This is a genomic window from Floridaenema aerugineum BLCC-F46, assembly GCF_041929345.1.
Classification (GTDB): domain Bacteria; phylum Cyanobacteriota; class Cyanobacteriia; order Cyanobacteriales; family Aerosakkonemataceae; genus Floridanema; species Floridanema aerugineum.
The window spans coordinates 1-44,127 of the sequence record NZ_JBHFNQ010000234.1; the positions used below are offsets into that span (position 1 = coordinate 1).

General features: G+C 39.9%; 33 protein-coding genes and 1 pseudogene. 22 read left to right on the top strand and 12 right to left on the bottom strand.

Annotation, left to right across the window (positions count from 1 at the left end; translation table 11 throughout):
* Positions 1-176 precede the first annotated feature (176 nt).
* Positions 177-3,641: a transcription-repair coupling factor gene (gene mfd / locus ACE1CC_RS32650; RefSeq protein WP_413274605.1), complete on the bottom strand. Its 3,465-nt coding sequence runs from the start codon at positions 3,639-3,641 to the stop codon at positions 177-179.
* A 153-nt stretch (positions 3,642-3,794) separates the two neighbouring features.
* Between mfd and ACE1CC_RS32655 the strand changes: the two genes are divergently transcribed.
* Both ACE1CC_RS32655 and ACE1CC_RS32660 read left to right on the top strand, forming a co-directional pair.
* Positions 3,795-5,126 (top strand): hemolysin family protein, encoded by a 1,332-nt coding sequence (locus ACE1CC_RS32655; protein WP_413274606.1) that lies wholly within the window; start codon positions 3,795-3,797, stop codon positions 5,124-5,126.
* Between the two features lie 39 nt (positions 5,127-5,165).
* Positions 5,166-6,200, top strand: a complete 1,035-nt coding sequence (locus ACE1CC_RS32660; RefSeq protein WP_413274607.1) for an ion channel — start codon at positions 5,166-5,168, stop codon at positions 6,198-6,200.
* A 73-nt stretch (positions 6,201-6,273) separates the two neighbouring features.
* Here ACE1CC_RS32660 and ACE1CC_RS32665 read toward each other — a convergent pair whose 3' ends face one another.
* Positions 6,274-7,752, bottom strand: a complete 1,479-nt coding sequence (locus tag ACE1CC_RS32665; RefSeq protein ID WP_413274608.1) for a CoA-acylating methylmalonate-semialdehyde dehydrogenase — start codon at positions 7,750-7,752, stop codon at positions 6,274-6,276.
* A gap of 161 nt (positions 7,753-7,913) precedes the next feature.
* Between ACE1CC_RS32665 and ACE1CC_RS32670 the strand changes: the two genes are divergently transcribed.
* On the top strand, positions 7,914-10,937 hold the full coding sequence (locus ACE1CC_RS32670; RefSeq protein WP_413274609.1) for an ATP-binding protein: 3,024 nt from the start codon (positions 7,914-7,916) through the stop codon (positions 10,935-10,937).
* A 91-nt stretch (positions 10,938-11,028) separates the two neighbouring features.
* Here the strand turns inward: ACE1CC_RS32670 and ACE1CC_RS32675 are convergent, their stop codons facing one another.
* Both ACE1CC_RS32675 and ACE1CC_RS32680 read right to left on the bottom strand, forming a co-directional pair.
* On the bottom strand, positions 11,029-11,367 hold the full coding sequence (locus tag ACE1CC_RS32675; RefSeq protein ID WP_413274610.1) for a DUF760 domain-containing protein: 339 nt from the start codon (positions 11,365-11,367) through the stop codon (positions 11,029-11,031).
* Positions 11,368-11,649: 282 nt separating this feature from the next.
* Positions 11,650-12,642, bottom strand: coding sequence for a DMT family transporter (locus ACE1CC_RS32680; RefSeq protein ID WP_413274611.1), 993 nt, complete (start codon positions 12,640-12,642; stop codon positions 11,650-11,652).
* A gap of 709 nt (positions 12,643-13,351) precedes the next feature.
* Here ACE1CC_RS32680 and ACE1CC_RS32685 point away from each other — a divergent pair.
* On the top strand, positions 13,352-14,254 hold the full coding sequence (locus ACE1CC_RS32685; RefSeq protein WP_413274612.1) for a hypothetical protein: 903 nt from the start codon (positions 13,352-13,354) through the stop codon (positions 14,252-14,254).
* A 180-nt stretch (positions 14,255-14,434) separates the two neighbouring features.
* A pseudogene (locus tag ACE1CC_RS32690) lies at positions 14,435-14,943 on the top strand (glycosyltransferase); the annotation flags it as partial.
* A gap of 193 nt (positions 14,944-15,136) precedes the next feature.
* On the opposite strand, the gene ACE1CC_RS32695 reads toward ACE1CC_RS32690, so the two are convergent.
* Positions 15,137-15,871: a phycocyanobilin:ferredoxin oxidoreductase gene (locus tag ACE1CC_RS32695; protein WP_413274614.1), complete on the bottom strand. Its 735-nt coding sequence runs from the start codon at positions 15,869-15,871 to the stop codon at positions 15,137-15,139.
* 78 nt (positions 15,872-15,949) lie between these two features.
* On the opposite strand from ACE1CC_RS32695, the gene ACE1CC_RS32700 reads away from it, so the two are divergent.
* On the top strand, positions 15,950-17,356 hold the full coding sequence (locus ACE1CC_RS32700; protein ID WP_413274615.1) for a serine/threonine protein kinase: 1,407 nt from the start codon (positions 15,950-15,952) through the stop codon (positions 17,354-17,356).
* Between the two features lie 68 nt (positions 17,357-17,424).
* On the opposite strand, the gene ACE1CC_RS32705 is transcribed toward ACE1CC_RS32700, so the two are convergent.
* Entirely contained in the window at positions 17,425-19,722 is a 2,298-nt protein-coding gene (locus ACE1CC_RS32705; RefSeq protein WP_413274616.1) for a hypothetical protein, read from the bottom strand.
* Positions 19,723-20,553: 831 nt separating this feature from the next.
* Between ACE1CC_RS32705 and tatA the strand changes: the two genes are divergently transcribed.
* Positions 20,554-20,763, top strand: a complete 210-nt coding sequence (gene tatA, locus ACE1CC_RS32710; RefSeq protein WP_413274617.1) for a twin-arginine translocase TatA/TatE family subunit — start codon at positions 20,554-20,556, stop codon at positions 20,761-20,763.
* 36 nt (positions 20,764-20,799) lie between these two features.
* Here tatA and cphA read toward each other — a convergent pair whose 3' ends face one another.
* Positions 20,800-23,478 (bottom strand): cyanophycin synthetase, encoded by a 2,679-nt coding sequence (gene cphA / locus ACE1CC_RS32715; RefSeq protein ID WP_413274618.1) that lies wholly within the window; start codon positions 23,476-23,478, stop codon positions 20,800-20,802.
* Between the two features lie 243 nt (positions 23,479-23,721).
* Positions 23,722-24,603: a cyanophycinase gene (locus ACE1CC_RS32720; protein WP_413274619.1), complete on the bottom strand. Its 882-nt coding sequence runs from the start codon at positions 24,601-24,603 to the stop codon at positions 23,722-23,724.
* A gap of 443 nt (positions 24,604-25,046) precedes the next feature.
* On the opposite strand from ACE1CC_RS32720, the gene trmD reads away from it, so the two are divergent.
* The 8 genes from trmD (at position 25,047) to ACE1CC_RS32760 (ending at position 31,135) form a co-directional block, all read left to right on the top strand.
* The gene (trmD, locus tag ACE1CC_RS32725) at positions 25,047-25,754 is read left to right on the top strand and encodes a tRNA (guanosine(37)-N1)-methyltransferase TrmD (protein ID WP_413274620.1); all 708 of its coding nucleotides are present in this window, start codon (positions 25,047-25,049) and stop codon (positions 25,752-25,754) included.
* A 148-nt stretch (positions 25,755-25,902) separates the two neighbouring features.
* Positions 25,903-26,925: a DUF1517 domain-containing protein gene (locus tag ACE1CC_RS32730; RefSeq protein ID WP_413274621.1), complete on the top strand. Its 1,023-nt coding sequence runs from the start codon at positions 25,903-25,905 to the stop codon at positions 26,923-26,925.
* On the top strand, positions 26,922-27,404 hold the full coding sequence (gene ispF, locus ACE1CC_RS32735) for a 2-C-methyl-D-erythritol 2,4-cyclodiphosphate synthase (RefSeq protein ID WP_413274622.1): 483 nt from the start codon (positions 26,922-26,924) through the stop codon (positions 27,402-27,404). Before ACE1CC_RS32730 ends, ispF begins: the two co-directional genes overlap by 4 nt.
* 39 nt (positions 27,405-27,443) lie before the next feature.
* Positions 27,444-27,959, top strand: coding sequence for a type I restriction enzyme HsdR N-terminal domain-containing protein (locus ACE1CC_RS32740; protein WP_413274623.1), 516 nt, complete (start codon positions 27,444-27,446; stop codon positions 27,957-27,959).
* Positions 27,952-28,155 (top strand): hypothetical protein, encoded by a 204-nt coding sequence (locus tag ACE1CC_RS32745; protein ID WP_413274624.1) that lies wholly within the window; start codon positions 27,952-27,954, stop codon positions 28,153-28,155. Before ACE1CC_RS32740 ends, ACE1CC_RS32745 begins: the two co-directional genes overlap by 8 nt.
* 28 nt (positions 28,156-28,183) lie before the next feature.
* Positions 28,184-29,968, top strand: a complete 1,785-nt coding sequence (locus ACE1CC_RS32750; protein ID WP_413274625.1) for an ABC transporter substrate-binding protein — start codon at positions 28,184-28,186, stop codon at positions 29,966-29,968.
* Positions 29,969-30,011: 43 nt separating this feature from the next.
* Positions 30,012-30,794, top strand: coding sequence for a nickel pincer cofactor biosynthesis protein LarB (gene larB / locus ACE1CC_RS32755; protein WP_413274626.1), 783 nt, complete (start codon positions 30,012-30,014; stop codon positions 30,792-30,794).
* Between the two features lie 173 nt (positions 30,795-30,967).
* Positions 30,968-31,135, top strand: coding sequence for a hypothetical protein (locus ACE1CC_RS32760; RefSeq protein WP_413274627.1), 168 nt, complete (start codon positions 30,968-30,970; stop codon positions 31,133-31,135).
* Positions 31,136-31,189: 54 nt separating this feature from the next.
* Here the strand turns inward: ACE1CC_RS32760 and ACE1CC_RS32765 are convergent, their stop codons facing one another.
* Complete coding sequence (locus ACE1CC_RS32765) at positions 31,190-31,810, bottom strand: hypothetical protein (protein ID WP_413274628.1); 621 nt, start codon at positions 31,808-31,810, stop codon at positions 31,190-31,192.
* Positions 31,811-31,910: 100 nt separating this feature from the next.
* Between ACE1CC_RS32765 and psbP the strand changes: the two genes are divergently transcribed.
* The 3 genes from psbP to ACE1CC_RS32780 all read left to right on the top strand — a co-directional run bounded on the left by psbP (position 31,911) and on the right by ACE1CC_RS32780 (position 34,214).
* Positions 31,911-32,450: a photosystem II reaction center PsbP gene (gene psbP / locus ACE1CC_RS32770; RefSeq protein ID WP_413274629.1), complete on the top strand. Its 540-nt coding sequence runs from the start codon at positions 31,911-31,913 to the stop codon at positions 32,448-32,450.
* 143 nt (positions 32,451-32,593) lie between these two features.
* Positions 32,594-33,199, top strand: coding sequence for a Maf family protein (locus tag ACE1CC_RS32775; RefSeq protein ID WP_413274630.1), 606 nt, complete (start codon positions 32,594-32,596; stop codon positions 33,197-33,199).
* A gap of 205 nt (positions 33,200-33,404) precedes the next feature.
* Positions 33,405-34,214, top strand: coding sequence for a cobyrinic acid a,c-diamide synthase (locus tag ACE1CC_RS32780; protein ID WP_413274631.1), 810 nt, complete (start codon positions 33,405-33,407; stop codon positions 34,212-34,214).
* Positions 34,215-34,337: 123 nt separating this feature from the next.
* Here the strand turns inward: ACE1CC_RS32780 and ACE1CC_RS32785 are convergent, their stop codons facing one another.
* Positions 34,338-35,411, bottom strand: a complete 1,074-nt coding sequence (locus ACE1CC_RS32785; protein ID WP_413274632.1) for a glycosyltransferase family 4 protein — start codon at positions 35,409-35,411, stop codon at positions 34,338-34,340.
* A gap of 176 nt (positions 35,412-35,587) precedes the next feature.
* Here ACE1CC_RS32785 and ACE1CC_RS32790 point away from each other — a divergent pair, with 176 nt between their 5' ends.
* The 4 genes from ACE1CC_RS32790 (at position 35,588) to ACE1CC_RS32805 (ending at position 40,886) form a co-directional block, all read left to right on the top strand.
* Positions 35,588-36,913, top strand: a complete 1,326-nt coding sequence (locus ACE1CC_RS32790; protein ID WP_413274633.1) for an ABC transporter substrate-binding protein — start codon at positions 35,588-35,590, stop codon at positions 36,911-36,913.
* 501 nt (positions 36,914-37,414) lie between these two features.
* Positions 37,415-38,380, top strand: coding sequence for a glycosyltransferase (locus ACE1CC_RS32795; protein ID WP_413274634.1), 966 nt, complete (start codon positions 37,415-37,417; stop codon positions 38,378-38,380).
* Between the two features lie 150 nt (positions 38,381-38,530).
* Positions 38,531-39,985 carry a class I SAM-dependent methyltransferase gene (locus tag ACE1CC_RS32800; protein ID WP_413274635.1) on the top strand — a complete coding sequence of 485 codons (1,455 nt, stop codon included), beginning with the start codon at positions 38,531-38,533 and terminating at the stop codon, positions 39,983-39,985.
* 151 nt (positions 39,986-40,136) lie between these two features.
* Positions 40,137-40,886 (top strand): cupin domain-containing protein, encoded by a 750-nt coding sequence (locus tag ACE1CC_RS32805; protein ID WP_413274636.1) that lies wholly within the window; start codon positions 40,137-40,139, stop codon positions 40,884-40,886.
* A 146-nt stretch (positions 40,887-41,032) separates the two neighbouring features.
* Here ACE1CC_RS32805 and ACE1CC_RS32810 read toward each other — a convergent pair whose 3' ends face one another.
* Positions 41,033-42,136 (bottom strand): saccharopine dehydrogenase family protein, encoded by a 1,104-nt coding sequence (locus ACE1CC_RS32810; protein ID WP_413274637.1) that lies wholly within the window; start codon positions 42,134-42,136, stop codon positions 41,033-41,035.
* 82 nt (positions 42,137-42,218) lie between these two features.
* Positions 42,219-43,913: a beta-carotene ketolase CrtO gene (gene crtO / locus ACE1CC_RS32815; RefSeq protein ID WP_413274638.1), complete on the bottom strand. Its 1,695-nt coding sequence runs from the start codon at positions 43,911-43,913 to the stop codon at positions 42,219-42,221.
* Positions 43,914-44,127 lie beyond the last annotated feature (214 nt).

Genomic DNA, 44,127 nt, shown 5'->3' on the forward strand with positions numbered 1-44,127 from the left:
GCTCTTGTACGTTGTTGCGCTTTAGCGCTCTTGTACGTTGTTGCGCTTTAGCGCTCTTGTACGTTGTTGCGCTTTAGCGCTCTTGTACGTTGTTGCGCTTTAGCGCTCTTGTACGTTGTTGCGCTTTAGCGCTCTTATGACAATTCTTGATAAGAGCGCTGAAGCGCAACAACGTACTAATTAACAGCGAACTCAGGTTCTAGCAATGCTCCCTGCATTTTGCTTAACCAATCGATTAAACTTTGTAATTGTTTATCAGCACTTACCACACCTAACCCTCGAATAGTTATTTTACCCGGAGTAAAGACAAATCGCGATCGCAAATTTTCCGGCAAATTTTCCGCCAAAATATTCCAAGCTGGTTCCTCCATTTTAGTTTCCAAAATTACGTGCTGTTTCCCATCAGGTTTAATCCGCGAAAAACCTAATTTCCGCGCCACTTGTTTGAGTTCCATAACTCTTAACAATTGTTTTGCAGCCGGAGGAACATTGCCATAACGATCGCTCCATTCTGCCACAATTTGCTCTAATTCTTCTTTCGATTTAGCCGATGCAACCGATCGATAAGCACTCATCTTTTGGTCTATATCAGTTATATAATCAGACGGAATAAACGCCGTCAAAGATAGATCGATTTGCGTATCATCAACTTGGGGAATTTCTTGACCGCGAATTTCTTGAATCGCCTCTTGTAACATTTCTGTATAGAGGTCAAAACCGATCGCATTCATTTGTCCTGACTGTTCCGCACCCAACAAATTACCAACGCCACGAATTTCCATATCGCGCATTGCTAATTGATAACCGGAACCCAATTGAGTAAACTCTTGAATAGCTCGTAAACGTTGACGCGCCGCTTCCGAAAGTTGACTTTTTCGCGGATAAAATAACCAAGCGTGTGCTTGAATTCCTGCACGACCAACTCTTCCCCGCAACTGATAAAGTTGAGCTAAACCGAATTTTTGTGCATCTTCAATCAGGATAGTATTGACGCGAGGAATATCCAAACCAGACTCAATAATTGTGGTACAAACTAAGATATCCGCTTCGCTATTGCTGAAGGTTAGCATTGTGGATTCTAACTCAGATTCATCGAGTTGACCATGAGCGATCGCAATTCGCGCACCGGGAACCATTTCCCTTATTTTTGTCGCCGTTTCTTCAATTCCTTCTATTCTGGGAACTACATAAAATATTTGTCCTCCGCGATCGAGTTCTTGGCGAATTGCTGTTCTCACCGCTTCAGGATCGTAAGGTGCAAGATGTGTTTTAATCGGACGACGGGAAGGAGGCGGAGTTGTAATTAAACTCATTTCTCTAATTCCCGACAGCGACATATATAAAGTTCTGGGAATTGGAGTAGCGGTCAAAGTTAATACGTCAACTTGAGTTTTTAAACTCTTTATTTTCTCCTTTTGGTTAACACCAAATCGTTGTTCTTCATCCACCACCAACAAACCCAAATCTCGGTAAGCAACTGTTTTACCTAACAGTTGTTGAGTTCCCACAACTATATCTAATTCACCCGTAGCTAAACGGCGAATTATATCGCGTTTTTCCTCTTCGGTGCGGAATCTATTTAACAAACCGACGTTAATTGGATAGGGAGCAAAACGCTCTTTTAAGGTGTGATAATGTTGCTGAGTTAAAACTGTTGTTGGTGCTAAAACCGCAACTTGTTTACCCGCAGTCACCGCTTTAAAAATTGCGCGAATTGCAACTTCGGTTTTCCCAAAACCAACATCACCACAAACCAAACGATCCATTGGTCGAGGAGATTCCATATCCCGTTTGACATCTTGGGTTGCCTTTAGTTGATCTGGCGTTGGTTGGTAAGGGAAAGAATCTTCCATTTCTTCTTGCCAAGGACTATCAACGGGATAAGCAAAACCTTCCTGTTGAGCGCGTTGAGCGTATAATTTCAGTAAATCAACAGCCAGTTTCTTAATTGCTTTCCGAACTTTTGACTTGGTATTTTCCCAAGCTTTCCCGGTCATTTTATTTAATTCCGGGGGTTTATCTGTCGTACTGCGAAATCTGGATAAACCACCCAATTGATCAGCTGCTACTCTGAGCAAACCATCAGCATATTGAACTACTAAATATTCGCGAGTTTCATTATTAATCGTCAGCTTTTCCAACTTAAGAAACTTGCCGATTCCGTGACTTTTATGTACTACATAATCACCCGCTTGTAACTTGTTCGGGTCAACTTGTTTAGAAGCTGCACGTCGCCGTTTGCGAATATAACTTGGTGTAGCTAAAGAATGCTGTCCGTAAAATTCGCGATCGGTCACAACAACCAAGCGGAAAGTCGGCAAAATAAACCCTTCCAACTCCGCCAAACCGGAATATTTCACCGCCACAGGCGTATGCTGAACCTGTAACTTTTCGATTGCTTGAAAATCGCGAGGATTCGGGACAAATTGTGCCGGACAATCATGTTCTTGCAACAGAGCAACCGATCGCGAAGGTTGCGCCGAAACAATCCAAATTGCAAAATTTCTTTCCCTTTCTTGCCGTAAAGTTTCCGCCAACTTAGCAAACTGATGGGGAGTCGCCGGAACCGGACGACTAGACAAATTCAGCGAAGAATCTTCCGCAATTTCCGGCAAATCTACCCGATGAAACCGCGAACCATTCCCCAAACAACTCTCAAAAGAACAGTGCAACTTAGGAATATTAGATTCTCTCCCAGTCCCCGACTTCCACTGTTCCTCAACCGCATTAAACCAAACAGCATTATGCGCCTCACACTGTTCCGGTTCATCAACAGCAATCAAAGTAAGATCCGGCAAATAATCCAACAAACAAGCAGGTTCCGCAAAAGCCGATCGCAACAACCGCCAAACCTCTTCTTTATCTTCTTCCTCTTCCTCTGCGTCCTCTGCGTCTCTGCGGTTCAAATTCCCCACAACTCCCCGATAAATCGCCGCAAAATCCGTCGGAGTCAACAACAAACGCTCAATTTTATCCAAAGATCGCTGAGTAGAAGGGTCAAACTCCCGAATCTTCTCCAAATCATCCCCAAACCACTCCAACCTTACAGGTAACTCAGCCGAAACCGGGAAAACATCAATAATATCGCCGCGCCGACTCCATTGACCCTCAGTTTCCACCAAAGAAACCCGTTCATAACCCAAAAGCGCCAACTTTCGGGAAAAATCATCCAAATCCGCGCTTTCTCCCAACTTCAGAGTCAAACAATACTCTTGAAAGACGTTTGGTGGTGGCAAATGGGGTTGAAGCGATCGCTCAGTCGCCACGATCGCCATTTTACCCGCTGACTCACCCACCAACCCATGACTAACCAAATCCGATAAAACCTGCATTTGTCCCCAAGTCATCTCCGACTCTGGCGCTAATGGTTCGTAGGGTGAAGCTTCCGAAGTCGGGTAAAAATGCACCGTTTGCCAACCCATTGCTTCTAACTGCGCCGTCCAACGTCCCGCCTCTTCCAAAGTAGCGGTAACGACGAACAGGTTTTTTGCCGCAGTTTGCGCGATCGCCGAAGCAACTAAACCCTTGGGAAGACGCGGAACACCGCTCAACCTGAGATGCTGTTGTCGGTTAAGCTTGGTGAGAATTTCGTTAGTCAGTGGCGATCGGCCTAAAGCACGGATAATCGAAGAAAAGGTCATTGGATTTTGGATTTAAGGGTTGAAGAATTCGCTCTACGTCTACTACAGATTATTTTAAATAAGGAAACCCCCTGATTTGGCAGTTTTGGAAGTAGATTATCGGCTCATCTGATTTAGCATTTAATTAGTTTTTGCTTAATATTCTCAGATTCCATGTCTTTTACTACTGATTTTCTGATTATCTTACTTTTGATAGTGTCTAACGGCTTTCTGGTGATGTCGGAGATGGCGATCGTCTCTTCCCGCAAGGTACGCTTGCAACAGATGGCTACCCGTGACAATAAAGCTGAACTCGCTTTGTCCTTGGCAAATGCGCCGAATCAGTTTCTCCCCACAGTCCAAATTGGCATTACTTTGTTGAGTATTGTTTCTGGTGCTTTTGGTGAAACGACGATTTCTCGGTATTTAAGACCAGTTTTAACTAGTATCCCGTTTCTTAGATCTTACGCAGAAACGATCGCTTCCGTACTTGCCATTTTAATTATTACTTATTTAACTTTAATTATCGGTGAATTAGTGCCAAAACGCATGGCATTAAATAGCCCCGAACCCATTGCCGCAATTGTTGCCATACCAATGCGATTTTTGGCGATGATTACTGCGCCTTTTGTTTATTTTTTAGGTGCTTCCACTCAGTTAGTAGTGCGAGTTTTGGGAATTATACCTTCTACAGAACCCGAAGTTACCGAAGAAGAAATTAAAGTTTTAATTGAACAAGGTACAGAGGCGGGAACTTTTGAAGAAGCGGAACAAGATATGGTCGAAAGGGTGTTTCGCTTAGGCGATCGACCAGTCAGCGCTTTAATGACACCCAGACCGGAAATTGTGTGGTTAAATATTGAAGATTCCGCAGAAGTGAATCGGCAAAAAATTACTAGTAGCGAACATTCTCGCTTTCCGGTCTGCCAAAGAGAATTAGATAATGTCCTTGGTGTGTTACCAGTAACCGACATACTTTCTCGCTGTTTAAATTCTCAACCTTTAGATTTATCTAGCTCTTTGCGCCGACCTTTATTTGTTCCCGAAAGCACCAGAGGCTTAAAAGTTCTGGAAATGTTTAAACAGACAGGTACTCATATTGTTTTTGTTGTGGATGAATATGGAGTAATTCAAGGTTTAGTTACTCTCAATGATATTTTAGTAGAAATTGTCGGTGATATTCCTTCGGTTTATGATCCTGATGAACCCTCAGCTGTGCAACGGGATGATGGTTCTTGGTTAATTGATGGAATGTTATCTGTAGATGAATTTTTAGAGAGGTTTGAAATTGAAGAATTGACTAGTGAAGAAAGAGGCAGTTACAACACAATGGGTGGTTTAGTCATGGCACATTTAGGCAGAATTCCCACCGCTACCGATAAATTTGAGTGGAAAGGTTTTTGTTTTGAAGTAGTAGATATGGATGGCAACCGAGTTGATAAAATTTTGGTGGTACCGATCGCTAATTCAGATGATGGGGAATCTAGAAATTCTCCTGTAGAATAAACTTAGCTTTTCAGTATTGTTAATCAAGGAGTCAATAATTTGCAACGAAAAAAAGAGCCAGATCCTACCTTTCCAATTTCTCGCGAAAGGTTCTGGTACTTTTTACAGAGGGAAAAGCTCGATCGCCTAATTTTAGTTCTGGTAATTATCCTGGCATTTAGTTCGATCGGTTTATCATTATTAGAACCCAATTTGTCAATTACCGATGCTTTGTGGTGGAGTATTGTTACTTTAACTACTGTTGGTTATGGTGACATTACACCCATCACATTTTGGGGTAGGGTAATTGCGATCGTCAATATGTTTTTTAGCATTGGCATTTTGGCTACTTTCAGCGCTACTATTGCCAGCATTTTAGTAGATAGAAAAATCAAAGAAAATCGAGGTATGACTAATTTCCAATTTAAAAATCACATTATATTATGCGAATGGAATTATCGCGCCAAAGTAATTTTAAATGAATTGCGCTCTAACACTCAAACCAAAACAACACCCATAGTCTTAATTGCCAGTATTGACAGCAAGCCAGTTGATGATAAATATTTATTTTTTATTCAAGGTCAAGTATCTGACGACACTTTAAATCGTGCTAATCTAGCTGAGGCTAAAACTGTGATAATTTTAGGTGATGACAGTTTAGATAATTTGGCTCGTGATGCGAAAGTTATTCTCTCTACCTTAACTGTAGAAAGTATTAATCGTAGCGTTTACTCAATTGTAGAATTAGTAGATTCAGCTTATATTGAAACCTGTAAAAGAGCTAACGCTGATGAAATAATTGTCGGCAGTGAGATCAGTAGTATGCTGATTTATCAAGCTACTATTAATCATGGTATTACTCAGGTAATTTCTGATATTTTTAGTCCTGAAGATCGTAATCAAATCTATAAGATTCCTGTGCCTAAAGATAAAGTTGGTCTGACATTTTTAGAAGTTTTTATCTATATGAAACAACACCATCAAAGTACTGTAATAGCCGTGCAAAAGGACGAGGAAGGAGAAGTAATTTCTAACCCCCCAACACATTATATATTGACAGAATATGATTATTTGATTGTCATTGCTCCCAATTAAAATTAATATCAGGCACGTTGTTGCGCTTCAGCGCTCTTATAGATAGCGCTGAAGCGCAACAACGTACCCGTTTTTAAAATTGTCTTGACCAATCCTTGGGCCAACGTTCTACAATGACTTTTGTTTGGGTAAAAAATTCTACAGCATCTCTTCCTTGTCCGTGTAAGTCACCGAAGAAACTGGCTTTCCAACCACTAAAAGGAAAGAATGCCATCGGCGCAGCTACACCGATATTAATGCCAATATTACCAGCTTCGGCTTCATAACGGAATTTTCGGGCAGCGGCACCATTTGTGGTGAATAAACAAGCCATGTTTCCCCATTCACCGCTGTTGATAAAGGCGATCGCATCTTCAATAGTATCTAAATGAATTAAACCTAACACTGGGCCGAAGATTTCTGTGTGAGCAATTTCTCCAGTTGGGTTTATATTTTGCAGAATTGTTGGTTTAATAAAGTTACCTTTTTCATAACCGGAAATTTCCGGGTTTCTGCCATCTACTAATAAATTTCCCCCTTCATCAATACCCACTTGAATTAAATTTTCAATTCTTTGTTTGCTTTCAGGAGAAATTACAGGGCCCATTTCTACTTTAGGATCTAAACCGTATCCTACCACGCGCTTAGATGCGGCGTTGGCGATCGCCTCCGTGAAACTATCTTTTGCTTCTCCAACTGTCACCGCCAAAGATGCCGCTAAACAACGTTGTCCCGCACAACCAAAAGCACTATCAGCCGCAATTTTTACCGTTGTTTCCATCTCCGCATCCGGTAAAACTATAATCGGATTTTTCGCCCCGCCTTGGCATTGCACGCGCTTCCCATTAGCAGCAGCACGACTATAAATATATTTGGCAACAGGAGTGGAACCAACAAAACTAATTGCCTTAACCGTAGGATGATCTAAAATAGCATCTACCGCTTCTTTAGCACCGTTAACTAAATTTACTACTCCTTTAGGTAGATGCGTTTGTTCTAACAATTGGAAAATTTTTTCCATTGTCAAAGGTACTTTTTCCGAAGGTTTAACAATTACCGTATTTCCGCAAGCAATGGAATATGGTAAAAACCAAAAAGGAATCATTCCGGGAAAGTTAAAAGGGCAAATTATCGCCGTGACTCCCAAAGGTTGACGAATCATAAATTCATCTATGCCACGCGCCACATCTTCTAAGTTGTATCCCTGCATTAACATGGGAATACCACAGGCGACTTCCACATTTTCGATCGCCCTTCGCAATTCACCTTTGGCTTCAGTTAATGTTTTACCACACTCAACAGTTATGGTTTCGGCTAAATCTGTAAAACTCGCTTCTAAGAGGTTTTTTAATGTAAATAAATACTGCACTCGTTCTGTTGGCGGAGTCTGTCGCCACACTTTTCCCGCTGTTGCTGCGGCTACAACTGCTGCATTTACCTCAGTTGCAGGAGACAATGGAACAACACCCAATACTTCTGTTGTGGCGGGGTTAACTACTTGTAAGTAGTTGCTGGCACTGGATACCTGCCATTCCCCATTAATATAGTTTTTGAGAGGCTGATTTACTGTCACGGTTAACCTTTGGTCTTACTGGCAAAATTATACTTAGTTGCTTCACACCTTTTGGTAACTAAATGTTCTATTTGACAACTTACGTACCTAACTTATGTTAAAAAGGAATCATAGCCTTATTTTTTCTCCGACAGCATTTATTTGTTCATAATTTCTTAAAAATGGATCTTACAGAGTTCGTTTCCTCAGAATTAGTTGATTTAACAAATTGTGAGCTACAGGCTATCCATACCCCTGGTTACATCCAGCCTCATGGTGTACTGTTAACTCTTCAAGAAGCGGATTTAATTATTCTGCAAGCTAGTCAGAACACAGCAGAATTTTTGGGTATCCCGGCAGAATCATTAATTAATCATAGTTTAGGTCAGTTCCTAAATCAAGCTCAACTGAATCAATTACAGGAATATATAGCCACAGGAAATATAGATATATATAATCCGCTAAATCTCTCCATCAAAACTGTTGACTCCCACAAAGAGGTTGAATGTATAATTCATCGCTCCGAAGGAGTTTTAATTTTAGAAATGGAGCAATGCTTAGTTAAAGAGCAATTTTCTGCCCTCAGCTTTTACCATATAGCTAAGGCAGCAATTACGAATATTAAAAGAGCCAATACTTTCCAGGAAATGACTGAATTATTAGCTCAAGAAGTGAGAAAAATTACTGGTTATGACCGAGTAATGATTTATCAATTTGAGCCAGATGAAAGTGGTGTAGTAATTGCTGAAAATAAACGAGAAGGATTAGAACCTTTTTTAGGTTTACATTATCCTGCGTCTGATATTCCCAAACAAGCGCGACAGTTATACTATCAAAACTGGCTAAGATTAATTGTTGATATCAACTATCAGCCAGTGCCAATTATTCCCAAAAATAACCCTCTGACAAATGCTCCCCTAGATTTAAGTTTGTCAGTTCTCAGGAGCGTTTCTCCTATTCACATAGAATACTTGCAAAACATGGGAGTTTCAGCATCTTTATGTACTTCGTTAATTACAGATAAAAAACTTTGGGGGCTCATAGTCTGTCATCATTGTTCGCCTCGATATGTAAATTATGAAATTCGGAAAGTCTGTGAATTACTTGGGCAAGTAATGTCCCTTGAAGTTGTCAATAAACAACAACAACAATTCAAAAAATACAGCGATAAAATAAAATTGATTCAGGAGGAATTAAAAGGTATATTATTAGTTAAAAATGTCAACAATCAGATTTTCAAGGAAAAACAAAATAGTTTATTAGAACTAGTCAATGCTCAAGGTGCGATTATCTCTTTTGGTGAAAGTTTAACTTTAGTTGGTAAAACCCCAAGCAGAGAAATTAGTCAAAGTTTAATTAATTGGTTACAACACTACAGCCAAAAAGAAGTATTTCATACAAACTGCCTTTCCCAAATTTATCCCGCTGCGAAGCAAATCAAAGAATTAGCCAGCGGTTTACTAGCAATTTCTATTTTTGTTGATGATATTACTTACCAAATAATTTGGTTAAGACCAGAAGTAATTCAAACAGTAAACTGGGGAGGAGATCCGAATGAAACTCTGATAATTAAAGATGATAGAAAAGATGATGGAATTATACATCTTTCGCCCCGTAATTCTTTTGAATTATGGAAAGAAACAGTTACAGAAAAATCTTTGCCTTGGAGACAAATTGAGATTGATGCAGCCGCAGAATTACGCAACGCTTTAATGTTTGCAGTTTTAAAATTTTACCAATCAGCATTGCAAAAAGCAGCAGTTGAAGCCCAAGCTGCTAACCGTGCCAAAAGTCAATTTTTAGCGAAAATGAGTCACGAATTGCGAACTCCTCTAAATGCAATTTTAGGCTTTACTCAAGTGTTAGCCCTACATTCTTTAGATGAAGAACAGCAAGAATATTTAGGAATTATTGGGCGCAGCGGCGAACATTTGCTTTCCCTAATAAATGATGTTTTAGAAGTTTCTAAAATTGAAGCAGGTTTGGTAACTTTTAATGAAAATTCTTTTAATTTATATCATCTACTAGATGGTTTGGAAGAAATGTTACAGCTAAAAGCGAAATCAAAAAATTTGCAGTTATTATTTTACCGGGAACCAGACCTGCCTCAATACGTAAAAACTGACGAAAGTAAATTACGGCAGGTATTGATTAATTTAATAGCTAATGCTATTAAATTTACCCAACAGGGTACAGTAAAATTGCGAGTAAAAGTTATTGAAGGTTCGCGTCAGTTTTCTGAAGAAAAATCGGCAATTAAATGCCAACTTTTATTTGAAGTAGAAGATACTGGCCCTGGGATCTCTTCAGAGGAAGTTACGCATTTGTTTGAGCCATTTTTTCAAAGTGAAACAGGCAGAAAATCAATGGAAGGTACAGGCTTAGGCTTACCAATTAGCCGCCAATTTGTCCAATTAATGGGTGGAGATATTAGTATTAGCAGTCAATTAGGTAAAGGTACTACGGTCAAATTTGATGTTAATGTTAATATTGGGATTATTGGCGATCGCGAACCAGAAAATAACGTAGGCAACGTCATTGCCTTAGCACCAGACCAACCAATTCTTCGCCTCTTAATAGTGGAAGATAACAAAGAAAATCGCCAACTTTTACACAAAGTATTAACATCAGTTGGCTTTGAAGTCTGCAATGCAACTAATGGCAAAGAAGCGATTGATTTATGTAAAAGCTGGCAACCACATTTGATTTGGATGGATGTGCGAATGCCCCAAATGGATGGGTTAGAAGCAACTAAAATAATTAAGCAATTGTGTCAAAAATCATCAAGCCATAACCCAATAATTATTGCGCTGACTGCTAGCGCTTTTGATGAAGATCGCGATCGCATTTTAACCTCTGGGTGTGATGATTTCGTAAGCAAACCTTTCCGCATCCCGGAAATTTTTGCCAAAATTAGCGAACATTTAGGAGTATGTTATTTATACGAAGAAACCACTCCTACTCAGGAAAATCAAAAAAGCAAAACAAGAGTGAAAATTAGCGAAAAACTAACAGCGGCAGACCTATCTATCATGTCTGCTGAATGGTTAGCACAATTAAATCACGCCGCTAGTTGTGCCGATGACGAACAAATTCTGGAATTAATTGCAGAAATTACCCCAGAAAAAGCAGAATTAGCTGATAAATTAACAGATTTGGTAAATAACTTTCAATTTGAAGAGATTACCAAATTAACCTGGCACTAGTGGGAGAAGGCAGAGGCAGAAAGCAGAAGAAAAAAGGCTTGTACTGGGCTTTTTCAGTTGTTCTTAACTGTATTCTACTGCCACGCTGTATTTAGCGATCGGTGTCGCTACTTTCTGCTGCTGCCTGCAAATATCTTTCAAAACCCATTCTTTGTTCGGCATTCCGCAGAAAATAGCCATTCATCATTGCGGAAGCTAACAAGCGTCCCAGGTTTTCTTTTGAAGTAGTAATCATCACGCCAAAGTGATCTGGTGGTAAATTTCCCAGCATCCCCATTAAGTTAGCTTCCATTACCTTAGCCGCTTCCGTGGAAGGCTTGGAAAGTTCGCCGATCACCTCTGATTGCATAGATTTCACATATTGCCAAAGCAGGTTGTTACCTTCGCTGTTGTCAAAGAAATCAGAGTTTTTGTTTGACAGATCATTCATAGTTGTGTCCTGTCCTTTAATGTTTCGTAATCTCAATTTAACAAAGTACAAAACTTCGTTTCCAGTGAGCACAACCGAACCACAGGTACGGCTTCTTCTACTACCTAAGATGCTGAGAAATCTTGCTACCAATGGGTTAGACGGGCAATCTGAATCAAATTGCTTCTTGATTACCTAAAAATGTCGGATTTCATCCCCCCTTGTAGGGGTAATTCATCCCCCGTTGTAGGGGTAATTCATCCCCCGTTGTAGGGGTAATTCATCCCCCGTTGTAGGGGTAATTCATGAATTACCCCTACTTTCTTCTTTCACCGCTGATTTACTAAGTTGAGCGAAATATATCCCTAATAAAACTACCGCAAAAGCTATCCAACAAGAAACACTTAACCTTTCCGAAAAGATCACCCAAGCTTGCAGGGAAGTGATCACGGGATCTAGGAGAAAGGCGATCGCTATAAATCCAGAAGATAGCATATTTTGACTATAAACAATTAACCCCTGACCAATAATTTGACAAACCAGTGCTAAACCAATTACAAACAGCCATCCTTTCCAAGAATAAGGAAAAATTCTCTCCTGAGTTAACCACAGAATTGGTATTGTTGCTAATGTGGCGATCGCTGAACCCCACATTAAAATTTTATTAGCCGAAAATTTAGTTCTCAGTCTTTCCACAATCAGCAAATATCCCGCTACTAAAATTGCTGAAACTACAGCTGCTAAATCTCCTTGAACTTTGCCTGTTGCCAGTTGCAAATCCTCAAATTCAATCACAACTACTCCACTTAAGGCAATCACCATACCAAAAATGAATTTGTTGTCAAAATGCTTACCAAATAACAGCCAAGCTAATAAACAAGTAAACAAAGGAGTCAAGTTATGCAATACTGTTGAGACCGCCACACTTGTTTGGGTGATTGACCAAGCCCAAAATATTTGTGACGCGGCAAAAAAAGTTCCATATCCCACAAATAACCAGATATATTTAGTAAAATCTCCACTATTTTTGGGCGATTCTTCTACTTGATCTGGTGCGTACCGACGACGAATCCCTTGTATTCCATTGACTAATCCTAAGCTGGCAGTGCTGATCCATAAACGATTAAATATCGTCGCATAAGGACTCAGTTCTGATTCGCTCAACTTAATAAAAATTGCCGCAAAGGATATGCCAACTATACCAATAAATAAGGAAACAAGCGCTAACCAATTGGGTAATATTTGTGTTATGGCCTGTTGTTTCGTTAGTTCTAGTCTGATTGCTTTACTTGTCATTGTATTAATTCTATTTAGTAAAGTTAGATAGAATTATTTGGTCGATCGCTACAGAAAATCTACCTTCTTTTGCGATCGCTTTCCTTAACGCTTCCAACTTCAATTTTCCCAGTCCGTTCCCTAACGGGAACCATATAGTATTATAAGCAACTAACTTTCATTAAAAGTTATAGTAAAATTAATCCTTACTTTTCCTACCTTTCTTACCTTTCTTACCTACGGCGAAAATTACTGATAATTATTGCCAGATTAAAGATGAGGTTGAATCATGGTTGAGCGGAGCATTTGTTGAACATTTTCACAAAATAATAGTGATAGTTTTTTGGGCTACCAACCATTCCTGGAGGACAAGAAAAAAAATATCCCTGTTCAAGAGTTCCCTATCTTAATGTCGCAAGAGGACTCCCGTCACAGCGTAGGGGTAATTCATGAATTACCCCTACTTGTAGTCAATTAACAAATGAACATGGTCAGATTCACCATGAAATTCTTTCCTAAGTCAAATTTCCCGTTTGATTACCCATAGCCGTTTTTGAAGCACTTGCCTCCAGTCTGGGGAAGTGTATATTAAATTAACTCAGCAGATAACATTTTCAGTGAAACTACTGATGTATTTATATTTCTTTAGTTTTATTGACTTTGTTGATGCAATTACCTCTTAAACGGGCATTCTATAAGTAGATACCTAGTTCCCAGTAGGATTAGACTAATGTCAGCTTCAATTATTCTCATAGATCCCCTGTTAGCCCAAACCCCTGCCAAAAAACCTAATCCCACCGATTCATCATTTGACATTTGGATGGGAGTCTCTGGAGGTTTAGCTTTACTGCTAATAGCTTTAGGTATATATTCCAAACTTCAGATCGACAAATTGAACAAAAAGGTGAGGTTTGAAGATTTCCGCATCAAAGAACTGGACAAAAAATTAAAGTTAGCCCTGGAAACGATTCGCAAGATGGAAACTAATCCAGACTTGGTTTATTCCAGGGAGTTCAACCTAGATTATTTGCGGATGCGGATGGCAGAAGAAGTATTTCACTTTGCCATTGTCAATCAAATCAAGGTGAAGGTAAAGGAAAAAATAGCCGTCGCTCTCCGCCCCAGCCAAGCTCAACAAACAGCTGTAGGTATTGCTAGTGCTTCTGGAAGACAAGTTGATGAAATCTTTGATGTTGAGTATGTACCCGTAGAAGGGGTAAAAGCTAAAAAGGCTGTGTTGTTCCGAATTCAAATTCGGCTGATGAAATTACCCACCCAAGCTACTTCTGCCACAATCAATCAAATCATTGATTGCATTGAAACTTTCTTGAGTCCTAGCGAAGAACAAGATAATTGGCAACCGACAATTCAAGGTCGGATTGTACACATGGAATGGGATCAAAAGGCGAAACCTACACCACTGTTAGTTTTAGAGCAATCTAATGATGGTGTTAATGTTAGCTTTGCCACTCGCAGAGATGTGCCTAAAGCCGCCGGTGGAGCAGCCGCCGCCCCACCACCACCACCAATGAGACGACCCCCAACACCAGGAGCAGCCAAAGCTCCTGGTAACGGTGCCGCTAAACCAGGTGGTCAGCCCGGTACTAAACCAACTAACAAAGCAAAGAAATAATCAGATTAATTTCTCTGACAAATTGATTACTCAGCAGTTCAATAGTTAACAGTAATTCAGGGTGATATTACCAGATTTTCGTTTCTAATCAATCTTTCTGACGCTGTTTTACTCTACTGGGAGGTAGTATTTACCGAACATGAATTACAATAAAATAAGGAGCCATCTTCCTTAGTCGCCTCAGACGGTTTAGAAAGAGAAAGGATTGCGGGTATTGTTCAAAAATTAGAATTAGGAAACAATACCATTTTTACTGGGCGAATTGTCACGATTTGCTACCTTTGTATTACACTGCGGCTGATGTTTGTGTAATTCCCAGTCATTACGAACCTTTTGGTTTAGTAGCAATTGAAGCGATGGCTTGCGGTACGCCTGTAGTTGCTTCTGATGTGGGAGGTTTGCGGTTTACTGTGATGCCAGAAGAAACTGGGTTGTTAGTTCCGCCGCAAAATGTGGATGGTTTTGCTGGGGCGATCGATCGCATCCTAGCCGACGAAATTTGGGCACAAAAACTCCGCAAACAAGCATCATTAAGAGTACAACAAAACTTTAGTTGGACAGGCGTAGCAATTCAACTTAGCGACCTCTATCGTCGTCTATTAGCACAATCTTTGCTTCACCCATCTTTCTATCATTCTCAGTTACCAATTAGCCAAAATATTGGTAAGAGTTTGGTAAAAGCATCATAAAGAAAGGCAGAAATTGTGGGGCAGGCAAGATGCCCACCCCACAAGATTTATTACTTTCTTGTGGGGCAGGCAAGATGCCCACCCCACAAGATTTATTGCTTTCTTGTGGGGCAGGCAAGATGCCCACTCCACAAGATTTATTGCTCTCTTGTGGGGCAGGCATCCTGCCTGCCTTAGTTTTCACTTTATTTACTTAAACAAAATCAAACAAAACAGTAGTCATGTAACGTTCCGCCCAATCATTCCCAAAAGCTTTTTCTAAAACTCTGCGGGTTTTATCATTTTTTTGTTGTTTTGTGCAGTAATAACGTTGACCTTTTAAAATTTCCTCGCGGCGTTGATCGTCAACAGGTTGGGCAATGCTTGCTTGCTGACAGTGTATAGTTAAAAAGTCGCGAACTCTGGTTAAAAACTGCGTTTCTTCCTCTGGACTTCCCGGACGAATAAATAAACAAAATTCCGAGAAAATATCGCCCCATTCTGGTAAATCTCGCGGTTGGGAAAAGTCGATCGCAGGCAAAGCAGAAAGAGCATTTGTGTAGTTTTCTGGTAAAGTCAGATCGGGGTTAGTTGAAGAGAGATCGACGATCGCAGCACTAACTTGTCCCCTACCACCAACGATGTCAGTCCCAAACATCGGTAAAGCATATTCGGGACGGGGAAACATTACACAATGCAAAATGTCTAAAGAAGCACCGACTTTCGCCAATTCTAAGTGCATTTTGCGAAATTGGGGAGTTTGGTAGCAACGATTTTCGATCGTCAACTTTTCCCCCTCCAGTCGCCCTTCCACATATCCCAAATCTTCTGGGAGATGATACGCTTCCAATTGTAAGTATTGTTCCCAAGTAGACTCAATACAATCAGCGAGTTGGCGAATCAAAGAATGTTGTTGTTCCCGCAGGGAAGAATTTACACTTTGTAACATTATTTCGGTTAATAAAAAGTTCAACTTTTAAGCCTTGTTTCAGAATAGAACGAAAAGAGACAATATTGGAAGAAAAAAATGTTGGATATAGTCTGGGAAGAACGTTACGAAATTCGCCAACAACTAGGGAAAAAAGCTGGACGGAGGACTTTACTGGCTTGGGATAATCAAACTCAAGAATTAGTGGTAATTAAGCTTCTATCTTTCGGTAATGATTTGGAATGGGAAGATTTCAAGCTATTTGAACGGGAAGCAACAACCTTAAAAAGCCTTTCCCATCCAGCCATTCCCCAATATTTAAATTATTTTGAGGTAAACTCACCGAATAACAAGGGATTTGCCTTAGTCCAAAGTTATATTGCTGCTAATTCCTTGGAAGAACACCTGAAAGCTGGCAGAACTTTTACGGAAAGCGAAGTTAAGGAAATTGCCAAAGATATTTTAGGAATTCTTACTTATTTACATCAACATCAACCACCAATAATTCACCGAGATATTAAGCCAAGTAACATTCTTTTGACTAATAGTTCTACAAGTGATAAAGGTGAAGTTTATTTAGTAGATTTTGGTTCAGTACAAACTCTCGCTGCTAGAGAAGGTGGGACAATTACAGTAGTAGGAACTTACGGGTATATGCCACCAGAACAATTTGGCGGTAGGGCAGTTCCCGCTTCTGACTTGTACAGTTTAGGGGCGACTTTAATTTATTTAGTTACTGGTGTTCATCCGGCAGATTTACCCCAAACAGATTTAAGACTTGAATTTGAGCAATTTACTAATATTAGTCCGGGCTTTTCTCGCTGGTTAAAATTGCTGACAGAACCGAGTTTAAATCGTCGGTTAAGTTCTGCGGAAGCTGCGTTGAAAGCTTTAGAAAACCCTTTAGAAAATGCTATTTCTGTAGTACCGAAAAAGCCATCAGGTAGCAAAGTTATTCTGAATAAAAAAGCTGACTTTTTAGAAATTAACATTTCCGCAGGGTTGCAACCGCATATTTTATTTTTTAGTTGGTTTGCGATCGCTTGGAATTCCGGCGTATTTTTATGGACAATTACAGCCCTTTTCGCTGTGCCTTTCGGCATGAATCTTTTCTTTATATTATTCTCCTTGCCTTTTTGGGGCGTTGGTATTGGCATGATATTAGAAATAATTTTTAGTTTATTTGGTAAATCTGTCTTTCATTTAAATCAACAAGAAATTTCTTTAATTTACAAGTTGTTTGGGTTAAAATTAAAATTTCGTCCCGGAATTTCTACATTATTTAGTTTTAAATTTAATCCTCGTTCTATGCCCAGAGAAGAGATTAATAAATTAGAATTAGTAGAATTAGCTGAAGGTAATCCTTGGGCGATCGCTATTTGGGCAGGAATGCAAGAATATCAATTTGGGCATGGGTTAACTCCACCGGAAATCGAATGGCTTGCTGCTGAAATCAGCGATTGGTTAAATTTACCAATTCAAACTAAAAAATTGCCATCAGATTGAACAGTTTGTTGTAACGACTTCAGTCGTTTTCTTGAGACAAAGGAAGGACTAAAGTCCTCACAACAAACCTAAGAACTTTCTTCAGAATTTACAGAGGTTTGATTTGCTGAAGAGGGCGGTTTACTGCCCGTGTTTCGCACATTTACCAGCTTATTTAGTAAATCAAACCAGAACGAAGCCCCCATTGAAATTGCTATAGCTGTAACAAACCATCCGACTAAGAACGAAAGCCCTACTAACCATTTGCCTGAAGTCACAATCATGACCAAAATGGCAGTGGGAGGAAAATAATTTGATGGCTTTTTACCATTTCTAATACATCTATTGAATAGTTTATTCCAATCATTATCACGAGCATTTTTTGGCAACTCACAATTCAACTGTCTGCCTAACACACGCGGATTCCAACCGATCGGCAATTTAAGTTGCTCATCTAAAAGTTGAGAAACTTCCTGGTTGCGATCGCTCAAAGGTTTATTGTCAGAGGTAATAAACTTTTGAGCTCCCTGTACTACTGTCTGTCTTAATTCTTCGTCGTATGCCAGACGATTTGCAATGTAAATTGAGTTAGAATTTGTCACAACGGCTAATCCAAAGCCGATTAATAAGCTAATTCCTTTAGCATTCCGCTTATAAACCCCTGATGCTCGATCCATGGATCGATCGAACCAAATTTCAACTTCTTTTCTTAGCTGATTAACTTCATCTTCAGTGCGATCGATTTTCGTTTTTGCTCGGCTTACCAATGTAGCAATACTCTGTTTCACAGAACTAGGAATAAATGGCAAATCAATATCTGCATTATTAATTACTAAAGATCGGTAGTATTGCCGAAAACTCTGTCCCAGTCTACTCAACTCCCATTCAAGTTTATCAGGATGTTGTCTCAGTTCTCCAATTTTCTGTTTAAATTCAGTTATAAACTTTGTCAAGGCTTCTCCATCATTACCTGTGTCAGGATTTCCACTATTTTCAATGTTAAGAGCGGGTGAGAAAAATACATCTACTAAATTTGAAAGAGTTTCTTGCTCGTTTGAATTATCGGGACTACGATCTTGATTTAGCTGTAAATATACAGCTAAAATAACAATCATCACTATAATAAAAAATATTCCTCCCTCAATAGTAATAAATAGCGGTGCTAAAGGAAAAATCGCGAGCAAAGTAACAATTAAAAAGCCTACTAAAAGACCAATTGAAAATGTTTCTTTCCCTCTCAATTTCCAGAGCTTGGAGCTAAGTAATTTTCGTCCTTCTTCACTAAAACCTTGCTTAAACGCCTCTAAATTATCTTTAGCCTTTAAATTGCCTTTGATTTTATTATCGATAATCTTGACGATCTCCTCATATATATTAGACAAAGGCATATTTAGTCTAATATTTGATTTACTTGAATTATCTGCCTGAATTATTTTATATTCTGGCGATGCCAAAATCTCGCTTTTTGTCCGAAACTTTGGTTCTTTATCGTTAATAATTATCTGAATACTTGCATCTAACAGTACTATAAAATTCTCCAATTCCTTAACAACATTTTGATATCTTTGTTGATAATATTTTTTAAATCTATCCTGATAAACTTGGTATGTTCTACTATTTTGATTGACCAAGCTGGCAACTTCTTCAACTGTAGGCTTCAAACCACCATTGACGATCGCCAGTTCATTCTGTCTGCCAAAAAAACCTTTTTTCCAAATAGTTAGTTTGGTTTTTGCTTCTCCATCTCCTAATTGATTAATAAACCGATCGATTCGTAGCGACATTTTATCTATTGCTGCGATCAAGGTAATATCACGATCGCTAAAGTGGTCATAGATTTTTTCTAAGTCTCGTTCAAGCTGTTGGAAGTTCGGAATGTTTGCTTCACCATCAAGAATACTACTGATATTCTCAAGCAGCGAATTTTTAAAGCGATCGAACTTTGCCTCAATCAGCGGCTCAACTAGTTTAGCAAGTCCTAATCTTTCAATTAAAGCAGTTGCAAAAGTTTCTGCCGGAATATATGAAGGCGCACTAACTTTATTGCCAAACACTCCTTCTTCTCTACCAGTTATTATTTGATATATCCAGGAAAAAAACCAAGTAATTTTGCGAAATAGTGTGGCAAATAATCCTCTTGCCTCTTGATTTATATCATTAAGAAGAGGATGATTATATAAATCCTTTGTCAGTCGTTTGGCTGCCTCTATATTTTGATCGGTGATTGTATCACCTGCTAGCAAATTAATAATTGACTGTCTTAAGTGTTGCGCTCGCCATTGCAACAATGTAGAAATTAATTCTTGAATTTCGGAAGCCAATAGGCTTAAAATCAGGTAGATAAAAACTAACCCGATTACAATATCGACAATAGCCGGAATATTCATAGTATTTAGACTAATTTTAATCAGCTAATCAAGAGATTATGCGAAAACCGAGATAAATATACCCTACTCATCTACTATCTAGGATAAATTGTAATCAAATTTAACTATAAAGAATAATGTACTTTTTCCTTTCTTCCGTTCGTTGTAGCGACTTCAGTCGTAATTTGTTACGATTACTCTATTGAGGAGGAATTTGATATTGAAATACCCGATGCTCAGGCGGATAGATTTGAAACTGTTGGGGACATTTTCAATTATGTTGTTGAGAAAGTTTTGTCAGGTAAAAGCTCACCTATACAAATCATTTAGAATTGCTATAGATTAACAAATTATACTAAATCTGCGTTAATTAATCTTTTTTTTGAACCGCGATAGCGAAGCGAAACGCGATAGCGTTTTAGACGCGAAGAGCGCGAAGAAAGAAGAGAAAGGAAGTAAGTAGGTAGATATAAATAAAGTGAAAACTAAGGCGGGCAGGATTCCCACCCCACAAGAAAGCTGCAACTCTTGTGGGGTGGGCATCCTGCCCGCCCCATCCTTAAATAACTATTATCACTTTATTTATTTACACCTACTTAGTTCACTGAGATTTGACATCAATAGACATATCCAAAAAACCTTGTACAGACGTTATATATAAGGTCTCTACAAGGTTTTCAGATAACGCACCTTTAATTTCTGGAGATGTCTAATAGTTTTTTGCAGGGAAGAGAAGGACTGAAGTCCCCACAACAAACTTGCGCTTACATCTGCGTTCATCTGCGTTCTAAAAAATTTCTAACGCTCCTAATCAGATAAACTATTAATTAATCTACTTCCCAGGAGGCGCAAATGTTTGGATTAGGATTACCAGAACTCGGCATTATTGCTGTAGTTGCTCTACTAATTTTTGGCCCGAAAAAGATCCCCGAAATGGGCAGTGCTTTAGGTAAAACTTTAAGAGGTTTCAAAAATGAAATGAATAAAACCGAAGAGGAAGCAGAGGGGCAGGAGACAGGGGGACAAGGGGACAAGGGGACAAGGGGACAAGGGGAGAATTAAAATTTTACCTGTTCCCTGTTCCCCGTTGCCTGTTCCCTAATTACCTACTGACGAAGTAACGGCATTGTTAGATTCTACCGTTGCAGGTTGTTGTACTGCGTCGGGGATGGGATTACGGGCTTCAATTAAGCTGACAGCACGGCTTACTGTTTCGGGCAAAATTACAACCAAACTGTTGACAGTGGCACTATCTAAAGCGGTATTAATCGCTTTTGTTTCATCGAGAATTGTTTCGTAGTTGAAATCTGGTTTAGTTTGCTTGATGCCTTCGATAATTAACCTTGCACCATCGCCTCTTTCTCTGCCTCTGTTATCATCATCTTCTTTAACGATGATCCGATCGAACATCTGCGCCGCCAACTTCCCTAACTGGACAAAATCTTCATCCCTTCGATCGCCAGGGCCACCCACTACCCCAATTCTTTCACCAGGCCAACTGCGGACAAAACCACCTAAAGCTTCGTAACTATGAGGGTTGTGGGCATAGTCAATTAAAGCATGATAATTGCCCAAGTTAAACAAGTTCATTCTACCGGGCGTTTGATTGCTGGAAGCGCGGAAGGTTTTAATTGCCGATCGAATTACATCCACATCTACTCCCTGAACGAAAGCAGCTAAACTCGCAGCTAAAGCATTAGCAATCATAAACGGTGCTCTGCCACCCATTGTCAAGGGCACATTAACTGCCTGTTCAATCCGAATCGTCCAATCTCCCTTCAAAATTGAGATATAGCCGTTTTCGTAAACTGCGGCAATTCCCCCAGAACGAGTATGTTCTTTAATTAACTGGGATTCGGGATTCATTGAGAAGTAAGCTACCTGTGCTTTTGTCCGTTGCGTCATTGCGGAAACTAACGGATCGTCAGCATTGAGCACTGCATAGCCATTGGGGTGAATTGCTTCCGCTACTACACTTTTAACGTGAGCTAATTTTTCTACCGTGTCAATATCAGCAATGCCCAAGTGATCGGCGGCGACATTGAGAATCACACCCACGTCTGAGGCATCGAATCCTAATCCCGATCGCAAAATCCCACCCCTAGCAGCTTCCAACACCGCTACTTCTACCGTCGGGTCTTGTAAAATCAATTGAGCACTTTGGGGACCTGTGTTATCACCTTTTTCGACCAAGAATTCCCCAATGTAAGTGCCATCAGTCGTTGTGTACCCCACCACCACACCTGTTTGGCGGTAAATATGGGCTAACAAGCGAGTAGTTGTGGTTTTGCCGTTCGTACCTGTGACTGCCAAAATCGGAACGCGAGAAGGTGTACCAGGGGGGTAGAGCATATCAATTACCGCGCCACCGACATTTCGGGCAATTCCCCGACTAGGTGCAGCGTGCATTCTAAATCCGGGCGCGGCGTTCACTTCCACAATTACCCCATCCATTTCTTTTAACGGACGGGTGATATCTGCGGTAACTACGTCTATTCCGGCAATATCCAAGCCGATAATTTTTGCTACTCTTTGGGCGATCCAAACGTTTTCTGGGTGAATTTCGTCAGTACGATCGACCGCAATCCCCCCAGTACTCAGGTTAGCTGTTGCCCGGAGGTAACAAATCTGCTCGGCTGGCAATACTGTTTCCAGCGTATAACCTTGTTTTTCTAACAATTGCCAGGAAGTGCGATCGAGTTCAATTCGCGTCAACACATTATCATGTCCCACACCCCGATTCGGATCGCGATTAGTCTCATCAATCAATTCTTGAATAGTTGATTTTCCATCTCCGACTACATGGGCGGGGATTCTTTCCGCAACGGCGACGACTTTGCCATTGACCACTAAAATCCGATGATCGCGTCCTTGATAGTAACGTTCGACAATCACAGCTTTAGAAACTTGTTTTGCCGCATCGTAAGCTTCTTCGGCTTCTTCCCAAGTCGTAATGTTAATTGTAATGCCGCGCCCGTGATTCCCATCCAACGGCTTAATTACGATCGGGTAGCCGCCCACATCTGCGATCGCATCTGCCAATTCATCCAAGTAATTAATTACAGTTCCTCTGGGAACAGGCACTCCCGCTTCCCGTAAAATTTGTTTGGTACTTTCTTTATCTGAAGCTAGTTCTACACCTAAAATTCCCGTTTGCGAAGACAAAGTTGCCTGAATTCGCTTTTGATATACCCCTTGACCGAATTGCACCAAAGCACGAGCGCTCAAAGGTGTCCAAGGAATCCCCCGCGCTTCTGCTTCTTTTACAATTGTTTCTGTACTTGGCCCTAAAGCAGCATCCGCTGCCATTTCTTTCAGGTCTTGTAAATCTTGCTCTAATTCTTCCTGGGCATAACTACCTGTGTCGATGATGCTTTGACACAGCCTGACCGCTGCCCGCACTGCATAGCGACCAGCTTGTTCATCTTTGTATTCTACTACGACGTGATATATCCCACGTTCAGGCGTTTCCCGAGTTCGACCAAATCCCACTTCGCTCCCGGCTAATATCTGTAGTTCCAGGGCGATGTGTTCGATGATGTGTCCCATCAGCGTGCCTTCTTTGACTCTACTCAAGAAACCACCACGACACCCTGGGGAACAAAAATGTTCTACTAAGCTAGGTAAAACTTGCACCAATCCTTCATAAAAACCTGGTATTTCGTTCGACGGGCGATCGGCAAGTTCTTCCAAATCGAGACGCATCACGATAAGTTTATGTCGTCGAATGCTCCAGTAGTTAGGACCGCGTAACGTCTGGATTTTAAGAATTTTCATGGCAGTATCCGAGAGTCATTGAGCAGCAGGACAGCAGTAAACACAATTATCTAGTTTCAAATTGAGAGGCTACACTAAACTGTTCACTAGCAACATTTTTTTGGAAGTATTTATGGTTTTCCTTGTAGCCTCAAGGATTTCGCTTAAGCAACCATGTTAAAAATACTACTAGTTAACGAGAATAGCCAGCACTCAAATTCAGCATTTTCAGCCACAGACAAAAGGAACAACAGTATATTAATTTTATGTTCCTGTTTGATCGGTTACACAACCTTCACCTAAAGAAGGAATTATTTTGCGTTGACGCATATCATAGCGATCGCCGTAACTGAGAATGTGAACCCTCAAATTATAAATACTGATTGGATCGGTAGCACCGACATAAGGTTGATTGGTATAAGACATTTCTGCGGGATCGACAATGGTGACTGTACCTTTTCCTAATACCTGAATGATGCCGTCTCCTTCAAATAAAGCGCAGGTATCTTCATCAATACCGATCCCCAAGCGATCGGGATGGGCGGAAACAGCACTCATTAATCTTGCCATGCGATTCCGATTGTGGAAATGTTGATCGACAATTACTTCTGGTAAGAAACCTAAACCCGTCGCCATATCTACTAAAGAACGGTTGGGACATTCGCCACTTCCACCACCTGCGATCATGTGGTGTCCCATTACCGCTGCACCTGCGCTAGTTCCGGCTAAAGTCAGTCTACCTTGCCAAACACCCAAGCGTAATTTTTCCATAAAGGGCGTATCAGCCAGCAGCCCGCATAATCTCAGCTGATCGCCGCCTGTCATAAATACGCCTGTACAAACTTCTAAGAATTCATGGTAAGCGGGTTCTTCGCACTGGACGCGATCGCGAATATCCAACAACTCGATCCGCTTCGCCCCCATATCCTGAAATATCGATCGGTATCTTTCGCCAATAATCGCAGGTTCACGGGAAGCTGATGGTATGATTGCTATTTGAGCATCACTTCCCCCAGAACGATTAAAGAAAGCGTGGAGAATCTCTCTACCATGTACTTTATCTTCAGCACCACCAATCACCATCACTGCTGTTTTCATGGGTTGGGGCTTTCTCTGTTCCTGTACTTGAACTTCTAATTGCAGCATTCTATGTTTCCTCTTCTCCGGTTAGCCTGAGTTTTAAGCCATACTTGACAAATGTTTATTCTCCTCATTTTTAGTCCTGAGTTCCACCTTCTCATCTCCTGCGATTATGAAGAGAAAGCTAACAATCCTAAAGTAAGTAACTCCCTACTCAGAATTCAGTACTAGTATGGTTAACGCTCTAGATCGTAATCTTTAACACATAATAGTAGTTTATAAAACCTATTATTAAACATTTATGAATTTTTTTGTCCTTGGTTGTGAGAAATTAGCCAATATTTACAAATTAGGGAGATCTGACAATCTGATAGTATCGAGATCAAAAATTTGCCAGCCTGCAATTTAAACGAATTGGTAATGAGTCCTAATTTTTAACACTATTATTGTAAGCTTTTGGTAACTTTTATAGCTAAACTATACAGTTGTTCCTTTAAAATTGTAAAATTGTGCGGATAGATGTTGTTACCCTGTTTCCCGATTTTTTCACCTCCCCTCTGAGTTCGGGGTTGTTGGGTAAAGCTTTAGCGAAACAGATTGCTGCTGTAAATCTGGTAAATCCCAGAGATTATGCCACAGATAAGCATCGTCGAGTAGATGACGAACCTTACGGTGGTGGCGTGGGAATGTTAATGAAGCCAGAACCGATCTTTGCGGCTGTGGAATCTTTGCCAATTTTACCAAAAAGAGATGTGATTTTAATGACTCCCCAAGGGGAAACTCTCAATCAACCATTATTAAAAGAATTGGCGACAAATTATGACCAACTTGTAATTATTTGTGGTCATTACGAAGGGGTTGATGAACGAGTGTTAAATTTAGTGACTCGTGAGGTATCTTTGGGAGATTTTATCTTAACTTGTGGAGAAATTCCCGCATTAACGTTAATTAATGGTGTAGTACGGTTACTACCTGGAACGGTGGGGAAAGAAGAATCTTTGAAAACCGAAAGTTTTGAAGCTATTTTGTTAGATTACCCGCAATACACCCGCCCGCCGGAATTTCGCGGTTGGCGTGTTCCAGATGTATTACTATCAGGAAATCACGCTCAGATTGCCCGTTGGAGATTGCAACAGCAAATTGAGAGAACTCGCGATCGTCGTCCTGATTTATATAATATTTGGTTGGAACGATCGGGCGGGGAAGCCGCTGATTAAACCAGAAAATAGAAAATTTTGAGTTGCATCTATCCCAAGACAGAAAATATATAAAGAAATATTAAGAAAGCAAATTGTCTGTGCGGGCAGGGGCAACCTAGATCGAGAACTAAGATCGGAGTAAAGCTTCTTTATTTGAAATATGAAAATGAAATCTAAGTTGCAATTTTGGTGTACAGCTGCCCTTTCCGTTTTGCTAGTTAATGCAGTCAACATTGAGTTTACGCCAACACACAAACAGGTAAGCTTAAATGTGGGTCAGGAAGCATTAGCTAAACGTGGCGGGGGGCGCAGTGGTGGGGGTTCTTTCAATAGGTCTTCGCCTTCCCGCAGTGCTCCGAGTCGAGGATTTTCTGATAATGATTCAGGAGGTTATCGCAATAGTCCTACTTATACAAGTCCGACGAATGTATATGTTGCGCCCGGTGGTTATTATGGCGGGGGCTACGGTTACTATTTTTCACCGTTGCCGATGATTGTGTTAGTTTTAATGCTGGGATTTTTTGTGTTTGTGCTTGCTTCCAGCCTGAAAAAGTCAGCTAGCGGCAATAACAGTTCTGGTGAGGAAATAGTAACTTATTCGACTGGCAACAAAGAGTTAGATAATAATATTGTTACTGTGACTAAAGTGCAAATAGGGTTATTAGCACAAGCCCATGCTGTCCAAAAACAATTAACAGATTTAAGCTTGCAAATTGATACGAGTACTCCTGAAGGATTAACCGAATTAATGCAGGAATCTGTGTTAGCATTGTTGCGAACTCCAGAAAATTGGACGCACGTTTCTGCTAGTTCTAAAACGGTGAAGAGTCGGTCAGAAGCGGAAAAACTCTTCAATCAAATTTCCATAGAAGAACGCACGAAATTTAGTGCAGAAACCTTGTCTAATGTTAAGGGGAAAGTTCGCCAACTTAAACAAGATGTTAAACCAGATCAAGAACCTGGGACATACATTGTTGTTACTTTATTAATTGGCACAGAAAACGATCGCCCTTTGTTTGGCGATGTTTACTCAATCCAAGATTTGAAGCAAGCATTAGAAAAAATTGCGGCGACTCCACCAGAATATCTTTCCATTTTTGAGTTACTTTGGACTCCGCAATCTGAGACAGAAAGCCTAACTTATGATGAAATGTTAAGTGAGTACGCAAATATGATGCAGATAGCATGAACATTCGCATAGGTAACGGTTACGATATACATCGATTAGTATCTGGACGACCTTTGATTTTGGGAGGTGTCCAGATTTCTCATGAATTGGGGTTATTGGGACATAGCGATGCTGATGTCCTGACTCACGCCATAATGGATGCAATGCTGGGGGCGTTGAGTTTGGGGGATATCGGTCATTATTTTCCGCCCAGCGATCCGAAATGGGCGGGGGCTGATAGTTTAATGTTGTTAAGTCAGGTCGATCGACTTGTCCGGGAAAAAGGTTGGCGAGTAAGTAATATTGACTCGGTAATAGTGGCGGAACGCCCGAAATTGAAACCGCATATTTCGGCAATGCGCGATCGCATAGCAACTGTTTTAGAATTAAAACCTGACCAAGTTGGCATTAAAGCCACTACTAACGAAAAATTAGGCCCTGAAGGAAGGGAAGAAGGAATTTGTGCCTATTCTGTAGCTTTGCTGGTAGCAGCTGATTAAATCACTTGAAACCTGAGATTTGTTAAAAGGATTGAAGTAATGGAAACAGCAAATTATATTCCTCAAAGACAGATAGATATTATCGCCTACAATAGTGAAGAACAAGCAATTTTAATTGCTGAGGTAAAAGCTTTAGGATTTAAAAATCATCAAGCAAAACAGCAAGCTTTCTCCCAACTAAAGTCTTACTGGCAATCTTTGAATCCAGTTATCCCTTTTGTGATGTTAGCTGATTTGTCAGAGATTGAAATTTTTTCAGGAGAAAGTGTTAATGTCTCAGAACCTTTGTTGACTCTCAAAACTGCGGATGTACTTAGCCACTACGATCCTGAATTTGCTAATAAACGAATTTTTGATCCATATTTTGAAACATTGTTGGAAGCGTGGTTACGAGATTTAGCTTATCATTGGAAATCAGAAAAGCCACCTGCATCAGATAGAGTAGAAGAAATTGGTTTATTACAACTGTTAGCGGATGGAACAACAAAATCTGAGGTAGTGTTGGAAAGTGATATCGCAAATAAGTCTTTCACAACCGGAGACTTTGATGGTTAAAGATGATCTTATAGATAATTTGATTATCAAATTCATATTAAATCATGCAACTTTACATCCAGATGAGAGCAAAGTTTTTCTAAGTGGAAACACTAGAGATTTTGGCACGCCAGCAGTTCAACAAGTTCTGCGTGATGCAGGTATAAATTATTTTAGCAGAACCCAAAATTTTCTGGGTTGGCTACAGACTCAGTAGATTAGCTAATTTTTAGAGAAGATAAAAGATGAGATACTCGGCTATTAAAAGAATAAGAGTTTTGGGATTTTTGTTGGTGTTGTTGTTCATGGGCGCGATCGCCCTTACCAGTTGTAACGCCTTAAGAATAAAAAGTGCAAGTGCCCAAGTTCCGCAAGTTGTTACTAGCGTACTTAGCGATCCGAAAACTTTTAATCCGCCTTTCGTTCAGGAAGCACCTAGTCCTACTAGCGTGATGTTTGAAGGGTTGGTTACGGAAAATGGATTAACAGGTAAAATTGAACCAGCTTTAGCTCAATCTTGGGCAATTTCGGAAGATAAGAAAAAGATAGTTTTTACTATTAAACCGAATTTGAAATGGTCAGATGGCAAACCTTTAACGGTAGATGATGTAATTTTTACTTACAATGAAGTTTACTTGAATGAAGCAATTCCCACTGATACTAGAGATGTATTGAGAATTGGTCAAAATCGCGCTTTACCAACAGTTAAAAAATTAGACGATCGGAGAATAGAATTTACTGTTCCTGAACCTTTTGCCCCATTTTTAAGAGTGACTGGAGTGCCGATATTACCAGCACATATTTTAAGGAAATATGTTAATGAGAAAAACCGAGATGGTAAACCTGTATTTCTGACAACTTGGGGAGTTGCTACACCGCCTAGCGAAATAGTAGTTAATGGGCCATACACTTTAGAAAGATACGACACAAGTCAGCGGATTATCTTTAAGCGAAATCCTTATTTTTGGCGGAAAGATAGCCAAGGTAAGCAACAGCCATATATTGAAAGAATGGTTTGGCAAATTGTAGAATCGACCGATGTTTCTTTAATGCAATTCCGTTCAGGAAGTTTGGATTCGATCGCTATATCACCAGACATCTTTTCTCTAGTAAAGCGAGAAGAGAAACGGGGTAACTTTACAATTTATAATGGTGGGCCTGCTTCGGGAACAAATTTTATTTCCTTTAACTTAAATAAGGCGAAAAATGCCAAGGGAGAGCCAATTGTAAATCCGGTTAAGTCGCGATGGTTTAATAGTAAGGAGTTTCGGCAAGCGGTGGCTTATGCGATCGATCGCCAAACCATGATTAACAACACTTTTCGCGGATTAGGTAAACCACAAAATTCTCCTATTTCCGTACAAAGTCCCTATTACCTACCTCCAGAAAAAGGGCTAAAAGTTTATGATTACAATCCCGAAAAAGCTAAGGAATTGCTGTTAAAAGCGGGATTCAAATATAACGCTGACGGGCAATTATTAGATGGGGATGGTAATCGTGTCCGCTTCACATTGATGACGAATAGTGGTAACAAAATTCGGGAAGCAATGGGCGCACAAATCAAGCAAGATTTGAGTAAAATAGGGATTCAAGTTGATTTTACGCCAATTAATTTTGGCACCTTGGTAGATAAACTTTCTAATACTAGAGATTGGGAAAGTTATTTACTAGGATTAACTGGAGGAGTGGAACCAAACGATGGTGCTAATGTTTGGAATAGCACAGGTGGCTTACATAGTTTTAACCAAGGGCCAATGCCAGGTCAACCGCCGATAACTGGTTGGGTAGTTTCTGATTGGGAAAAAGAGATCGATCGCCTAATGATTGCCGGAGCACAAGAATTAGACGAAACTAAGCGTAAAGAAATTTATGCTCAATTCCAGAATATTGTGCAGGAAGAAGTCCCAGTAATTTACTTGGTTAATCCTTTATCATTGGCAGCTGTGCGAAATCGGATTAAAGGCATAAAATACTCAGCACTAGGCGGCGCATTCTGGAACCTTTACGAACTACCCTTAGCCGAAAATTAGATCGGCTAAAATCGAAAATCCAAAATCCAAAATTTAAAATCGAATGACTCAACCCGAAGCATTACAATCTTTACTAGAAGCAGTTGCAAATGGTAGAGTTAGCCCAGATGTGGCAATGGAAAAACTCAAGCATTTTGCTTTTGAATCAGTGGGCGATTTTGCCAGAATCGATCATCATCGACAACTGCGAACAGGATTTCCTGAAGTGATTTGGGGACCCGGTAAAACACCCGATCAAATTGCCCAAATTTTTCAGGCAATGCGACAAGAAAATCCGGTAGTAATGGCAACTAGAATTACTCCCGAAGTTTACGCCGAAGTACAAGAAAAAGTTCCTCAGCTTTACTATTACCCAAATGCCCGAATTTGTGCCACCGTTCCCGCTGCTTTAGAACCCCAATATTCCGGGACAATTGGCATTCTTTCTGCCGGAACAGCTGACTTGCCAGTGGCGGAAGAAGCAGCAGTTACCGCCGAACTTTCCGGTTTTCAGGTAAAGCGTCTCTGGGATGTGGGAGTTGCAGGAATTCACCGTTTGCTGAATAACCGCCACGTCATCGCCCAATCTAATGTGTTAATTGTCGTTGCAGGGATGGAAGGCGCTTTGCCTAGCGTGGTGGCAGGTTTGGCAGATTGTCCGGTGATTGCGGTTCCCACCAGCGTTGGTTATGGCGCGAGTTTTGGCGGTCTTGCCCCGCTCTTGACAATGTTGAATTCTTGTGCTGCGGGAGTAGGCGTAGTCAACATTGATAATGGTTTTGGCGCAGCAATTTTGGCAGGACAAATTCTGAGGACGGCGCGTAAGATTAGTTTAATGGCTGAGTAACTGGGGACTGGGGATTGGGGACTGGGACTGGGGACTGGGAAAATTTCTCTATTTCTGCTCTGTGTGTCCTCTGTGCCTGGAGTGGTTCAAAAAATTTAGTGTTCCGATTATATGCGAAATTCCGCTAATAATTTTCTGGTTTTGCGGGTTGGTTTAATTGTATTGATTGTTAGTTGTTTATAGTTGTTAAACAGCAGGGAAAGGCGATCGAGATTTTCTTTTGCCAAGATCGATCGCGTTTCTCTCAAGGAATTACAGGTTTTATTTACCGTTCAGATGGCAAAGATATATCTAATCAACAGATTAGAAAACTTAAAAAAAATTGGTTTTGGCAAAAGTGAAGTACAAAGCAGATCCCCGACTTATTGAAGAAGTCGGGGATCTAGTTTGCACAATTAAACAAACACGGATAACCATTTGGGATAAGCATAGGAATTTACTAAATTTAATTCTAGTTCGGGGAAGGTTTGAAACAGTTTTTTAGCGACAGTCTCTAAATTAGAAATTAACTTGTCATCTGTTCCCGAAGCTTCAAAACCTAAACTCCACCAAGGATGGTGATTAACAATTAGTTGGGTAAGTTCTACGTTACAACCTTCTTGAGAAGTTTCTGCTGTGGAGGCTGGAGTTAAACTATAATCATCAGCGACTAGATAGCGAATTTGCGATCGCACTTTTTCCACCTTCACCCATTGTCCTTTAGCAACTATCTCTGGAGTAATTAAACTCTCTAATTTCGCATCTTCACAAGTGGTTTTTATCCATTTTTCGGCTACACCTATTAGATCATTTCTTAACTGCAAAATTCCAAATTCTGTGACTCGCAACTTAGTTTCTAAACGATTTTGCCGGACTTTCACCCCCAAAAATTCACATCCAGGTATTAGTAAATACAAATCCTCTCGTTCTTCTATTGTTTGACGATTTTCCCTAAGTACATCCACAGTAAACCAATTTTCAATTGCTGGTGGTACTTTACCCCGATCGAACCATCTAATTTCGCTAGTAGTCAGCATTACCTGTTCTCCGAAAATTCTTAGTTCCGAAAAAGTGTCCCATAAATGGGAAAATATAACCGCCTAGAAAATTACAACATCGATCGAGGGAATCTGACAAATGCTCAAACGAATTGTAGCGCTACTATTAATTGTACTGACTGTCACCTTGAGTGGTTGCGTTTCGCCTACAGGCGGGTTGAAAAGCTATACTGATACCAGCGACGGATACCAGTTCTTATATCCTAATGGTTGGATTCCGGTGCAAGTAGCAAATGGCCCTGATGTGGTGTTTCATGATTTAATTGAAGAAACAGAAAATGTGAGCGTGGTAATTAGTCCAGTTGCATCAGGTAAAACTCTTCAAGAATTGGGAAGTCCGGGTGAGGTAGGATACAAATTATCCAAAAGTGCGATCGCACCTCCGGGATCGGGAAGAGAAGCAGAATTAGTTAATGCAGAAGCAAGAGAAGGTGGCGGAAAAACTTATTACCTTTTGGAATATGCAGTGAAATTGCCTACTCAAGAACGACATAATCTCGCTAGTGTAGTTGTTAGTAACGGGAAACTTTACACTTTTAATGCTTCAACTACAGAAAAGCGATGGAAAAATGTAAAAGATCAGTTCCAGCAAGTTGTTGATTCATTCCAAGTTTATTAAATTAGTCATTTGTCATTGGTCATTTGTCATTGGGAAGTAATTCCTGACTTTTGGCAAATGACTAGCAACAAGTAGGAGACAGATAGAAACGGATGCAAAAATATTGCTATAACAAATGACAAATAACAAATAACAAATGACCAATGACTAATAACAAAATGCCAACATTTATTTTAGCTTCGGCTTCTCCGGCGCGTCGTCGCCTGTTACAAAATGTGGGAATTAATCCAATTGTTTTACCTAGTGATTTTGATGAGTCGCTGGTGAATATTAGCAATCCTCAAGAATTGGTAAAAACTTTGGCGTTGCGAAAGGGGGAAACTGTGGCAGCGCAACAAACACAGGGGTTAGTGTTAGGTTGTGATTCAGTTTTGGCAATTAATGGGGAGATTTACGGAAAACCAGCTGATGCAGATGAAGCGATCGCACGTTGGCAAAAAATGCGATCTAAAGTTGGCGAGTTGTTAACAGGTCATGCTTTAATCGATTTACAACAGGGCAAAACCTTAGTCCGTTGTCAGGTGACAGAAGTTTACTTTGCTTCTGTTAGCGATCGGCAAATTGCTGCTTATGTCGCCACTGGCGAACCCCTCAAATGCGCGGGATGCTTTGCATTAGAAGGAAAAGGAGGTCTTTTCATCGAAAAAATCTCCGGTTGTCACAGTAACGTGATCGGACTCAGCTTACCTCTACTGCGTCAGATGTTAGATCAACTCGGATACGATGTCACCGACTTTTGGGGTTTTTAGCCTACTTAATTGTTAAAAATAGTTAAACAAAAGAGTGGGTTTATTGGAAGATATGTGGGAATACTAGTGTTAGATGGAACAGAACTAAGGTGAAATTTGCAGCTGTTTTGCTTTTGTAAATTTTTGAGATGCGCTCAATTAAACATTTTTTCACCTTAGTAAAATTCTTGCTCAAGTTCTTCTTTTCTATCCCTGGTTTCAGGTTATGACTGAACTCAATTCGCCAACAACTCACCTTGCTGAATCCAATACTGCTAAAAGTATGCTGGAAAAATTACCCCCACCTGCCAGAGAATGGGCTGAAAGTCTACCTTGGGAACAACGCCGTTATGTTTTGTCTTTGTGTCATTTATTATGTGCTGCTTCGCCAGAAGTACAAGCTGACTTTTTAGATGATTACACCGCTGATGGTTTAGTTGCTCGAATGTTACAAGATCGAGACGCACAACAGCTATTAGAAAGTTACTTGCGGAGTTTTTACATTAAAACGGAAATTAATCAGGCACTTCTTAAAAGATATGTTCGGCAATCTTTTATTCATTCCTCTCAAGATTTACGCCGCCAGCCTGATTTATATTTGGAATCAGCTTTACGTTTAGTTCTAAGTACTAAAGAACGAAACAGCGTTTTCAATTACATCTTAGGATTTGAGTTGTTGAAAATGATTTTCCAAATGAGTTGGGCGCAACATGAACGATTAACAGCTTTGCAAAAATCTCCGGCAACTTTTATTAAACATATCATCAAACCTATCCAAAAATCACATAGATTGAATGGCGTAATTGTCCCCAAGCATGAAAAAGTTTTCTTTGAAAAACATGATTACTTTGTGCAATTACCGAAGATCCCAGACAAGCGCCTAATTGAGTTTGTCATGTTTACTTTTTCTACTGAAGTTGTTAGCGATTTTGGATTTTCTATAATTCGCCATCCTCATTCTTTGATGTTTGATTATGAATACATTTTTCAATCGGAAAAGGAAGGCATTTTTACCCAAGGATTTGGCAGTGAGTAGGGGCAGAGTGCCAAGTTTGCTTTTAAGGTAGGGGCGATCGCATAGCTTGTCCCTAGAAAGAATTATTCCCATTTTTTAACCCAGTAAATCCCAACATTAAACCCCGGCTATTAAGATCTGGCATCATCTATTGAGAATACCTTTAAACCATTTTTCCACGCGATCGCCCATCGCCTCTAAAGAATATGTTGCTTCTGCTTGTTCCCTACAAGCATAGCGATCGATTTCATTTAACCGACCAATAGCATCCACCAAACCTGGCACACTATCCGGTTCTACCAAAAAGCCAGTTTTACCCTCCTGGACAATTTCTGTTAAACCACCCCGCCGATAAGCAATTAAAGGCACTCCACAGGCTAACGCTTCAATGGCAACATTACCAAAAGCTTCTACCCAACGGGGAGTTACTAACAAAGCTAGACATTTACCTAATTCTTGTTGTAACTCGATCGTAGGTAAAAAGCCCATGTATTCTATTGGCGTATCTGGGTAGTATTGAAAAATCTTCTGCCAGTAACTTTCATCCTGTTTCATCCCAAAAATTTTCAAAGGAATACCTGTGATTTTTGCTGCCGCTACAGCATCTTCTAGTCCTTTTTCCGGTGCTATTCTACCTACCCAAGCTAAGGTTTGACTTGGTTGATTACAAAACTGATAAATAGATAAATCCATACCATTTAGCAAACAAGTGCATTGCTGTTTCAACTCAAAAGTCGCTGCTTGTGTTTGAGTATGAAAGCCAATAGTACCTGGAAATTTAGTTGCTACCTGTTCTATTATCTGATCCATTGCATCTGTCAAAGAACCCATACTGATCAGATGAGCGATCGGAGTATGAAAAAATGGTGTCAAATAAAGAGGAAGCCAATCATAAGCAAAATTAACAATTAAATCATAATCAGCTTGCACTTGTCGTGCATATTCCCACATATTTGCCAAAACAGAATTTTTTGGTATAGTAATTGGGCTAGTACGGGTTTGTGTTTGTCCTGGTATCTGTAATTCCCCAGGAATTTCTTTCACAATAAATGGCTGCATTACAGACCCCTGTGGTGCGATAACTTCCACCTTGTATCCTCGTCGCGTCATCTCTTTGGTAATGTTAAATAGTGTCAGTTCAACACCACCTCCAATACCTGTACCTAACGCACCAACAGGAGTAGAAATAAACAATAATTTATCTGCTGATATCTGCATAATTTTATGGCTCTCCCAGACTAGATATCAATATATGACTAGCCACAATAGATTTACTTGTATTCTTGATTTAACTTTTGTTAAGCATACATCATTAGGAGGAATTTTTCCATATAATTTATTTATTTCAACTCGAAAAAGTTGATGATTAATTTGAGGTATGATAAATAAGGTTTATGATTTTAAAACACTTGTTTCTGAATTACGTAATCTTTTTTATCCAAGCACTAGCGGTCAAAAAGAAAGTTTTTATTTTAGGAACTTTCCTCAGCTTGTGTCTAGTATTTTTATCCAGTTGTCAAAATTCCATCAATAAAGAAAATAATATAGTTCATTTGACACTATGGCAAGGTATTAATCCTCCTGCTAATCGGGATGTGTTTGAAAAATTGGTAGATAAATTCAATAAAAAACATCCTGATATTCAAGTTGAATCTCTATTTGTTGGTGGAACAGAACAGCAATTGCCAAAAGTTTTAACAGCAGTCGTCGGTAATGCTCCGCCAGATCTTCTCGTATCCGATCCACAAATTACAGGTCGGTTTGTAGAGTTGGGAGCAATTCGATCGCTAGAAGATTGGCTAGATAAATTACCAATAAAGTCAGAAATTATCCCAAGTACAATTAAGGAATTGTGGCTAGATGGACATCTTTGGTCGGTGCCATATTATAGTGGTAACGTTGCGATTTTTTACCGACCAAAACTATTTGCCGCAGCGGGTATTACTGAGGTTCCTAAAACTTGGAAAGAGTTGCGACAAGTTGCCAAAAAACTAACTATCGATCGCAATGGTGACAATCGCCCAGAACAGTATGGAATGTTATTACCATTAGGTAAGGGAGAATGGACAGTTTTTACTTGGTTTCCTTTTTTGCTGAGTGCCGGAGGAGAAATAGTAGAAAATAATCGTCCTGATTTGACTAATACAGGAGCGATCGCTGCCTTAGAATTTTGGCAAGATTTTATCAAAGATCGATCGGCTTTACTTTCTCTTCCAGATCGCGGTTATGAGGAAGACAATTTTATTAATGGGCGTGTGGCAATGCAGTTGACAGGGCCTTGGACTTATATCATGAAAAGTAAAGTTGATTATGATGTATTTACCATACCTGTTGATAAAAAAAGAGCCACAGTCGGAAGCACCGGAAACGTATTTGTCATGAAAACAACGCCCGAAAGAGAGCAAGCAGCGCTGAAATTTTTAGAGTATGTTTTAAGCGAGCAATTTCAAACTGAATTTAGTATCGGAACTGGTTTTTTGCCAGTTAATATCAAATCTGCCCAAAGTGAAGCTTATCAGAAATTTCTCGCCCAAAAACCTGTGTTAAAAGTCTTTTTAGAACAAATGAAATGGGCGGGAAATCGACCAATTATTGCTGGATATAGCCGTCTCTCAGACAGTCTGGGTCGAGCTATTGAAGCAGCATTGTTAGGTGAGTCTCCTAAAAAAGCCTTACAAAAAGCCCAAGAGCGTATAGAAGTAATTTGGGATAGTTACTAAATCTATATTTTTTAGCCCATGACTTGAGTCGCAGGGGCGACAATAATTACGAATATTCAACCATCCGCTTAACTGTTTCCTGGGAACCTTTAGTGATTTAAGCTACCAACCCAAGCCAGGACAAGGAAAATGCAGAAAGGGAAAGATGAAAGAATATTCTTAGCCACTTCCCCTCTTTTTGCAAATTTGGGATACTCTCAATACTGCTCGGTTAAGAGTAGGGGCGTTCGCGAAGCGTGCCGTAGGCATCAGCATTTGGGCGACAATCGATCGCTTCAAACCCTAGATTTTCTGTCCAAATGCTTCGCCCCTCCACGAGCAAAAATGCTTAACTGAGCAGTATTTGGGATACTCCCCTGCTTTGTGATAAAGTGTTTGTGAAATAATTTTAGATTTATTCCCCAGATAAATCGGATTGCTCTCTCGACCATTTTTGGTTTATATCAAAAATCAAAAGAGAATATTGTTTAACTTTGAAGTTTTTCCCAAGGGAGGTTTTTGATGAAAATTGCTATTGTTGGTTGGGGTTATGCGCCGGAACCACCATTATCAAACTCTATTTATACTTTAATGAATGAATCGAAAAGATTTTTAGAAAATCTGGGGCATACCGTTGATTTTTTTAATGAGAAAGATCCTGACATAACTATCAAATACCTGAATGAGGGGAATTATGATTTCATCCATTCACACGCTATTACTTTTATAGACAGGTTTAATCAAAAACTTCAGCAAAAATATTGTTTAACCTGCCATTATGGTTACTTATTGAAAGAAGATAAATGGGAAGAACAATTTAAACAAGCTTTTGCCTCTTTCATGAGCGTGCCTGGGATAATTACTCCTTCTCGTCTAACAGAAGAGTTTTTTAGAAACAAAGGATATTCTGGATATATCAAAGTTCAACCTAACGGGATTGATACTGAAAAGTTGAATTTTAAAGAAAAAGGGAATAATAAAGCCGTTTGTTTAGGTTGGATTCAACCAAGAAAACAACAGAGATTACTGGCAGAAACGATCGATGGAAAGATAGAGTTAGATTTTGTTGGGCCTTTAGACGATCCTGATTTTAGAGAAGGAAAGACGACAAAACATTTAGGAATGTGGAGTTTACCACAAGTTTATGCTAATCTCACAAATTATAGCTGTTTAGTGTTAATTAGTGATGGAGAAGTTGCACCACTCGTAGTACTGGAAGCGATGGCAGCAGGTTTATGTGTTGTTGTTTCTGAATCAGCTAGTGCTAACTTACACGACAAAGATTTTATTCGAGTTTTGCCAGATGATATATTAACTAATTCTACAGCAAAAAATCAACAAATTGTTTGTGATACAATCGGGGAGTTAATTGAAAAGAACCAATTTTATCGGCATGAAATTGTAGAATATGCCAAACAAAATTTTGATTTTCGTCACCTAATTAAAAACTATGTTCAGATTATTGACGAATTTACAAGCTTTTGCTAAAAATAGCTTATTAATTAGTCATTAGTCATCTCTCTTTACAACCGTAAATGAGTCGCCAGAGTTAATTTTAAAGGTTGACCTAGAAGCGAAATTTTAGAGCCGCCTTTACATGACCCGCTGGAGTAGTGTTGTCCCTATAAGGAAGAAAAGATGAATAAAGAAACAGTAGAAGTTATTGACAGAGAATTGTTAACAGATAGAGATTATGTTTCCCCTGGTTTTGAAATTATCAAGCCAGACAAATGTTTCCCTAATATGATTGCGGAAGATACCAGTGCTTCCGATTGGCCTTATCTAAGACGGGAAATTCCTCACAATTGGTATGTGGATCAAAGAAACACCTATGTGGGATTTCTCAGTCGAGATGAAGCCAATATTGTTTATAATACTGCCCAAAAATTTAGAGGTAAAAGAGCTTTAGAAATTGGCTGTTGGTATGGTTGGTCTGCCTGTCATATAGCTTTAGCAGGAGTGGAATTAGATGTCATTGACCCTCTATTAGCCAAAGAAGATATCTATGAAAGTGTAACTAATTCTCTGCAATGTGCAGGTGTGATGGACTTGGTTAATCTAGTCATCGGTTATAGCCCACAAAAAGTAGAGGAATTAGCACAACAATTACAACGCAAGTGGTCGTTCTTTTTTATTGATGGCTCTCATGATGCTCCAAGTCCACTCAATGATGCGATAATCTGCGAACAATTGGCAGAGACAGATGCTTTAATTTTATTTCATGATTTGAATTCTCCCGAAGTTGCTGAAGGTTTAGATTACTTAAAACAGAAAGGGTGGAATACAATGATCTATCAAACTATGCAAATCATGGGAGTTGCTTGGCGGGGGAATATTGAGCCAGTTCAACATCAACCCGACCCCAAAGTGAATTGGAATTTACCAGAGCATTTACAAAACTATTCAGTAAGTAATTTATCAGCTGATTTAGTCAACGAATTCCTGGAAATTGTTACGGCTATCCGACCCTATACCTTATTAGGTGAAGCACGTTTATTTTCACTCTACTCTCTAGCCAAGAAAGTTTGTATAGAAGATATTCCCGGAAACTTTGTTGAATGTGGAAGTTGTAAAGGGGGAGCAGCAGCACTTTTAGCATTCGTAATTAAGCACTACAGCCTTCGCCCACGCTTACTTTATGCCTGTGATACTTTTGAAGGAATGCCTGAACCAAGTGAAGTTGATATATACAACGGAATACCCGCAAATCTCACAGGATTTGGAGTTGGCGCTTTAAAAGCTCCAATCGCAGAAAATATAAAGTCGATTTGCACATTGTTAAACGTCGAAGATATTGTTGTACCTGTTAAAGGTTTGTTTGCTGAAACATTGCCTCAATATAAATCAGAGATCGGTAATATTGCCTTACTACACGCTGATGGAGACTGGTATGAATCAACAATGGACATCTTTAATACACTTTATGACAGCGTTGTTCCTAATGGTCTGATTCAGGTGGATGACTACGGTTATTGGGACGGTTGCAAGAAAGCTTTACATGATTTTGAACGTTTGAGAGGAGAACAATTTAACCTTCATCGAATTGACTATACTGCGGTATGGTTTAAGAAAGGAAATTTTCTACCAAATTAAGGTTATTGACTAATTTACAATTTTTTGCTAAAAGTAGCTTGTTTAATTGGTCATTAGTTATCTTTAATTTCCAATTTCAGCTAATAGCCTCTTTGTGATAAAATTGGCAAAAATAACAACCTTTATCGCCAATATTAATTCAAATTCAAACATGGTATATTCTCCTCTTTTGTGGCAACCTCAGAAAATTCGCGCAGACTTACATAACCACACATCTGCTCTACCAACCTCCTTAATTTGGCATCCAACAGACTTTTATGGGATTTTGTTTGGTTGTTTTGAATCTGATGGAGAAGTTCAAGAACATCCAGTAACAATGCTGACTCGATTCGAGCCGGGTGGGTTTTTCCCGTTGCATGGTCATCCAGGTGGAGAGGAAATTTTGGTACTTGAAGGAAACTTCCAAGACGAAACAGGTGTGCATCCACCAGGAACTTATATGCTGAATCCTGAAGGCTTTATCCACCGCCCCTTTAGTGATGAAGGATGTCTAACTTTTGTTAAATTACGCCAACACGGTGGCAAGACTCGTCAGCAAGTAAGAACGAATATTTTCGAGTTGCCTTGGCAAACTGGAACTGTGGCAGAAATTGAGGTTCAACCCATCTACGAGCAAGAGGGATACTCAGAAAAAGTCTGGATTGAACGGTGGCAGCCTGGTACTAAGTTATCTAATGTCGTTGAGACTGAGCTTAAAGAAATCTTTGTTATCCAAGGAACTTGGAGTGATGACTTCGGGGATTACCCAACTTACAGTTGGCTACGGTATGCACCAAATTGCCCTTATAACCCGGCTTCAAAAGATGGTTGTCTTATTTACGTTAAGACATATCCTGCCGATAATACAACGAGGTTTATTGTTGGGGAAGATTTCCGACATCCTGGGGAAACCGATGTTTGACATCTCCCCTAGTTAGAAACGCAGGGGATTCTAAAAGGATGTTGCTACGAAGGGCACTGCTTTTGTGAGGCATCGTTCTGTGAAGGAAGAATCTCCCGTCACAGCGTAGGGGTAATTCATGAATTACCCCTACGACGGTGAGAGTGTCAAAGCCACTCTTCCTGAATTTTCACTCCCCGACTTACCATTGTTTGCTCAAACAAATCGGTGGAAAGTGCTTGTTCTACAGGCCAAACTCCGGGTTTTTTCAGTTTACCATCTAAGATTAATTCGGCTATACTACCTGTTCCATAACCTGCGGCTATTGCGGTATTTTGATGGACTAAAGTAGAACAATATTTAGTGTTTTTTCCATCTTTTTGCCCGGTGACTTCGGAACGAATGGCTACACCTATTCCGCTAAAGCGATCGCTAAAGTTAGTCATTTTAAAACTAACATTTGCTAAAAACTCAATTACATTAGGATTTTGAATCCAACTAGTAGGCCAAGTTTTCGCTACCCACCAAGTAAGATAATTGTAAAAATCGGGTACAGAACCGAATTTTGTAATTACAGTTTGGACGGGGAAAGTATCAGGAAGGGTAAAGGTTTCTGGCATATCGTACCAGTAAACGCCTGTGTTTCCGTAGGGTGCGGGGAATTCTACAGTTTCGCGATCGCTATAAGGTTTCAACTCTTGCCATTTTCCATCAATCCACGCCACAAACGGACGTTGCAAACCTAAAAAAGTGGTTCGCATTACGGTAATTCCTGCGCCACCAGATCCCGAAACTACATAACTTAAATGAATCTTTTCTGCTTTGTCTAATTGTTCGACACCTTGGCGCACCATGCTATTAGAAATACCGGGGAATATTCCTGTATTTACAATTGCGGTAATTCCCGCCTTTTCCGCCGCCGATTTATATTCTAATGCTTTACTGGTGAACGATCGATGATCGCTAACATCCAAATAATCAGCACCCTCTTCAATACAAGTCTTTAAAACGTTAGCATCGCGGTAATGAAATGGTCCTGCACAATGAATGACTATTTTGCTAGTAGTAATTGCCTCTCTTAGTTTCTCTTTCTCCGCCAAATCTAAAGCCAAAAAATTGACTTTATTACCTAATTTTCCTGCTACCTTAGTTCCCGTTTCTACATCTCTGCCAGTAATAGTAACATCTGCCTTTGTGTGGTTGACTAAATCCGCTGCCACACTGCTACCAATTCTGCCGCTTCCTCCAATGATTAAAATTTTGTCATTCATGTTAAAAATGCTCTTTCGTTAACTGTAATTAAGAAATTAGTAGGAGTTCTAAATTTAGATTTTATTCAGAACCCCTACCAAGTTAAAAGGTCTTAAAAATCGATTTTGCCGTTGATTTAATCGAGTTTGCCGCATCAGTTAAAGTTTGGGCAAAAGGTTGTTGAGAATGCAGGAAAACGCGAGCGCAATTTCTTCCTGGCATTCCCGAAATTGAACCACCGGGATGAGTCCCCGCACCACTAAGAAATAGTCCTTCAATTGGGGTTTTGTAATTAGCTAATTCTGGCAAAGGACGGAGAAACACCATTTGATCCAAGGTCATATCGATGTGGTAGTAATTACCTTTATATGCTCCCAAACGTTCGCCTAATTCTGCGGGACTTTCGACGCGACGGGCGAAAGTTGCAGTCTTTACATTGGGGGCGTATTCTGCTAGTTTATCGATGACGCGATCGGCAACTTTATTCTTCAATTCATCCGTCCAACCTGTACCATTTAAACCAGTTCCTTCCGCCCCAAAAACATTATAAGGCGCAAAGAATTCAATCCAAACAGTATGTTTTCCATCCGGTGCCATCGAAGGATCTAACATTGTTGGTTGTACCACATACATCGATGGGTTTTCTAAAGGAATTTTACCAACAGAAGGGTCACTGTGAGCAATCTCTACCTGTCTCACTGTATCAGCAATTAACACTGAACCAATTAAATATTCATCTCTGTGATTATGATGCACAAAGCGCAAAGGTTCATCCATTGCCAAGTCAATTTTTAGGATAGTTTCATTGTTATTGACAATGCGACGTTCTAAGCGTTCCCGCAAATCTGGATCGGCAGCATCTACATCACTTTCATCCATTAATTGCAAGAACACCCGCCTTGCATCAATGTTAGAAATTACCCCCCGGTTTGCTCGATATTCTGTGCCACCAGCTACCCGCACCCCAACAGCTTGACCATTATCAACCAAGATTCTTTCTACTTTTTGATCGGTGAGAATTTTGCCACCCAAACTAGTAACTAAATTCACCAAAGCTTTAACTAAAGCACCAGTCCCACCTTTAGGTCTAGCCATACCTGGATTATGACGCATTGCCATCATAATTGCCCCAATACCGAGATTTTTTTGGGAAGGAGGCGCACCTAATTCTGATGATAATCTTGCTAAAGGTGCTTTAATAAATTCCTCATCAAACCATTCGTTCAAGATATCTTCAGCACTAGTTAGCATGGTACGCAAAAAGTCAAGGGTTTTGTTAGTAGAACCAATGACGGAAATTAAATCTTTGATTTTTTTTAGATCGTAGTTACCAAGAATATCAACTACTGATTTTGGTGGGGCATTAAACATGGGAATCATTGCCCCGATCGCTCTTTGCCAAAAGTTAGTAAATTCGGCATATTTTTTAGCATCTCGTTCATTGTAACGGGCAATTTCCGCACAAGTTTTTTCTAAAGAACGGTGCGCTAAAAAGTATTTCCCATCTGGATGAGGACAGAATACAACTGGGTCGCAAAATAGATATTCTAAACCGTATTTTTCCAGTTCTAATTCTTGAACTACAGGCCCTAAATGAATAAATTCATGATCGATCGCACAAAGGTTAAATTTGAAACCAGGCGCTTTGTCTGGGATGACTTCTTCTGTAGTTGCTGCACCTCCAGGAACAGAGCGTTTTTCTAATAATAAAACACTGTATCCTGCTTTTAAGAGATAGGCAGCACAAACCAACCCATTGTGACCTGCGCCAATAATTACCACATCGTAAGTTTCCATCTATCCAACTCCGGGCAGTAGTCTATTTCCTCAATTATAAGAAAATAAATAAATGTAAAAAATCTGTCAAATTACAGAAGTTTTTAGTATGGCGATCGCGCAACCAAACAAAAAATTTAAGGTACGTTGTTGGCGGGGGCGGCGCCTGTTAGCGAGGGGAGGCGGCCCCCACCACCCAATGTTTTAGTTTTAAGCGGACATAAGGCCCGTGGTT

Coding starts and splice junctions, on each gene's coding strand:
- mfd (WP_413274605.1), bottom strand. CDS start 3,641: ATGACCTTTTCTTCGATTATCCGTGCTTTAGGCCGATCGCCACTGACT.
- ACE1CC_RS32655 (WP_413274606.1), top strand. CDS start 3,795: ATGTCTTTTACTACTGATTTTCTGATTATCTTACTTTTGATAGTGTCT.
- ACE1CC_RS32670 (WP_413274609.1), top strand. CDS start 7,914: ATGGATCTTACAGAGTTCGTTTCCTCAGAATTAGTTGATTTAACAAAT.
- ACE1CC_RS32675 (WP_413274610.1), bottom strand. CDS start 11,367: ATGAATGATCTGTCAAACAAAAACTCTGATTTCTTTGACAACAGCGAA.
- ACE1CC_RS32680 (WP_413274611.1), bottom strand. CDS start 12,642: ATGACAAGTAAAGCAATCAGACTAGAACTAACGAAACAACAGGCCATA.
- ACE1CC_RS32685 (WP_413274612.1), top strand. CDS start 13,352: ATGTCAGCTTCAATTATTCTCATAGATCCCCTGTTAGCCCAAACCCCT.
- ACE1CC_RS32695 (WP_413274614.1), bottom strand. CDS start 15,871: ATGTTACAAAGTGTAAATTCTTCCCTGCGGGAACAACAACATTCTTTG.
- ACE1CC_RS32700 (WP_413274615.1), top strand. CDS start 15,950: ATGTTGGATATAGTCTGGGAAGAACGTTACGAAATTCGCCAACAACTA.
- ACE1CC_RS32705 (WP_413274616.1), bottom strand. CDS start 19,722: ATGAATATTCCGGCTATTGTCGATATTGTAATCGGGTTAGTTTTTATC.
- tatA (WP_413274617.1), top strand. CDS start 20,554: ATGTTTGGATTAGGATTACCAGAACTCGGCATTATTGCTGTAGTTGCT.
- cphA (WP_413274618.1), bottom strand. CDS start 23,478: ATGAAAATTCTTAAAATCCAGACGTTACGCGGTCCTAACTACTGGAGC.
- ACE1CC_RS32720 (WP_413274619.1), bottom strand. CDS start 24,603: ATGCTGCAATTAGAAGTTCAAGTACAGGAACAGAGAAAGCCCCAACCC.
- ACE1CC_RS32730 (WP_413274621.1), top strand. CDS start 25,903: ATGAAATCTAAGTTGCAATTTTGGTGTACAGCTGCCCTTTCCGTTTTG.
- ispF (WP_413274622.1), top strand. CDS start 26,922: ATGAACATTCGCATAGGTAACGGTTACGATATACATCGATTAGTATCT.
- ACE1CC_RS32740 (WP_413274623.1), top strand. CDS start 27,444: ATGGAAACAGCAAATTATATTCCTCAAAGACAGATAGATATTATCGCC.
- ACE1CC_RS32745 (WP_413274624.1), top strand. CDS start 27,952: ATGGTTAAAGATGATCTTATAGATAATTTGATTATCAAATTCATATTA.
- ACE1CC_RS32750 (WP_413274625.1), top strand. CDS start 28,184: ATGAGATACTCGGCTATTAAAAGAATAAGAGTTTTGGGATTTTTGTTG.
- larB (WP_413274626.1), top strand. CDS start 30,012: ATGACTCAACCCGAAGCATTACAATCTTTACTAGAAGCAGTTGCAAAT.
- ACE1CC_RS32765 (WP_413274628.1), bottom strand. CDS start 31,810: ATGCTGACTACTAGCGAAATTAGATGGTTCGATCGGGGTAAAGTACCA.
- psbP (WP_413274629.1), top strand. CDS start 31,911: ATGCTCAAACGAATTGTAGCGCTACTATTAATTGTACTGACTGTCACC.
- ACE1CC_RS32775 (WP_413274630.1), top strand. CDS start 32,594: ATGACTAATAACAAAATGCCAACATTTATTTTAGCTTCGGCTTCTCCG.
- ACE1CC_RS32780 (WP_413274631.1), top strand. CDS start 33,405: ATGACTGAACTCAATTCGCCAACAACTCACCTTGCTGAATCCAATACT.
- ACE1CC_RS32785 (WP_413274632.1), bottom strand. CDS start 35,411: ATGCAGATATCAGCAGATAAATTATTGTTTATTTCTACTCCTGTTGGT.
- ACE1CC_RS32790 (WP_413274633.1), top strand. CDS start 35,588: ATGATTTTAAAACACTTGTTTCTGAATTACGTAATCTTTTTTATCCAA.
- ACE1CC_RS32795 (WP_413274634.1), top strand. CDS start 37,415: ATGAAAATTGCTATTGTTGGTTGGGGTTATGCGCCGGAACCACCATTA.
- ACE1CC_RS32800 (WP_413274635.1), top strand. CDS start 38,531: ATGAATAAAGAAACAGTAGAAGTTATTGACAGAGAATTGTTAACAGAT.
- ACE1CC_RS32805 (WP_413274636.1), top strand. CDS start 40,137: ATGGTATATTCTCCTCTTTTGTGGCAACCTCAGAAAATTCGCGCAGAC.
- ACE1CC_RS32810 (WP_413274637.1), bottom strand. CDS start 42,136: ATGAATGACAAAATTTTAATCATTGGAGGAAGCGGCAGAATTGGTAGC.
- crtO (WP_413274638.1), bottom strand. CDS start 43,913: ATGGAAACTTACGATGTGGTAATTATTGGCGCAGGTCACAATGGGTTG.